Genomic DNA, 41,301 nt, shown 5'->3' on the forward strand with positions numbered 1-41,301 from the left:
TCGACCTGGTCGACGACGGACAATTTAAAGGTCAGCGAGTAATCACGCTGACTGCGCCTTTTTCCTGCATTCATTACGCCCTCCTGAGATTGGGTCAGAAGGTGTAAACCTTATTCAGGACGAGACAGGGAAAACAAAAAAGGCCCACCTTGCGGTGAGCCTTTTTTGATGCTGCGTATGGTGCCGGCACCAGGAGTCGAACCCGGGACCTACTGATTACAAGTCAGTTGCTCTACCAACTGAGCTATACCGGCGTGTTAGGGCGACGATTATAGCGATTGGCGAGGTTCTGTAAACCCCTGAATTCTGACTATTTTTGCGAAATGACAGGTTTTTTCACGGCGCTCGGGTTTTCGCCTGAAATGCGGGCGTTTTCATTAGCTGCCGTCGGCGCAATTGCTGGCGAATTTACTGTAGTCCAGCACCTGCTTTTGCCCGTGGGAATCCAGGTAGGTCATGTGTGCGTTCACCACGCCGCAGGCGGCGCTGCTGTCTTCGACTGTCGACAGTACGCGTTGGATATCCGGCTTCGCGCTGGCTTGGGCGTTGAAGGTGAGGGCCAGAAGGCTGGCGGCGATGAAGATGTTCCAGTTGTTGGGGTTCATGGCGATGTCCTCGCAAGATCAATAGTGGGTGTGGGGCTATTGAGCGCCTGAGAGGTATCTGGCCTGTGTCGTGGGGTGGTGGGTTTTGTTTCGTATTGTTTGTGTCTGCAATGCGGCTACATGCAGATACGAAGTGGGGTGAGTTCGGCGAAAATGGAAGGGATTGGTCGTTAAGTTTAGTTAACTGTTTGATTTGTTAGAATAAAGCAATAAGCCATAAAAATGACTAAATGCCGTTCATCTGAAACTAATTATCGTAAATCATCAAAATACTGACACTGCCAATCTGATATCACACAATGCGCGTCTTATTTTCCCGTCAATTGAAAGGAGGGCAGGCATTGAATCGTGAGCATGACATTTCAAAGTTATACAACGCGCTGGCTGCCAACCCTCCTGTTGATCCATCGGGTTTGGGCGAGCCGACGTCGCCTCCCCTGCAGCGTTTGCTCGACGATTTAAAGCTGGGCGTAACGGGCCTTTTGCACCCTCCTGAATTGGTAGAGGGGCCCTTTGGGCAGGTGTACTCGGATCAATCGGCGCCCAGGATTGTGGTGGTGGTGTCGGCTAAAGGCGGCGTGGGGCGCACCACGCTGACGGCGGCGATTGCCAGTAGTCTGCAGCGCCAGGGGCATCCTGCGCTTGCCCTGGAGCTGGACCCGCAAAATGCGCTGCGCCATCACGCGTGCCAGGCCGCCGACGTTCCCGGAATCGGGGCGACGAGCCTGCTTCATCAAGCGTGGGCGGCGTTACCTGTTCGGGGTTTTGCGGGTTGTCGCTTGGTCGCGTTTGGCAAAACCGACTCCGTGCAACGGCAAAGCCTGAACCGCTGGCTGGGCCAGGATGGCGAGTTTCTGGCCAAGCGTTTGTCGGGGTTCGGGCTTAATGGCCAGGATACGGTGGTCATTGACGTACCAGCGGGTGACAGCGTGTTCCTGAGCCAAGCGATGTCAGTCGCCGATGTTGTGTTGGTGTTGGTGCAGCCCGACGTCGCGTCGTTTCGTAGCTTGGCTCAGGCCGATAGTTTCCTTTCGCCGTACCTGATGCACGCCAAATCGCCCCATCGGTTTTATGTGATCAACCAGCTGGACGAAGCCCATCACTTCAGCCAGGACATGGTTGAGGTGTTCAAGCTGCGCCTGGGCGATGCGTTATTGGGCACGATCCGCCGCGATCCGTCGTTCAATGAAGCCCAAGCCTACGGTCGCGATCCGCTGGACCCTGCCATCAATAGCATCGGTTGCCAGGACATCAATGCGTTGTGCCGCACGCTGCTTCGGCGAATTGATTAAAAATACCTATGGCTGAGGGTTTTTTGGTCATTAAATTGACGACTCGCCGCTTGTCTAAAAAACGTACAGCAATATCATCAAAATAATGACACATTGCCTGCATTGTCACAGAATGCTTCCACAGAGACGCCTACAAAAAGACCTGCGGTAAGCCTTCTCCTTGCCGACCCCTCACGTCTTTAAGCCGCGTCGTGTGGGAGTTTGGGTAATGAGCTTCACTGATGAGCTTTTGGTGCTGTTCGGCAAGAACGTCACTCGAGATGCCCAAGGGCTGAATGCACGGCTGCACTTTTTTGGCAGCATTCCCGTCGATGACGGCACCCCGTTTCCTTCACAAATCCCCAGTGCCAATGAACATACGCTGCCAGTGGATGCCGTAACGTCGCGCCCGAAAGTGGTGGCGCTGGTGTCGGTCAATGGCGGCGTCGGTCGTAGTACGTTGGCCACTGCCTTGAGCAGTGGTTTGCAGCGCCAAGGCGAAACCGTCGTGGCACTGGACCTGGACCCGCAGAACGCCTTGCGCCATCACTTCGGCGTCAGCGCTGGCTTGCCGGGCATTGGTCGCACTAGCTTGCAGAATGCACAGTGGAACCTGATCCAGCAGGCCGGGTTTGCCGGCTGCCAGGTGATCCCCTTTGGCGATACCGATACCCAGCAGCGCGAAAACCTGCAGCGCTGGCTTAAGCGTGATTCGAATTGGCTGGCGCAACGCCTTTCGACCTTGGGCCTGACTGAACGCCACACGCTGATCATCGACACCCCCGCCGGCAATAACGTGTACAGCCAACAAGCGCTGAGCGTGGCCGATGTGGTGGTGGTCGTCGCCCAGGCCGATGCAGCCTCACTGGGTACCCTGGACCAACTGGATGCAATGCTGGCGCCGCACCTTGAGCGTGAGTATCCGCCGCGCGTGCACTTTGTGATCAACCAGTTGGATGACAGCAATGCCTTCAACCTGGACATGGTCGAGGCGTTCACACAGCGATTGGAGCGCGCGCCGCTGGAAGTGCATCGCGATATGGCGATCAGCGAAGCCCTGGCCTTTGGCACTGACCCGTTGGACAGCCGCGTGATGAGTTTGGCCACTGACGATATCAACGACCTTTGCCGGTTGTTGAAGGCGCCGAAAAACCGCGCGTAAGGCGCGTATAGATGCTTAACGCCAGATGCTTATGCACAATCGGTTGGATGCGGCCGTCACGAAACGGCCATTTTGTGGAGCCGTTCTCATCACCTCGCAACTGCCTGTTTTACGGGTGTTTTATGGCGTGAACAAAAAATGACCAGCCTGGCTCTTGTTCGGTAGCGTAGATGATTACAGGCCCCGTCAAGAATTCATCAACAGAGTTATCCACAGGCTGCCCTGCGACAATTTTGCCCCTTAATCGCGCTCGGCAAGCACCATCAGGTTGCGCGGCGTCAATGCCGGTTCGCAGAAGCTGCCTATCTCTACCTTGTAGCCGCTTTCGGTCAGATATAACGCTCGATCCAGGACCAGCCATAGCTCCAGCGGGCGCCGAAACAGACCACGCAGCAATTCCAGGTTCCGGACTTCGGCCAGGCGACGCCAGCCGTACGCCTCCAGCGCCACCCAATCCTGTTCACCTGTGGATAACCCTTTGAGGCTTGCCAGCTCGCGGCAGTAGTCAGAATAGGGTTTGTCCAACCAGCTGGCGGGCAGGGACGGTGTGGGCAGGTACTCATCGCACTGGCGCAGTTGGCGTTGCAGTCGGTCAAAACCCAGGCGTCGTGCCATGGAAGTGTCCCGTTGCAGGCGCACCCGGTTGCCGGCGGTGACGGTTTCACTCAGTGGCAGGCCCAGGTCATCCACCGACAGTTGCAAGGCTGAGGCGCGGCCTGCGCTGGACAGTGCTTGGTAGGCGTCTGCGCTGATGCGGTTGTAGCAGCACGGTGCCAACGCCAGTTGTTTGCAGCCGGCCGCACTGGCCAGTTGCAGCAGGCGCACATGCAGGTCGCCACAGGCGTGCAGGGCAACGGGAGTGTGTTCAGGGCTGATCGCCACATCGTCCATCACGTCTTGCAAGCGGTGGGTTACCGCTAGGCCGTGGTGGTCGCTTAAGGTTTGGCCTGCGGCGATCAGCGCTGGGTCATATTCCAGGCAGGTGAGTTGTTGCCCGGTTTGTAGCAGGCGTCGACCGAGGTGGCCCTTGCCAGCGCACCAATCCAGCCAGTGTGTGGGTGTTTGCGCAAACTGCAGCGCGGCGCCGAAGGCTTCGATCTGCTGCCACTTGCGGCCAGGTACATCGACATTCAGGCGATGGCGGGCGGATGTCAGGGGCTGGGTCGGTAACTTATCCACAGCACTGAGCTGGCGAGCCTGCGCGGCAAGCTGTGGGAAAGGCGCGGGGGCCGGCAGGTCATACGGGGTGTTGTGGCTGGTTTCGGCGTCATCCAACGAGCGTTGGCGCAACCAGTGTGCAAGCTCGGGATGTTGGGATTCCCAGGCGAGTTGAAGATGAGTAAAGGGCCGTGGTTTCCACAGCCCTTGGTGCTCGATCAGAAACTCATCCAGCGCCTCGAAGCGCGCTCTAACGTCCCTGGCATGCATCGACACGCAGCCAGCGTTCCAGCAATTTGAAGCCGCGTACCAGGATGTAAGCCATCAGCAGGTAGAACAGCCCGGCGGCGAAGAAGATCTCCACTGGCAAGTAGGTGCGGGCAATGATCGTGCGCGCCATGCCGGTCAACTCCAGCAGCGTTACGGTACTGGCCAGGGCGCTGGCCTTGAGCATCAGGATCACCTCGTTGCTGTACGCCGGCAGGCCGATGCGCGAGGCGCGGGGCAGGATGATGTAGAACAGCGTCTTGGGTTTGGACATGCCCAGGGCGCGTGCCGCTTCGATCTCGCCCGGCGGGATGGCCTGGATCGCGCCGCGCAGGATTTCGGCGATGTAGGCGGCGGTGTGCAGGGTCATGGTGGCGGTGGCACACCAGAACGGATCGCGCAGATACGGCCACATGAAGCTCTCACGCACGGCGTCGAACTGCGCCAGGCCGTAGTAGACCAGGAACAACTGCACCAGCAGTGGCGTGCCGCGGAAGAAGAAGATGTACGCGTAAGGCAGCGCGCTGACATACCAGCGGCGCGAGGAGCGGGCGATGCCTAGCGGAATCGCCAGCAGCAGGCCCGCGATCACGGCGATGGCTACCAGCTCCAGGGTCAGGGTCGCGCCCTGGGCCAGTTTGGGCAGCCATTTGATGATCACGGCCCAGTTCAGGCCCAGGTCGAAATGCGCCAGCCAGCTGTAGTCGCCGCTCATTGGGTGCTCCTTGCAAAGCCGCGGGCGGCGCGTTTTTCCAGGAAGTGCATACCGGTCATGGCCAACACGGTAAGGCCCAGGTACATAAAGGCCGCGACCATGAAGAAGGTGAACGGTTGCTTGGTGACCGTTACGCCGATCTGCGCGTGGCGCATGATTTCTTCCAGGCCGATCACCGAAACCAGCGCGGTGTCCTTCATCAAGATCATGAACAGGTTGCCCAGGCCTGGCAGGGCGATGCGCCACATTTGCGGCATGATCAAGCGGGTGAAAATCCGGAACTTCGACAGCCCCAACGCCACACCGGCTTCGCGGTGGCCCTTGGGAATGGCGAGGATCGCACCACGGAACACTTCCGTGGCGTAGGCACCAAAGCACAGGCCCAGGGCGATCACCCCGGCGGCAAAGGCGCTTAGAGAAAGGTCGGGGTTGCCGAAGAACTCACCGAGGGCACGCATCAGGTTGACCGTGCCAAAATAAATCAGCAGCACCCACAGCAATTCGGGAATGCCGCGAACGATGGTCGAATAAGCACCGCCAAGCCATTGCAGCGGCTTGTACGGGGATGTCTTGGCCAAGGCGCCGGCAAGGCCGAGCACCAGCCCCAGGCACAGGGCTGTGAGCGCCAGTTTGACGGTCATCAGCGCGCCAGCGGCAAGCGCCGGGCCGAATCCGTAGAGATCGAAATTCATGGTGTTTTCATATCGCGGCAGGCATTGCAAAAAGCCGACGCGCTCAAGTGAGCGCGCCGGGCATACCGTTCAGATCATTCGATGCTGAAAGGGAAGTACTTGTCGTTGATCTTCTTGTAGGTGCCGTCTGCCTTGATCTCTGCCAGGGCTTTGTTCAGGCGCTCGCGCAGTGGGTCGCCCTTGCGTACGGCGATACCGATCTTGTCGCTTTCTACAACCGGGTCGCCTTTGAACTCGTAGGCCGAACCGTCTTTGCTCTTGAGCCATTCGTACTGCACGTACTTGTCGGCCAGCATGCCATCGAGGCGGCCGGAGGTCAGGTCGAGGTAGGCGTTTTCCTGGGTGTCATACAGCTTGGCTTCGGTTTCAGGCAGCTTGTCTTCCAGGTAAGTGCCGGCCAGCGTTGCGCGCTGGGCACCGATAACTTTGCCTTTGAGGTAGGCAGCGTCGGTCTTGAAGTCCTTGGTGGCTTTAGGCGCGATGAACTGCAGCTTGTTGGAGTAGTACGGGTCGGTGAAATCGACAGCCTGCTTGCGCTCATCGGTGATGGAAAGCGAGGACACCAGGAAGTCGAACTTCTTGGCGTTCAGGGCCGGGATGATGCCATCCCAGTCGGACACATACACTTCGCACTTCTCGACTTTCATCTTGGCGCACAGGGCGTCGCCGATGTCTTTGTCGAAGCCGACGACGTTGCCGCTGGCGTCTTTATTGTTGAACGGCGGGTAGGCCGCTTCGATCCCCATTTTCAAGGTTTCTGCCATGGCCGTGGCGCTGAACGCCATCGAGACGGCCGCAGCCAGAAGGAATTTTTTATAGTTCTGCATGCATGTTGCTCCGTTAGCGGTTGCTGGACATGAATTGTTTGCAGCGCGCCGAAAGCGGGTTTTCAAACACCTGCTGTGGCGATCCTTGCTCTTCGACCAGGCCCTGGTGCAGGAACACCACTTCACTGGACACCTGGCGGGCGAAGCCCATTTCATGAGTGACCAGCAGCATGGTGCGGCCTTCTTCGGCCAGCGCGCGGATCACATTAAGTACTTCCTGAACCATTTCCGGGTCAAGGGCCGAAGTGGGCTCATCGAACAGGATGACCTTGGGCTGCATCGCCAGGGTGCGCGCGATGGCAGCACGTTGCTGCTGGCCGCCGGACAATTGCGCGGGGTAGGCGTGGCGCTTGTCACTGATGCCGACCTTGGCCAGCAGGGCTTCGGCCACTTCTATGGCTTCGGCTTTGCTTTGGCCGAGCACACGACGAGGGGCCTCGATGATGTTGTCGAGGATGCTCATGTGCGGCCACAGGTTAAAGTTTTGAAACACAAAACCGATTTCGCTGCGCAGGCGATTGATCTGCTTACCGTCGGCGGCCATCAGCTCGCCGTTCTTGGCGGCCTTGAGCTTGAGTTCTTCGCCGGCCACCAGGATCTGGCCCTGGTGCGGGTTTTCCAGCAGGTTGATGCAGCGCAGGAAGGTGGACTTGCCGGAACCGGAGGAACCCAGGATCGAGATCACATCGCCGTCGCGAGCGGTCAGCGAGATACCTTTGAGTACCTCCAGCTCACCATAGCGTTTATGCAAGTTGCGGATTTCAAGCGCGGGCGTGGCCTCGGCCATGTGGGGTCCTCATTGTGTTCGTTGCGATCCTGCTGTTGGGCCGCCTTCCTGGCGAGGCGCCAAGCTAGCACAGCGTTTATATGACAGCCAACAGCGCGGCGGGCGGTAAACGGGCGGTGTGCGGCAGGGTGTCGCATCGGCACAGCAGCGTGTCGCGCCATCAACAACCGAACAACCGTTTCAACCCGGAAAACCGCAGGTTTCGCGTAAAAAAGGGCGCGATGGTGCCAGCTTTGGCCGGGTGTTGGAAGGGTCAATCGGGCAAACGGTGCATATCAGCCCTTATATGGGGCGTCACGCACTTTTTGTGTGTGTTTTTGGTGCGTTTATTCGTCCTGAAAGTGAGTCGCTCGGTAACGCTATAGCGGAATGCCAGTAATCTCAATGACTTGCATGAACTATTGAATCGCGCTGCAGCCCGCGTCAATCGGGAGTCTGTAACATTTTGGCGCAAATCTTGCGTAAAAAATAAAGAACGCTCTGTTGGTTTCTTTTCACGAGAAAGATCCCGGGCTGGGCCGACCGTTTTCGCAATTCCTCGTAAAGGTGTGTCAATGAGTAGTACGCAAAGCTCCAATGACCTCGAACAGGGGCTCAAACCGCGTCACGTCACCATGCTGTCGATTGCCGGCGTTATTGGTGCCGGTTTGTTTGTTGGTTCCGGCCACGCGATTGCTGCCGCCGGGCCGGCCGTACTGCTGGCGTATGCCGCTGCGGGCACGCTGGTGGTGCTGGTGATGCGCATGCTGGCCGAGATGGCCGTGGCGTCGCCGGACACCGGCTCTTTTTCCACCTACGCCGACCGTGCGATTGGTCACTGGGCAGGTTTCACCATTGGTTGGTTGTACTGGTGGTTCTGGGTGCTGGTGATTCCATTGGAAGCCAACGCAGCCGCAACCATCCTGCATGCCTGGTTCCCTAATGTGGCCATCTGGGCGTTTACGTTGGTCATTACTCTGTTGCTGACGGCAACCAACCTGTTCAGCGTGAAGAACTACGGCGAGTTCGAGTTCTGGTTTGCACTGATCAAGGTAGTGGCGATCGTAGGTTTTGTGATCCTCGGCCTAGCGGCGATTTTCGGCTTCCTGCCAACCAGCCAAGTCAGCGGCGTTTCTCACCTGTTCGACACCCAAGGCTTCATGCCCAACGGCATGGGCGCGGTCTTGGCAGCGATCCTGACCACCATGTTCTCTTTCATGGGTACCGAGATCGTCACCATCGCTGCTGCTGAGTCGAAAAACCCAGGCCAGCAAATCACCAAGGCCACCAACTCGGTGATCTGGCGGATTGGTTTGTTCTACCTGCTGTCGATCTTCATCGTGGTATCCCTGGTGCCGTGGAACGATCCGACCCTGGCGGCCGTAGGTTCCTACCAGACCGTGCTGGAGCGCATGGGCATCCCGAACGCCAAGCTGATCGTCGACCTGGTGGTATTGGTTGCCGTAACCAGCTGCCTGAACTCGGCGCTGTACACCGCGTCGCGCATGTTGTTCTCGCTGGGTCGTCGCGGTGACGCGCCGGCTGTGGCCAAGCGCACCAACAAGAGCGGTACGCCTTACTGGGCAGTGTTGCTGTCGACTGGCGCGGCGTTCCTGGCGGTGTTCGCCAACTACGTGGCACCTGCGGCGGTATTCGAATTCCTGTTGGCCAGCTCCGGCGCTATCGCGCTGCTGGTGTATCTGGTAATCGCGGTGTCGCAACTGCGCATGCGCCAGAAGCGCACGGCGGCGGGCGAGAAGATCGTGTTCAAGATGTGGCTGTTCCCGGGCCTGACGTACGCGGTGATGGTGTTTATCGTCGGTACGCTGACCATCATGCTGTTCCAGGAAGCGCACCGGGTCGAGATTATCGCGACCGGTATCCTGAGCTTGTTGGTGGTGGTGGCGGGCTTGATGGTATCGAGCCGCCGCAAAGCCCAGAAAGTAGGCGCAGCGGTACTTAACTGACGCAGCGCGGTAAAAAATGTGGGAGCGGGCTTGCTCGCGAATACGGAGTGTCAGTCACTGAATCAGTCGGCTGACACACCGCATTCGCGAGCAAGCCCGCTCCCACATTGGGTTCTGGGTCAGTCCTCTGAGCTGGCCAGCGCTTGGGATGCCGCAACGTAATCCGCCTGGAACTGCGGCGACTCGATCCACGCCAGGGCGGCCGCTTCATCATCGCTGTCCGTGGCCCACTGCCGATATTCGATCAGTGCCGCCAGGATAAAGTCGGTGGCTTCTTCTTCGCCTTCCTGCTCCAGCACCAACGCCAGCAACGGGTGCGACAGGAACGCCGCGCACAACGCCTGCTGGCTGGTCTCGCCCGCAGCGCGCATCTCGACGAACAATTCGGTCAAATCCACTGACTCAAGATCAATACGGCTGTCATCGCCTGCAAATGCATCCGGCTTGGTCGCGACGGCGCGTTGGGTGCGGTTCTGCTTGGCCTTGGTCTTTGCGCGCTGGGCGCGTTTTTGCTGCTTGTTCGGCGAGGCCATGGGCTCAACGTCCTTGGGTTGTGGATCTGGGTGGCGTATTGAAGCGCAGGTGGGGGGAAATCCCAAGGGTATCTGTCGCCAATTGGCCGCTTTGCAGCCACGCGAGTGCAATCGGCCACAGCCGGTCCCGATATTCGCTACGGAAAAACGCGAAGTGCCCGATCTGTTTTTCTCCGATATCTTCGGGCGCGATCCTCAGATGGGTGCGTTCGCTACCGTCGAAGTAACTCAGTAATCGCTCGGTGGCTGCCACGGTCCCAAAGGGATCATCGGTAATGCTGATAGCCAGTAACTGTGCCTTCACTCGACTGAAGGGCAGTTCACCCAAGCTCCGCCCGCTGGGCCGGGTTTCATAGCGGGGTGTTGGCGTGCTCCAGTCCCGCACCACGCCTGCTGGCGTGTCTTCCAGCCAGCCCAGGCGCTTGCCGGGAAAGTAGCCGCACAGGGCGGTTACCAGCGGCATTACCACATGCCATTTTGCAAACATGCGCCAGCGGCTCTTCGCCTCGTAGTCTCGCCAGTACGCAAACTGCGCGCCCATCGTCACGATCCGCCGAATCACCGCGCCCGATGCACCCAGCCCGGCCGCGCAGCCACCGAAGCTATGGCCGACCACATCAATGGGTTGCCCTGGAAACTCCCGCTGTGCCCGCTGCACGATCGCCTCGAAATCCAGCACGCCCCAATCCGACCATGAGGCTTTGAAGCCCCGTAGCGAGCCGCGACGGGATTCGCCGATGCCGCGGTAATCGTAGGTGATCACATCAAGGCCGTTGGCGAACAGGTAATCGGCGAAGCGCGAGTAATAGCGGCAGCGTAGGGAGGTAGCGGCGTTGATGATCACCACCGGGCGTTCAACGTCGGTGCGCACGTGGCGCCAGGTGAAGCCGCCGATGGGGTGGCCGTCGCTGGCAGGCTCCTCGAAGGGTTCGCTTTGAATGAGCGTGGGTGTGGAGGCAGGCATTCTGGTGGGCGCGTCGTTCAGGTTCATTGTTTCTCGGCCTGTATTCGTTTTTATTTTTTAGTAACAGTTGCCCAGTTTGCCAGCACTTGTGTGCGCTTCGGTGGGTTCACTACTCTGCGGCGCCCATTACGGAGGTCTCTATGAGTATCCCACTCTCGCCCATCGTTTCAGCGTTTGAAATAGAAGAGCAGGCCGCCAGCTATGATCGCTGGGTTCGTGCCAAGGTGCAGGCGTCTATTGATGATCCGCGTCCGAATATCCCGCATGAGCAGGTTATGGCCGAGATGCGTGCTCTGATTGAGTCAAGGCGAAAAACGACCGATGCGAGTTGAACGAAGCCATCGAGGCTGCGACAACGACTCTTCCTGATCATCCGTATTTGTATCGTATGGGGCGTATTCCGGGTACTCGGGATTGTTGTGCACCCTAACTACCTGGTGGTGTATCGAATAACGGATTGGGTCGAAATACTGACTGTTTTACACGCCCGCCAGGAATACCCCTGACAGGCGATCTACTCCATAATCGTTCGACCTTGACCCTGTAGACGCATAGCCTTGCGCTTTTGCGACCCGTCTGAGCGATCCAATGACTCGCGACACCCTCGAACACAACCAGATCCCCCTCTACTTCGTCGTCGTCCTGCTGGCGATCATCTTCGGCCTGCTCGCACCCTCATTGGCCCACGGCCTCAACGTACTGGTCACCCCCGCCATCGCAGTGCTGATGTACGCGATGTTCCTGCAAATCCCCTTTCTGGAGCTACGCCAAGGCTTGGGCAACAAGCGTTTCCTGTCGGCGTTGCTACTGGCCAACTTCATCCTGGTGCCGTTGCTGGTGTGGGCGTTGACTCGTGGCCTGGTGGAGCGCCCGGCGTTGCTAGTCGGGGCGTTGCTGGTGCTGCTGACGCCGTGTATCGATTACGTGGTGGTGTTTACCCATATCGGAAAGGGCGATTCGCGCTTGATGCTGGCAGCGACGCCGGTGTTGCTGTTGTTGCAGTTGGCGCTTTTGCCGGTGTACCTGGGGTTGATGCTGGGGGCGCAATCGGACGTTGTGGTGGCGGCGGGGCCGTTTGTAGAAGCGTTCCTGTTGTTGATTGTGGTGCCGATGGTTCTGGCGGTGCTGACCACATCGCTGGCGAAAAAATCGGCGATTGTTGGCGCATGGAACAACGCCTGGGCCTGGTTGCCGGTACCGGCCATGGCGCTGGTGCTTCTCGTGGTGATCGGCTCGCAGATCACTTCAGTGGTGCGTGATATCCGCTTGCTGGTGCCGGTGATCCCGGTTTATGTGGGCTTTCTGGTGTTGGCACCGTTGATGGGAATGTTGGCTTCGCGCGTGTTTGCGTTGCCAGCGGCGACCGCGCGGGCAGTGACGTTCAGCGCGTCGACCCGCAACTCGCTGGTGGTGCTGCCCTTGGCGTTGGCGTTGCCGGAAGAGGTGCGCGGCTTGGCTGCCACGGCGGTGATCCTGCAGACCCTTGTAGAGCTGATTGGCGAGCTACTCTACATCCGTCTAATCCCGGCACTGGTGTGGCCCGCAGGTCGGTAAACCCAGGATTGTTCGGGTTTGTTCAGGCGCTATTCAGGGATGCGTTCGGCACCATGAGTCGGCGCCCCTTACCTGACAGGTCTATCGATGGATCACCGCAACCGCTTTCGCCTGGAGTCCCTGGGCATTTTCCTGATTGCTTTGTTGTTGTTCACCTTGGGTATCTGGGATCAGCAGCCCCAGGGGTTTGACGGGCGATGGGCGCTGTTCCTGCAAGAAATGTTTCGCCATGGCGCGAGCTTTTTCCCCACTACCTATGGGCAGCCTTACGCGGACTATCCTGGTACCGCGACCTTCTTCAGTTTTGTCTTTGCCCGATTGTTCGGTGCGCCCAATCATCTGGCTAATGTCCTGCCCACGGCCCTCGCGTCCGCTGGGGTTGTCGCGCTGATCTACCGCTTGCTGGTCCCGTTGAGTCGCCAGTGGGCGCTGCTGACGGTGCTGCTGACGCTGCTCACCGCGCAGTTGCTCGATAAGTCGCGCTCGGTGTGCCTGGATCAGATGGTGTCGCTGCTATGCGTAGGCAGTTTCTACCTGTTGCACACAGGCGAGCGCCTGGGGTCTCGGCTGCGCCAGTTGGCCGTGTTCCCATTGTTCATCCTGGGGTTCGCGATTCGTGGGCCGTTGGGGTTGATCGAGGTGTGTGGCGTTGTGTGCGTGTACTGGGCGCTGAGTCGTCCGGGGCAGCGGGTCAAGCAGGTGCTGATCCATGGCGTGGTCGGCCTGCTGCTGTTGGCGGCGTGCTGGTGGCTGCTGGTGAAGCTGGCGCGAATCAGCGGTGGCGATGCTTTTGCCGACGAGGTGTTCAAGATGCAAGTCGGTGGGCGCCTCGATGAAAGCGGCGAGCCGTTCTATTTCTACTTCCAGCTGAGTGTTTACCGTTACTTCCCGGTGGTGCCTCTGGCGCTGGCCACGTTGATCGCGCTGCGCCATCGCTGGTCGGAGCGGTTCGTGAATGAAGACGTGCAGATGGTGGTGCGGCTCGGCGCCTGTGGCTTGATGATTTTGCTCGGGTTGTCGGTACCGCACTTCAAGCGTGCCTATTACATCCTGCCGATGGTGCCGCTGTTTGCCGCTGTCGCCGCCTATGGGCTGCTCCAGGCGCAAAACTGGCTCGTTGGCGTGCGCAGGTGTTACGAGTGGCTCGTCGCGGCGCTGCCGGCGTTGTGCGTGGTTGTAGTCTTTGTCTGTCGGCATGGGTGGCAAAAGCACGGTTACTGGCCGGACGTTTCGTTGCCGTTGTTGATCGGCGCCCTGTTGATTCTGCAAGTGGCGGCGGTCATCGCCTGGCGTCGTGTAGGTCGACTGGTCTGGCTCAGCGCTGTCGCATTGGTTGCGCAATGGCTGGTGTTGGTGGCGGTGGTCGACCCTGCCAAGGACCTGCAATTCGACACCCGTACCTTCGTCGGCCATGTTGAGGCGCTACGAGTCACGCAGCCGGGGCCGCTGGTGTTTGTCAATCTCGGTCGGGATACCTGGGCGGTGCGTTACATGATGAACCTGGACCACGACGAGCAGCCGCTGTTTGTCGGGGGCAGCGAGGTTGAGCGGTTGGCCACGTTGCCAAGGCCTGCATGGGTGATCGTGGCGCGCAAGGAGACGGCGTTGCTGGTGGGGACGCCGCTGGAGCATCAGGTGCCGGTATTCAGTGGGCGGTTGAATGACAATCCGTTGATGGTGTTTTTGCTGAAGTGACGGGCTAGGGCCACGATGGGGTGATGACAGTCACCCTACGCGGCTCAATAAATCGCAGCCAACAAAAAACCCGCACTAGGCGGGTTTTTTGTGTGTTTCAGATGGCGCTGGCACCACCTAAAACTAATTAGTGGTGCCCAGAGACGGAATCGAACCGCCGACACGGGGATTTTCAATCCCCTGCTCTACCGACTGAGCTATCTGGGCAACGGGGCGCATTAAACGGGTTTTTCAGGGGGTCGTCAAGCAAGTTTTCAAAAAATATTTAATTATTACCGTCGCTTACGTGCCGACCCCGGTTTTTGATCAATTATTGAGCAGGCGGCACGTAACCGTCGGCCTTGGCGTAATCCTCGCCGGAAAAGAACTTGTCCATCTCGCCTGCCAAATATTTGCGGTCTTCGGCGTTCATCATGTTCAGGCGTTTTTCGTTGATCAGCAGGGTCTGGTGTTTCAGCCAGTCGGCCCAGGCTTTGGCAGAGACGTGGTCGTAGATGTCCTGGCCCTTGGCGCCCGGATACGGAGGGCGCTCCAAGGCTGGCAGTTCTTCTTTGTACTTGCGGCACATTACGGTGCGGGTCATGACGACACTCCTGCATTCAATACGTCGGCCGCGCGCTTCAGCAGTTTTTTTACCGGGGCGGCAAGGCCCAGGCGCGGCGGGGTGGCGAGGTTATACCAGAGCCAGTCGGCCTCGGCCACGTGATGGGCCGATTCCTCGACCTGGACCAGCCAGGGTTCGATCGCCAGTTGAAAATGGCTGAAGGTGTGGATCAACCCCGGCAGCTCCTGTTGCTTGCCCAGTTCCAATGCGTGCTGGTGGGCGAGGTGTTCCAGGTCTTGCAGGTCGTCCAATTCCGGCAAGCTCCACAGTCCACCCCATAGCCCTGTCGATGGGCGGCGGTAAAGCAGGATCGCGCCCTCGGCGTTCGCCAGCATGGGCATCAGCGTGCGCTTCTGAGGGATGGTCTTGCGCGGCTTGGGGATGGGGTAGCGTGTCTCCAGGCCGAGCATGTGGGCTTCGCAGCCTTTTTCCAGCGGGCACAGCAGGCAGCTGGGTTTGCTGCGGGTGCAGAGGGTGGCGCCCATGTCCATCATCGCCTGGGTGTAGGCGTTGACGCGGTCGTGTGGCGTGAAGCGCTCTGCGGTCGCCCACAGCTGCTTGGCGACCTTGGGTTCGCCCGGGTAGCCCTCCTGGGCGGTAAAGCGAGCCAGCACGCGCTTGACGTTGCCGTCGAGGATCGGTGCGCGCAGGCCCATGCTCAGGCTGGCGATTGCGCCGGCGGTGGAGAGGCCGATGCCTGGCAATTCGGTGAGCTTTTCCACATCCCTGGGAAATTCGCCGCCGTACTCGGCCACGACAATTTTCGCGGTCTTCTGCAGGTTGCGCGCCCGGGTGTAATAACCCAGGCCCGTCCACAGGTGCAGCACTTCATCTTCGGGCGCGGCGGCCAGGGCTTCGACCGTCGGCAAGGAGGCCATGAACCGGTCGAAGTAATTGAGCACGGTGCTCACCTGGGTCTGTTGCAGCATGATCTCCGAGACCCACACCCGGTAGGGCGTTATGCCCTGTTGCCAGGGCAGGTCATGGCGACCGTGGCGGTCGTACCAGTCCAGCACCGCCGTTGAAAACTGCTCGTTTCTCATCGCTTGAACAGGCCTTTCAAAGCATCTTTGAGTTGTGGATTAACCTTGTCGAGTTTCTCTTCCAGCTTCTCGCTTAGCTTGTTGCCAGCAGCCTTGATCGCCACCTGGCTCAGGCCGTCCTTGTCCAGGCGGCACGCCTTGGCGCCCAGTTCCAGCGGGCCACGGCAGCGCAGCGGGACTTCGATGTTCTGGAAATTGGAACCCACCTGGCAGGCAGGGTCCGGTACGTCGCGCTGGTCGCCTTCGACGATGATGCCGACGCGGTAATCCATGCCCAGCACACGCAGGTCGACGTCACCGTTGCCGTTCACCGTCAGGCCAGGAATGCGCACTTTCAGGTCCGGGTTGCTGGCGACGCCGTTGCGGAACGTCAGGTTGCCCTTCAACTCCTGGAATGGCGTGTCCTTGCCCTGCGGTGTGGTGCTCAAGGTCTTGCGGTTGAGCAGGGCGATACCGGTGCACAGTTGCTGTTCAAGGTTGGCGTTGAGCAGCACGCCGTTGTTGATCACAAAGCTGGCAGTGCCGTTGAGGCTGTCGATCAGGGCTTTTTGGCTGTTGCCACGGCCGCTGAGATTGCTGTCGAGGGTGATCTGGCCCTTCACTGGCGGCGTTTGCCCTTGGGCTTGCAGGATCCGTTCGACCGGCACTTGCTTGATGTGGGTTTGCAGCGCCAGCACGGGAATATCCTGGCGCACGTCGAGGTTGCCGTTAGCCTGGAATGTGCCGTTGTAGAGGCCGCCGCTGAGGGTGTCGAGCTTGAGTTGGCCATCAATGCCGGACGCTTTCAGTGCAGCATTCTGGATCGGCAGCTTGCTCAAGGTCAGTTGGCCGAAGGAGAGGTCGGCGTTCACGTCCAGCGTGCGCAGGCGAGGCAATGGCAACAGTTTGTCGGTGCTCCAGGCGCCTTTGGTCGGGGCATCCGGCAGCGGGGTGGTGCCACCGGCGGCCATGGCGCCAGCCTCGCTGTTCTGGACTTCGGCCTGGCGTGCGGCGGCCGCGCCCTTGGCGGATTCGGACTTGGCCGGCAGGTAGTTGTCAGCGTTGAAGGTGTCGCCCTTGAGCTGGACTCGCAGCGACTGCTTGGCAAAGTCGTCCACGGCGAGGCGACCCGTGAAGGTGCTGCCGTCGAGTTTCAGGTTCAAGTCTTCAAAGGCCGCGCTGGTCGGCGTGCCGGTGAGGCGGCTGACCAGCTCGACCTTGCTCAGGCTGCCTTCGGCCATGGGCGGCAGCGGATGGCCAACGCTGTCGAGGAACTTGGCCAGGTCAAACTGGGCGATGGACAGGGCGCCGCTGAATTGCGGGGTCTTGTCCAGGTTGTTGACCTTCAGTTCGCCCAAGGCACGCAGTTGGTTGGCCGAGAGTTTCAGGTTGGTCCACTCGGCGATATTCGCCGCTTGGTCCACCAGCAACTGGCCTTGGGTGGAGAAGCTCACGGTCTTGCCTTGCAGCGGCTCGCCCGTGGCTTCGCCAGTGATCTTCATGTCTTCGAACTGGTAGCGCTTGAGGGCGCGCTGGATGCGCAGGTTACCGTTGAGCTCGGTCTTGATGCGCATCACCGGCTGGTTGCTGCCGAAGAAGGCGGTGAGTTTTACCGGAATGCTGGCGCCTTCGTGCACGGCGCCGGCGCTCAACTGAATGCTTTCGGCGCTGAACTGCTTGCCGGTCTGCTCGTCATTGTATTCAACGCGGGCGTTGTTGATGGTCAGGCTGTCAATGTCCAGGCGAATCGGCTTGGATGGTTTTTCAGGCTCGTCGGCCGGTTGTTCTACCGTGGCGGGGGCGCCGGTAGTCGTCTGGGTCACGTTCTTGCCGATGTCCTCCCAGTTGCCATGGCCTTGCTTGTCGCGGTTGAGGCGTAGGTTCAGGCCCTCGACGCGCACGTCGCTCATCTGCACTTCACGGCGCAGCAGCGGCAGCACGCGGACCGACAGGCCGAGCATCTGCAGGTCGGCGAACGGTTGGGTTGGATTGGTCAGGGTCGCCACGCTGGCTTCGTGCAGCTCCAGGCCGAGCCAAGGAAACAGGCTCCAGCCGATGTCGCCATTGAGCGTCAGCTCGATGTGGGCCTTGTCGCGGGCAATCTGGCGAATCTCGTCTTTATAGTCGTTGGGATCGAAGAGATGGGTCAGGGCAAAGCCCAGAGCCACAATGATCAGCAACAGCCCGAGAAGTACCAGACCCAGGATTTTGCCGAACGCTTTCATGGGCGAGTCCTTGTATGTCGATTTCAAAATTTAGCCGCAGAGTATAACGCCGCTAACCGTACGTCAGTTCGCAGATCGTTACATTGTATCCAGCCCCAGCAAAACGGGAATTTGGCGTCAAACAAAACAGATATTCCGAAAAAGGTGATATCAGTTTGGTTTTTCTGTCACCCGCAGGTGCTAATCTGCGCCGGTTCGTCTGCCTTCTGCGACATAGCGTCGCGCTCAAATGGAGCTTTACTCAAAACAACGGCCAACACTCTGCGTGCAAGGCCGAGGGAGAGAGCGCCTGACGGACACATACTAACAACTGGGGGAAACACCAATGAGCACTAGCACTGCGGCAGCTTCAACTGCCGCGCAGCCTGCTTTCCTGTCCAAGGAACGCATTATCGCCAAGCCCGGGTTCAACCGCTGGCTGGTTCCACCGGCCGCGCTGGCCATCCACCTGTGCATCGGCATGGCCTACGGTTTCTCGGTGTTCTGGTTGCCGCTGTCCAAGGCACTGGGCGTCACCAAGCCGGTCGCCTGCGCGCCGGACATGAGCTTCATCGCACAAGTCTTCTCGTCCCAATGCGACTGGCCCATCTCCATGCTGGGCTGGATCTACACCCTGTTCTTCATCTTCCTGGGCTGCTCGGCAGCGATCTGGGGCGGCTGGCTGGAGCATGCCGGGCCGCGTAAGGCTGGCGTTGTATCGGCATTGTGCTGGTGTGGCGGTCTGTTGATCTCGGCGTTGGGCATCTATACCCACCAGATCTGGCTGATGTGGATCGGCTCCGGGGTCATTGGCGGTATCGGCCTGGGCCTGGGCTATATCTCGCCCGTGTCGACCCTGATCAAGTGGTTCCCGGACAAGCGCGGCATGGCTACCGGCATGGCGATCATGGGCTTCGGCGGCGGCGCGATGGTAGGCGCCCCGTTGGCAGCGGCATTGATGGGCCACTTCGCTACGCCAACCAGCGTAGGCGTGTGGCAGAGCTTCCTGGTGATGGCCGCGATCTACTTCGTGTTCATGATCGGCGGCGCACTTTCCTATCGTGTTCCGCCAACCGGTTGGAAGCCTGAGGGCTGGACCGCGCCGGCGAAAAAAGCCAGCAACGCGATGATCACCCACCGTCACGTCCACGTGAATGTGGCGTGGAAAACCCCGCAATTCCGCCTGGTCTGGCTGGTGCTGTGCCTGAACGTATCTGCCGGTATCGGCATCCTCGGCATGGCTTCGCCGCTGCTGCAGGAAGTGTTCGGCGGCAAGTTGCTGGGTGTGGATGTGCCGTTCGGTCAACTGGATGCCGGTCAATTGGCCTCCATCGCGGCTATCGCTGCGGGCTTCACCGGGTTGCTGAGCCTGTTCAACATCGGTGGCCGGTTCTTCTGGGCGTCGTTCTCCGACTATCTGGGCCGTAAAAACACTTACTTCGTGTTCTTCGCCCTGGGTTTTGCCCTGTACGCGCTGATCCCGAACCTTGGCCACCTGGGCAACGTTTCGCTGTTCGTGGCGGCGTTCTGCATCATCCTGTCGATGTACGGCGGTGGTTTTGCGACCGTGCCGGCGTACCTGGCCGACCTGTTCGGCACGCAGATGGTGGGCGCGATCCACGGTCGCCTGCTCACCGCTTGGGCGGCTGCGGGTGTATTGGGCCCGGTATTGGTGAACTACCTGCGTGAATATCAACTGAGCATCGGCGTTGAACGCGCTGCCGCTTACGACATCACCTTGTATATCCTCGCCGGCCTGCTGGTGCTGGGTTTCATCTGCAACTTGCTGGTGCGTCCGGTAGCCGACAAGTACTTCATGACCGACGCCGAACTGGCGGCTGAGCAAGCGCTGGGTCATGACAAAGGGGCTGACGCCACCACTTCGCTGGAGTGGAAAGCGGCTTCTGGTAGCGTGCCATTGGCGATTGCTGCCTGGCTGGTGGTCGGTATTCCGTTGGCGTGGGGTGTTTGGGTGACCCTGCAAAAAACCGCGGTACTGTTCCACTGATACGTATAGCCTCTCACGCAAAGTGAGAGGCCCCGGTACTAGTCCTGCTTCTTGTCTGGCAAGGGCTTGCTGGAAGCGCCACGCCATGGGATCCGCTGGAACCATGGCCGTGGCACCGGGTGCACGATCACCCGCAGGGCGCGTGCGTAATCCATCACCAAACCGGGCGTCCAGGCCATCGTCATTGCGCGCTTGCGCACTTGCGCGGCAATCCACAGCTCAGGCATGAGCAGGGTCTGCAGCACCGAACGCCAACGTCGCGACCGTTCCGACAACACACCATCCATCGACGCTTCCAGGGCAAATGCCACGCTGCTTGAGCAGTTGCGGTAGGTCAGGTTGTAGGTGGCTTGCCGACGATAGTTGTTCGAGAACTCGACCAAGGCCTTGCGGCTGTACTGGTGGAACACGATCTTGCGGTCCGAATCGCACCAGTTGGCCACTTCGGTGGCGTAGTCCGGCAGGAAGGTCCCAGGCACGTCGTTGTTGCGGGTCGCCTTGAGGATGCGGAAGAACTCCGACGGTGAACGGTCGATGTCGGCGACCGGGTACAGGCTCAAATACACCGATGGCGACAGCTCAATGGCCGCGTGACCGGTTGAAATCACACCCTGCGCATCCACCGCGGCAATGTAGCGATTGATGATCGGGCGGGGGATTGTGGCCGCGCTGGCCGTGCCTTCTGGTGTCCAGATATGCACCACCAGAGGGTCGTTGCCAGGTGCCTCTGGCTCGGGCTGTTCCGGCTGTGGTTCTTCGGGTGGCAGCTTTTTGAAGTCCGACAACAGGTCTCGGGGCGCCAGCAATTCAAAGGTCGAGGTGCCGTGGCGCAAGCGCTGTACGCGACGAGCGATACGCACGGTATTCAAGCCGCTGACAATCATCAGTGCCCCGAGGAAAAACGACACGGTTGCGCTGTTGCTGATCGGGTAGGGGCTCACCAGCAGCACGGCGAACACCACCTGCACGCCGCCGCTCAGCAGCGCCGAACGCCAGCGTGGAAACCGCACCACCCAGGCCGAAGTGATCGCCAGCAAGCCGATCACAAAGTAGGTAAAGCCAAAGATGATCGCCAGCAGCAGGTTGCTGTAGACCTTGTCGGCCAAGATCAGCACCGCCACGAAAAAGCAGATGCCGCCCTTGAAGAACAGCACCGCGCGTTGCGTGCCGACGCCGCTGGACGCCACGCTCAGGGTCACAATGCTTTCCAGCAGCAACAGCAGCCCGAACGCGCGCAGTGGGAAATACAACTCGCCATCCAGCCCGTCGATCATGACGCCCAGGCCCAGCGCGCCCCAGACGATGCCGACCAGTCCGAGAAACCAGAATTTGGAACGGACGAATTCAACGCCGAACAGCAGTAAAGCAATCTGAATCATGAACACACTCGTACAGGTAAACGCGAATTGCCAACGATAAAAAATCAGGAATAACGGTTGGTTTGCCAGTTGCCGACAATCACTTGTCCCGTCGCATCCCTAAGGGCACCGGGGCTCTGGTCGTAGAGGGTGAGCCAGTCTCCGTTGCCCTTGTCGATGCGAAAGGCCAGCGACGACGCACGCAGGCCGACGTCCGCAGACCAATGGCGTTCGAGCTTGTCGCGATCTTCCGGGTGCACACGGTTCAGCACGTGCCGCACGGTGTTCATCGGCAGCGTGCCAACGTCCAGCAACGTCGCCAGGTTGTCATCCCACACAATCTCGCCCGTGCCGGGGTGCAGTTGGTACATCACGCCTTCACCCGGCAGCCGCCCGGTTTCTGGGTCGTAGGGCTTGTTGGATTGGGTCATCAGGCGCACGGCTACCACCAGCAGCGCGGTGATCGACAGGTAACTTTGCGCCAACAACAAAGGCTCGCCTTCCAGCAGACCGGGCACATAGAACGGGCCGGTCTTCTGGTCGGTGTAATTGACCACGATGCTGCCCAGCACCAGCAGCGCCATGGAGCCGCCGGGACTGCGCCAGGCCACGCAGACCGCGAGCGTCAGCGCGATGGGCAGGCACGCCAGGAGGAAATACACCGCCGCACCGGCGTCGGTGTCCAGGATGCTGGTGAGCCAACCCGGCGGGGCCCCGAAGATGTACCAGGTGTTCAGTGCCAGAAGCAGCAGGCACAGGCCGCCGGCGGCTTTTTCCCGCGTCGAGGTGGGGAAGTCGCGCAGGTTGCTGTTCAGCACGTTCATCACCACCACCGTCGCGAAGAACACGCCGTTGACGCCGGACATCCAGTTGCTCAGGAACGTGTGTTGCGAAGCCTCCCCGGCCAGTAACAACCAGGTTTTCCTGATCAGCGCCTGGGCACCACACACCGCTACCGTTGCCACCAGCCACAAGACGATGGCATGCACGTCATCGCCCCGCCGCGCGAAGTGGCGCACCAGCCAGGCGATGGCCACCGAACCCGCCAGCGCCACCGCTGAAAACGCGAGGGTGGGCAGCAAGGCATGCCACCCGTGTTCGCCCAGCAGCACTCTTGCGGCCAGCAGCGCCACGAACAGCATCGGCCAGTGGTTGCGCTGGGAACTCAGGAACGCCGACACCGAAACGCCTGCCGGGAACCAGATAATCGCCATGTTCGAGACGGGATCTTCAAAGGCCAGCGACGCAACGCCGGACACGTAGTAGACCAGGGCCCACAGGAAAAGCACGCCAGTGCGCCGTAAGGCGTTCGGTATCGTCACGGTTCAGTATTCATCAGGTTTAAACTTAGAGTTTATGGTACAGCGAAGCCGTCATGGGGTTCCGGGTAATTGTTTGGTGCGCACCATCCTGGAGCGTCTGGTTGTACGCACATGTCTAACAACGGCACTCCATCAGTCTTATCCCCTTCGATGTTTCTGTTTGGCGCCCGCGCCCCTATAATGGCTGCCTTTTTCGCCCAATGATTTTGCGGAGCTGGTGATGGCCGAACGTAAGGCGTCCGTCGAGCGCGACACTCTGGAAACCCAGATCAAAGCCTCGATCAACCTGGATGGCACCGGAAAGGCCCGATTTGATATCGGTGTACCTTTTCTTGAGCACATGCTGGACCAGATCGCCCGTCACGGGCTGATCGACCTGGATATCGTCAGCAAGGGCGACCTGCATATCGACGACCACCACACCGTGGAGGATGTCGGTATCACCCTCGGCCAGGCGTTTGCCAAGGCCATCGGCGACAAAAAAGGCATCCGTCGCTACGGCCACGCCTATGTCCCGCTGGACGAAGCGCTGTCGCGTGTGGTCATCGACTTCTCCGGCCGCCCAGGCCTGCAGATGCACGTGCCGTACACCCGCGCCACCGTGGGTGGCTTTGACGTCGACCTGTTCCAGGAATTCTTCCAGGGTTTCGTCAACCACGCGCTTGTCAGCCTGCACATCGACAACCTGCGCGGTACCAACACCCACCACCAGATCGAAACCGTGTTCAAGGCTTTCGGCCGCGCACTGCGCATGGCGGTTGAGCTCGATGACCGCATGGCCGGGCAGATGCCTTCGACCAAGGGCGTCCTGTAATGCAGACGGTCGCGGTTATCGATTACGGCATGGGTAACCTGCACTCGGTGGCCAAGGCCCTCGAACACGTAGGTGCCGGCAAGGTGCTGATCACCAGCGATGCACAGGTGATTCGCGAAGCTGACCGAGTGGTATTCCCCGGCGTCGGCGCGATTCGCGATTGCATGGCCGAGATCCGCCGCCTGGGCTTTGACAGCCTGGTGCGCGAGGTCAGCCAGGATCGTCCGTTTCTCGGCATCTGCGTGGGCATGCAAGCCCTGCTCGACAGCAGTGAAGAGAACGACGGCGTCGACTGCATCGGCCTGTTCCCGGGCCAGGTGAAGTTCTTCGGCAAGGACCTGCACGAGGACGGCGAACACCTGAAAGTCCCGCACATGGGCTGGAACGAAGTGCGCCAGACCGTGGATCACCCGCTGTGGCACGACGTGCCGGACATGGCGCGTTTCTACTTCGTGCACAGCTACTACATCGCCGCCGGTAAGCCGGGCCAGGTGGTGGGTGGTGGGCACTACGGCGTCGACTTCGCCGCTGCGCTGGCCGAAGGTTCGCGCTTTGCCGTGCAGTTCCATCCGGAGAAGAGCCATACCCATGGCCTGCAATTGCTGCAGAACTTCGCCGCCTGGGATGGGCGCTGGTAAATGAGCCGCAAGCCGAAGTTGCCGGTCTTGAACCTCACGCCCGAACAGGAGAGTGAGGCTACCCTCAAGATCAAGCGTTTCATGGAAGATCGCTTCGAGCTGAAGCTGGGTTCGTTCGAGGTCGCCGAGATCCTCGAACTGTTCACCACCGAAGTTGCTCCGCACTATTACAACAAGGCGATTTTCGACACGCAGACGCTCCTTAAAGAAAGGTTCGAAAGCATCGAAAGCGACTTGTGGTCGCTTGAGAAACCCTGATTTCCCAAGCATTGCTGAATATCGAATAAGGTTTGCCAGATGCTGATTATCCCCGCTATCGATCTCAAGGACGGCGCCTGCGTACGTCTGCGCCAAGGCCGCATGGAAGACTCCACCGTGTTCTCCGATGACCCGGTGAGCATGGCTGCCAAATGGGTAGAAGGAGGCTGCCGTCGCCTGCATCTGGTGGACTTGAACGGCGCCTTCGAAGGCCAACCGGTCAACGGCGAGGTGGTTACCGCCATCGCCAAGCGTTACCCGAACCTGCCGATCCAGATCGGCGGCGGTATTCGCTCGCTGGAAACCATCGAGCACTACGTCAAGGCAGGCGTGAGCTACGTGATCATCGGCACCAAGGCGGTGAAAGACCCGGCCTTTGTCGCCGAAGCGTGCCGCGCGTTCCCTGGCAAGGTCATCGTTGGCCTGGACGCCAAGGACGGTTTCGTCGCCACCGACGGCTGGGCCGAAATCAGCACCGTGCAGGTGATTGACCTGGCCAAGCAGTTCGAAGCCGACGGCGTGTCTGCCATCGTTTATACCGACATTGCCAAAGACGGCATGATGCAGGGCTGCAACGTACCGTTCACCGCTGCGTTGGCGGCGGCTACCAAGATCCCGGTGATTGCATCCGGTGGTATCCACAACCTGGGTGACATCAAGTCGCTGCTGGACGCCAAGGCGCCTGGCATCATCGGCGCCATCACCGGTCGTGCGATCTACGAAGGTACCCTGGACGTTGCCGAAGCCCAGGCTTACTGCGACGCCTACAACGGCTGAGGACTGACCATGGCGCTGGCCAAACGCATCATCCCTTGCCTGGACGTCGACAACGGTCGCGTGGTCAAGGGCGTCAAGTTCGAGAACATCCGCGACGCCGGCGACCCGGTGGAAATTGCCCGTCGCTACGATGAGCAGGGTGCCGACGAGATTACCTTCCTCGACATCACCGCCAGCGTCGACGGCCGCGACACCACATTGCATACCGTGGAGCGCATGGCCAGCCAGGTCTTTATCCCGCTGACCGTGGGCGGTGGCGTGCGCACCGTGCAAGACATCCGCAACCTGCTCAATGCCGGCGCGGACAAGGTTTCGATCAACACCGCCGCCGTGTTCAACCCGGAGTTTGTCGGCGAGGCCGCGCAGCACTTTGGCTCGCAATGCATCGTGGTGGCCATCGACGCCAAGAAGGTTTCCGGCCCGGGCGAAACCCCGCGCTGGGAAATCTTCACCCACGGCGGTCGCAAGCCGACCGGCCTCGACGCGGTGGAGTGGGCGATGAAGATGGAAGGCCTGGGCGCCGGTGAAATCCTGCTGACCAGCATGGACCAGGACGGCATGAAAAACGGCTTCGACCTCGGCGTGACCCGCGCCATCAGTGATGCACTGGGCATTCCGGTGATCGCCTCGGGTGGCGTCGGCAACCTGCAACACCTGGCCGACGGCGTGATCGAAGGCCACGCCAGTGCAGTGCTGGCGGCGAGTATTTTCCACTTTGGCGAATACACCGTTCCCGAGGCCAAGGCCTACATGGCTGCGCGCGGTATCGTCGTTCGCTAAACGCTGCTGGACACCATGGCAGGCGCGGGGCACTCTCTGCGCTTGCCATGGATTTCGGTAACCTTCATGTTCAAACACTTGCTGCTTGCCCTCGCCAGTACGTCCATCCTCCTGGTGGGTTCGGCCCACGCTGAGGAACCGTCCGGCACCGCCTTGGTGTTGCTGACGGAAAACTTCCCGCCGTACAACATGGCGAAAAACGGCAAGAACTTCGCCAAAGAAGAGAACATCGAAGGCATCGCCGTGGACATCGTGCGCGAGACCTTCAAGCGCGCCGGCATCTCCTACAACCTAACCCTGCGTTTCCCTTGGGAGCGCATCTACAAGCTCGCCCTGGAAAAACCCGGCTACGGCGTATTCGTGATGGCGCGCCTGCCCGACCGGGAGGCGCTATTCAAATGGGTTGGCCCCATCGGCCCGGACGATTGGGTGATGCTGGCGAAAGCCGACAGCAAGATCGAGTTGGCCGACCTTGAGCAAGCACGGCGCTACAAGATCGGCGCCTATAAGGGCGATGCCATTGCAGAGACCCTGGAGAAGCAGGGGCTCAACCCGATTGTTGCGCTGCGTGACCAGGACAACGCGCAAAAGCTGGTGGATGGCCAAATTGACTTGTGGGCCACCGGTGATCCGGCGGGCCGTTACCTGGCCCGCCAGGTCGGGGTGACCCAACTGAAAACTGTCTTACGTTTCAACAGCGCCCAGCTGTACCTGGCCCTGAACAAAGACGTGCCCGATGAGGTGGTCGCCAAGCTTCAGGCGGCACTTGATCAGTTACGGGGCGAGGGTGTCGTCGATCGGATCATGGCCGGATACCTCTAGCTCAGGTTCTGCTGGAGGCGCTTGCTGGAGGGCGGGCATCTCTTCCGGCAATGGTTTGGCTTCGGGGGATTCGCTCATATACACCTGGTCGCCATTGGTATAGATCACCGTGCCCGACACTTGGCTGTCGTCCTGGCGCAGCAGACGGAACTCACTCTGTATCAAGTACGCCGCCACGGCTTTCTTTGGCGGGACGTAAGTGATGATTTCCAGCGGCGAAGATTGTGTCCAGCCTTTCGCAGTACGTTGGGTGTGGGTGAAGTTCCGATCCAGATGTGCCGAGAAGCTCAACTCGAAGGCATTCGCGCGCGCGGGCCACTCTTTATACAGGTCAATGCTCGTGTTAGCCGTCAGGGCCCAGGCGTTCCATCCCGCTTCGCCTTTGGTGGCTGTCCACATGAAAGGCTGGCTGGTCGCCTCTGTGTTGTGCCCAAAGCCTGCAAAAAGATGACGATCCGTGCGCTCAAGCCTGTAAACCGGCGACGATTGCAGCTGTTCGATCGCCGCCAATTCGGGGTCTTTTACGCAGAACCAGGGCAGCTCGCAGACATGGGACGTGGACGTGGTTTCATCCGGCGCCGGGCTTTCGTGCCCGGTGAGGGCGGGCGGTGGGGGGAGCGGGTTGAATTGCGCGGTCAGTTCCAGGCGCAGCGAATAGGTGACAAGGCCCTTTTTGGAGTAGCTGTCAGTGCCAACGAACGTGCCGGGGGCCAGATAGAGCTCGCCGGCGGATGCATCGGGCGCATTAACAGACCAGATACTCAAATCGTTGTCAGAGCCGCTGCCCTTGTCATCCCATATCAGCTTGCCGACCTGGGAGGCCACCACCAGGTCTTCGCGAACACAGCGCACGGCCTGGGTCGAGGGTTTGTCGTAATCCACGCCGTGCACCAGCCCCATCGCGACATAGCCTTCTGGCGGCACTGGACGCCAAATGGACGCGTCGTTTCGTGCGCCTGATCCTTTATCGTGCCACACCAACTGATAATCGAGCGGTGGGCGCAGGGCGGTGCCATCAATGTTGTTGACGTCGCTGACCACTGCAACGACTTTGCGATTGTTGATATTGCGATAGTGGTCGACCGCAACATCCCCCAGGGGAAAAAACGAAATCAGTTCATTGGATGCTGAGCTGGGGCGCCAGAGACCGACGGCTTTGTGCGCGCCAGATGTCTTGTCGCTCCACACAGGCAGAAACTCGCTGGTAAAGCTGATTAGCAGATCTTTATATTGCAAAGGCTTCATGGAGGGCTCTCCAGTTGATTGGAGCTTCAACTATCGAGCAGTGCGTGCGGGGCCGAGCGGTATCTATCTGTGCGCGGGCACGTAGGTGCCGTTTTTTCCATGTGCAGCCATCGCCTGATTGCTGCGCACGCTGATCATCAACTTGATATCAATCCAGTCGACGCCCTGGGCCTTGAGCTTGGGCAATTCACGTTCGAGCACCGCCAGCGTCTGTGGATAAGGGTGACCGATCATCACCGCCGAACCTTGCTTATGGGCCAACTTGATTGCTGTCTGCAATTGGGTGGTGATGGCGGCTTCGGTGCGTTCGTCATCGAGGAACACATCCCGCGAGACATGGGCCAACCCGATCTTCTGGGCTTCGGCCGCCGCGACGGTCTGCGCGCTGGTGCGGCTGTCGACGAAAAACTTGTTGCGTCGCTGCAGTTCGGCCATCAGCCAGGCCATCGCTTGCGGCTGGGCGGTCATGCGGCTGCCCATATGATTGTTGATGCCGGCGGTGTAGGGCACGGCCTTGAAGGCGGCTTCCAGGCGTTTGCCGAGTTCTTCGATGGGCAGGTCGGGGTGCCAGGCAAACGGGCCGGTGGCCGGGTCCATGGGCATGTGCAGGATCACGATCTTGCCGGCCTTGTGGGCTTCGCGGGCAAACTCGGCGGCGTGGGGGGTGTCGGGCATGATCGCCGTGGTCACAGGACCAGGCAGGGCCAACACGCGACGATCCCGAGGCAGGTTTTGCCCGAGGTCGTCGATGATGAGGGTCAGGTAGGCTTTATGAGGTTCGCCGGCAGGGGCCGCGTGGGCGACCCCTGCCAGGCTGCAAAGCACAGCGATGATCAGGGCAAAACGCATATCAACGGCTGCGAGTAATGCTCAAGCCCTTAAGCAGGCTCAGCGCCTGGGCCAGTTGATAGTCATCGTCCTGCGGCATCGGCTTGGCTTTGGTGCCGCTGCCGGTTGGCTGGTCGGCACCGCCGTTGCCATTGCCCAGGTGACCTTGCAGGTCCGCCTCTTTGTAGTACTCGCCATCGGACTCGCTGGTGATCTTGGCCTTGCGCACTTCGATGTCCGGCACGATGCCCTGGGCCTGGATCGAGCGGCCGTTTGGCGTGTAGTACAGCGCCGTGGTGATTTTCAGCGCGCGATCATTGTTCAGCGGCAACACGGTTTGCACCGAGCCTTTACCGAAGCTGGTGGTGCCCATCAGCACGCCGCGCTTCTGGTCTTGCAGGGCGCCGGCGACGATTTCCGACGCCGAGGCGCTGCCGCCGTTGATCAGCACGGCCAGTGGCACGCCTTCGCTGAGGTCGTTGCCGGTGGCCGAGAACCGCAGCTCGGAGTTGGCGATACGGCCCTTGGTGTACACGATCAGGCCTTTGGTAATGAAGTGATCGACCACTTCCACCGCTGCCTGCAGCACGCCGCCTGGGTTGTTACGCAGGTCCAGCACGATGCCGTTAAGCTTCTTGCCGTTGTCTTTACGCAGCTTGGCCAGGGCCTTGGCCACTTCGTCGCCGGTCTTGACCTGGAATTGGGTAATACGGATGTAGCCGTAGCCGGACTCCAGCAACTGGCTCTTCACGCTCTTGACCGTGATGGTCGCGCGGGTCAGCGTCACGTCGAACGGCGTGCCGCCGTCGCGCACCAGGGTCAGGGTGATTTTTTGGCCGATCTTGCCGCGCATCTTGTCGACGGCTTCGGTCATGGTCTGGCCGCGCGTTGGCTGGCCATTGATCTTGACGATAAAATCGCCGGCCTGGATGCCGGCCTTGGACGCTGGAGTGTCGTCGATGGGCGACACGACCTTGACGTTGCCGTCTTCGGAGCCGACTTCGATGCCCAAGCCGCCGAATTCACCGCTGGTGCTTTCCTGCAGCTCGGCGAAATCTTCCGGGCCCAGGTAGGCGGAGTGCGGATCAAGGTTGCTGAGCATGCCCTTGATGGCATTCTCCAGCAGGGTCTTGTCGTCTACGGGTTCGACATACGCGGCCTTGATGCGGTCCATGACCTCGGCAAAGGTGCGCAGCTCGTCCAGCGGCAGCGGCGCCTTGGTGGTCGCGGCGCTCGCAGCGGGTGCGGCTGGGGCTGCCTGGTCGGCAAACGCCAGCGGCGCACCGATCACCAGGGCGATGGTCAGGGCCAGCGAAGTGAGGCGGGACAAATGCAGCATGTCGAACGAACTCCTAATGTAGATGCGGCCCTATCCTTGGGAACGGCACCATTGTGCAGGATCGCTCGGGCGACCCTGCTGACGAATAGCGAAGTACAGCGCCGGGGTGTCCTGGCCACCACTGTTACCGACAGTGGAGATGGATTCACCGGCTTTTACAACATCACCTGCCGACTTGAGTAAAGTCTGATTGTGGCCGTAAAGGCTCAAATAGCCATTACCGTGGTCAAGAATCACCAACAAACCGGCGCCCCGCAACCAATCGGCAAACACCACGCGCCCACCATGAACGGCATGCACCTGGCTGCCGGCGGAGGCGCTGATCATCACGCCATCCCATTTCGCACGGGTGTCATCGCCACGGGTTTCCCCAAAGCGTGCCAGTAATCGACCATCAACTGGCCATGGAAGTTTGCCGCGTGCTGAAGCAAAAGGGCCGCCGAAGTTCTCGCCGGCACTGGAAACCAGCGGGCCAGGGGCTGCATGCGCCGGTTTACGCGGTGCCGGGGCGTCCGAGGTGGCTGCCAGTTCGGCCTCACGCTGGCGCTTTTTTTCGGCTTCCTGCTGGGCGATCAGCGCTTTTTGCCGCGCGTCTTCGGCCTCACGTGCCTGGCGAGCCAGGGTTTCTTCGATGGTCTTGAGCACTTTGGCCAGGTCGGCCTGGTCTTGCTCGCGGGCCTGCAGCTTGGCGTCACGGGCCTTTACGTCGTCATTGAGCTTGGCCAGGGCCAGTTGGCGTTCCTTGCGCACCTTGTCCAGTTCGTCACGCTGGGCGTTGAGGGCGGTTTTCTGGTCTTCCAGCTGCGATTGCTGGTTGGCGATTTCCTGCTCGACATTGACCAACTGGCGCAGCGTCTCGTTGAAGCTTTTCAATTGCTCCAGGCGAGCCTTGCTCAGGTAGTCGTAGTAAGTGAGGGTGCGGGCGAATTTTTCCGGGTTCTGCTGGTTGAGCAGCAGCTTGAGGTATTCCTGGCGGCCGCTCTGGTAGGCGGCGCGAGCCTGGATAGCGATCAGGCGTTGCTGTTCAACGCGTGCGCTCTGGAGTTTTTTTTTCTCAGCGTCGAGTCGCTCCAGTTCCGACTCGCTCTTCTTTAATTCTTTTTGCAGCTCCTGGACCTGCTTCTCCAGCTTGCCCATCTCGGTTTCCGTGCCGCGCAGGTCTTTCTGCACCCCGGATTTCTCTTCCTGGAGCTTGCCGAGCAGTTTTTTCAGCTCGGTAATGTCCTGACGCGTAGCGTCCAACTGTTGTTGGGTTTGTGCGCGCTCATCGGCAAACGCCGGTTGGAGCAGGCAGACAAGAGCGAGGGTAATCAAGGCGCGAAGCATAGAGGCGGGCGACACCAGGGAAATGGACGGCCTAGTATGCCCGCCAACTGCGGCAAAAAAAACGCCCAATTCGGGCTGGGGGGCAAGATAGCTGCCGAGTGGCGAGGGTATGGCTAAAAGACATCTCTGAAAGCTGTGCAAAACAAATGTGGGAGCGGGCTTGCTCGCGAATGCGGTGTGTCAGTCGCCGAAAATATCGGCTGAACTACCGCATTCGCGAGCAAGCCCGCTCCCACACTGGTTTTGTGGTGCGCTTTGGATCAGACCAGAATCGAAGTGCCGGTCATCTCCACTGGCTTCTCCAGCCCCATCAGCTTCAGCATGGTCGGCGCCACGTCCGCCAGCACGCCGCCTTCGCGCACTTTCAAATCACGCTTGCCGACATAGATGAACGGCACCGGCTCGGTCGTGTGCGCAGTGTGGGCCTGACCGGTGGACTCATCGGACATTTGTTCGCAGTTGCCGTGGTCAGCAGTGATCAGCGCTTCGCCGCCAACTTTTTCCAGCGCCTCTACGATGCGGCCTACGCACGTGTCCAGGCATTCCACGGCCTTGGTCGCGGCTTCCAGGTTGCCGCTGTGGCCGACCATGTCACCGTTGGCGTAGTTGACCACGATCACGTCATAACGCTGGTGCTCAATGGCGTCGACGATCTTGTCGGTGACTTCCGGCGCGCTCATTTCCGGCTGCAGGTCGTAGGTGGCGACTTTTGGCGATGGAATCAGGATGCGCTCTTCGCCCGGGAACGGTTCTTCACGGCCGCCGGAGAAGAAGAAGGTCACGTGCGCGTATTTTTCGGTTTCGGCGATGCGCAGTTGGGTCTTGCCGTTCTTGGCCAGGTAGTCGCCCAGCACGTTTTCCAGGCTGCCCGGTGCGAAGGCGGCAGGCGCTGGAATGCTGGCGGCGTATTGGGTCAGGCCGACGTACTGCACCTTTGGCTGGCGTGCGCGTTCGAACTCTTTGAAGCCGTCTTCGACAAATACGCGGCTGAGCTCGCGGGCGCGGTCGGCGCGGAAGTTCATGAACACCACGGCGTCGCCGTCTTCCACTTTCACCGGCTCGCCGATGGTGGTGGCTTTGACGAACTCGTCGCTCTCGCCACGGGCGTAGGCGGCTTCCAGGCCTTCCTGGGCGGTGGCAGCGTGGAATTCAGCCTGGCCGTCGACAATCAGGTTGTAGGCCTGGGACACGCGGTCCCAGCGGTTGTCGCGGTCCATGGCGAAATAACGGCCGACCAGGCTGGCGATGCGACCTTTGCCCAGGGCAGCGAAGGTGGCGTCCAGCAGTTCGATGGACGACTGCGCGCTTTTCGGCGGAGTGTCACGGCCGTCGAGGAAGGCGTGCAGGTAGATCTTGTCGGCGCCGCGCTTGAACGCCAGTTCGGCCATGGCGACCAAGTGGTCCTGGTGGCTGTGTACGCCACCGTCCGACAGCAGGCCCATGAAGTGCACGGCCTTGCCGGCGGCCACGGCTTTATCGACTGCGGCGCAGATGGTCGGGTTCTCGAAGAACTCACCATCACGGATCGCTTTGGTCACGCGAGTGAAGTCTTGATAGACCACTCGTCCGGCGCCCAGGTTCATGTGGCCGACTTCCGAGTTGCCCATCTGGCCGTCCGGCAGGCCTACATCCATGCCGGAGCCGGAGATCAGGCCGTTGGGGACGGTGGCGGTCAGGCGGTCGAGGACCGGCTTCTTGGCCGCGTACACCGCGTTGTCGTGGTGGCTTTCACTGTGTCCGAAGCCATCGAGAATTATCAGGACCAAAGGTTTAGGCGTAGTAGTCATAGATCCTCTCGCGGCGCTAATAAGGAAGACAATTGAAAAGGGAGTGGCAGTTTAAAGCGAAGTTCCGACCACGTCACCGCTTTACGGGGGTTGGCCCCCCATGGCGGCTGTGTATACTTACCGCCATTTTAACGCCCTGGAACCTCCTTGATGGTTGATCACCTGATTGCATTTGCCACTGCCCACTACCTGCTTGTGGGTGCCTTCGTCATCCTGCTGGCACTGCTGATCGCTCACGAGCTGAGCCGCGGTGGCCGCAGCCTGAGCACGGCGGAGCTGACCGCGCTGGTCAACAAGGACGAAGCCGTGGTTGTCGATATCCGCCCGGCCAAGGAATTCGCCGCCGGCCACATCGTCGGTGCCCTGAACATTCCACAGGACAAGCTGATCGCGCGCCTGGCGGAGCTTGAAAAATACAAAGCCAAGACCATCATCCTGGTCGACGCCCAAGGCCAGCACGCCGGCACCCACGCCCGCGAAATGCTCAAGACCGGTTTCACCGCCGCCAAGCTGTCCGGCGGTATCGGCAGCTGGAAGGCCGATAACCTCCCGCTGGTGAAGTGATATGAGCCAGGTTGTCGTGTACTCCAGCGATTGGTGCCCTTACTGCATGCGGGCCAAGGCCCTGCTTGAGAAAAAGGGCGTTGCCTTCGAAGAGATCAAGGTCGACGGCAAACCCCAGGTGCGCGCCGAAATGGCCCAGAAGGCGGGGCGCACGTCCGTGCCGCAAATCTGGATCGGTGCCAAGCACATCGGTGGTTGCGACGACCTGTTTGCCCTGGAGCGCGCCGGTAAGCTTGATGCGCTGCTCGCCTAACCCCTAAAAGACCCCAAGATCACAAGGATCTGCGATGACTGACCAACAGAACACCGAAGCTGCGCAAGACCAAGGCCCACAGTTTTCGCTGCAGCGCATCTACGTGCGTGACCTGTCGTTTGAAGCGCCGAAAAGCCCGGCCATCTTCCGCCAGGAATGGACCCCAAGCGTTGCGCTGGACCTGAACACTCGTCAAAAGCCGCTGGAAGGTGACTTCCACGAAGTCGTGCTGACCCTGTCGGTCACCGTCAAGAACGGTGAAGAAGTCGCCTTCATTGCTGAAGTGCAACAGGCCGGTATCTTCCTGATCCAGGGCCTGGACGAAGCGTCCATGAGCCACACCCTGGGCGCGTTCTGCCCGAACATCCTGTTCCCGTATGCCCGCGAGACCCTGGACAGCCTGGTCACCCGTGGCTCGTTCCCAGCGCTGATGCTGGCTCCGGTGAACTTCGATGCCCTGTACGCTCAAGAGCTGCAGCGCATGCAACAGGAAGGTTCGTCGACCGTTCAGTAAGTCGACACGGTAAAAAATGTGGGAGCGGGCTTGCTGTGGGAGCTGGCTTGCCTGCGATAGCATCACTGCGGTGTGACAGACACACCGGGGTGCTCGTATCGCAGGCAAGCCAGCTCCCACACAAGCCCGCTCCCACATTTGTTCTGCGGTGTTATTTAAAGCCCAGTTGGCGCCAGCCTTCGTAGACGGCAACCGCCACGGTGTTGGACAGGTTCAAGCTGCGGCACCCTTCGCGCATCGGCAACCGCAGGCGATGGCCATCAGGCAGGGCATCCAGCACCTCCGCCGGCAGGCCGCGACTCTCGGGGCCAAACAGGAAGGCATCGCCCTCTGCGAAGCTGACATCATGAAACGGCTGCGAACCCTTGGTGGTGAACGCAAACAGCCGCGGATGCCCCAGGCTTTCCAGGCAGCTGGCCAGGTCGGGGTGGCGCTTGAGCGTGGCGTACTCGTGGTAGTCCAGCCCGGCGCGACGCAGGCGCTTGTCGTCCATGTCGAAGCCCAGGGGTTCGATCAAATGCAGGTGGCAGCCACTGTTGGCGCACAGCCTGATAACGTTGCCGGTGTTCGGCGGAATTTCTGGTTGAAAAAGGATGACGTGAAACATGCACGGCTCCGAAGGTAAAGATGCGCTGCATTCTACCCCCGAAGAGGACCCAAGACCGAAGCTAATGCCGAAGGTCATGGGCTCTTTGGCGATTGTCGGCGTGATGGTGGGCCTGATGATTGGCCGCCTCACCACCCCGGACCCCATCGAACTGCAGCAGGTGGATACAGCGGCGGACGGTGTGGTGGTGTGGTTCAACAGCGAACCCAAGCTGCACGGCGAGCATATCGACGGCACCGTGGCGCTGCTGTTCGACGCCCAGGGCAAAGCGGCCAGTGGGCAGCTCAAGGTCAATGACAAGGATGTGAATTGGCGCATTCGCAAAACCGATGGCGGCTTGCTGCTGAACCTGGTGGCGGCTCGGCCATTGCGCGGGGAGTGGAGGGGCGAGAAGGCCGAAGGCCGTTGGCGGCTGGAGATCCATCTCCAAGAGCAATAAAAGAGGGAATCCCCGGCCTGCCTGTACCAAGGTCCCCAAAACGGGTTGGAGCTATGGGCGCTGTGCCACATAAGCCCCGGGTGTAAAGAAGGGAGTTCCCGGCCTGCCTGTACCAGGGCTCCCAAAACGGGGTGAAGCCGCAAGGGCTTCGGTGTTAAAGAGGGAATCCCCGGCCTGCCTGTACCAAGGTTCCCCAAAGCGGTATGGAGCGCGACGCGGTTCGCATCAAGCACCCCGGATGTAAAGAGGGGATTCTCGGCCTGCCTGTACCAAGGTCCCCGAAACTGGGTTGTACAGGGGTTATTGCAGGGCGCGTGCCAGAGTTGTCTGGTTACACTAAAAAATATCTTTATAAAGCGCAAAGCCCCGGAATGCGGGGCTTTGGTGGTTTCGGCTTTTAGGTTTCTTTCAAGCGAGCCTGCATTGTGGGCGATGAAACCGTGCCCGATGCCGGTTCATGGTGCATTCAAGCGGTGCACGGCCTGTGGTCTTAAACAAAACAACTGTGGGAGCTGGCTTGCCTGCGATGGTGGAGCATCAGTCGACTTATTCGGCGACTGACACTCCGCCATCGCGGGCAAGCCCGGCTCCCACAGTAGATCTTCAGTGGATCTGGGATTTAGCTTTCATCACCCTCGTCATCATCCCCACCATCCACCTTCATCCCCAGCTCCTTGATCTTGCGCGTCAGGGTATTACGCCCCCAACCCAGCAACACCGCAGCATCGCGACGGCGGCCGGCGGTGTGCTTCAAGGCAGTCTCGATCATGATCCGCTCGAACGCCGGCACGGCGCTATCCAGCAGGTTCGACTGGCCGCGAGCCAGGGCCTGGTCGGCCCATTGGCGCAGCGCCTGCTCCCAGTTGGTCACCGGGGCCGAGTCCTGCGGCAGGCTCAGCAGTTCAGGCGGCAGGTCGCTGATGTGCACTTCGCGACCGGACGCCATGACGGTGATCCAGCGGCAGGTGTTCTCCAGCTGGCGCACGTTGCCGGGCCACGGCAGGTTCTTCAGGTATTCCTCGGTTTCGCTTTTCAGCAGCTTCGGCTCGACGGCCAGCTCCTGGGCGGCGCGGCTGAGGAAGTGGCGGGCCAGGGTCGGGATGTCTTCGCGGCGGTCCGACATGCGCGGGATGTGGATTCGGATCACGTTGAGGCGGTGGAACAAGTCCTCACGGAACTTGCCCGCGTGCACCAGGGTTTCCAGGTTCTGGTGCGTCGCCGCAATGATGCGCACGTCAACCTTGACCGGGGTGTGCCCGCCGACGCGATAGAACTCACCGTCCGCCAGTACCCGCAGCAGGCGGGTCTGGGTGTCGGCCGGCATGTCGCCGATTTCATCAAGGAACAAGGTGCCGCCGTCAGCTTGCTCAAAACGCCCGCGACGCAAGTTGGCCGCACCGGTGAAGGCGCCCTTTTCATGGCCGAACAGCTCGGACTCCATCAAGTCCTTTGGAATCGCCGCCATGTTCAGCGCGATAAATGGCGAGGCCGCCCGTGGGCTGTGACGGTGCAGGGCGTGGGCCACCAACTCTTTACCCGTGCCCGACTCACCGTTGATCAGCACGGTGATGTTGGAGTGGCTCAAGCGCCCGATGGCGCGAAACACTTCCTGCATCGCCGGCGCTTCGCCGATGATTTCCGGGGTGCGGGTCAGGGTCGGTGGCGCTTCCTGGCTCTGCTGTTCCTGGGCGTGCTGGTTGGCGCGCTTGACCAGCGCCACTGCCTCGTCCACGTCGAACGGCTTGGGCAGGTATTCGAACGCACCGCCCTGGTAAGACGCGACAGCGCTGTCCAGGTCCGAGTGCGCGGTCATGATGATCACCGGCAGGCGCGGGTGCTGCTCTCGAATGCGAGCCAACAGGTCCAGGCCACTGGCACCGGGCATGCGGATGTCGGAGATGATCACGTCCGGCTGCTGGCGCGCCAGGCGGCTCATCACGCCGTCGGCGCTGTCGAAGCTCTGGGTGGTCATGCCTTCCTGTTGCAAGGCTTTCTCGAGGACCCAGCGGATAGAACGGTCGTCATCGACGATCCAGACAGTTTCACTACGGCTCATGTCGATGGGGCTCCTTGTTCCAGTGGCAGAAAGATCGAGAAGGTGGTGTGGCCAGGATGGCTCTCACATTCGATCAGGCCCTGATGCTGGCTGATGATGTTCTGGGTAATGGCCAGGCCCAGCCCGGTACCGTCCGGGCGGCCACTGACCATGGGAAAGAAGATGGTTTCCTGGAGTTCCGCAGGAATGCCCGGGCCGTTGTCGATGATCTCGACCTTGGTCACCAGGCGATGGCGCACATGGCCGATGGTGAACTGGCGCAGGGCGCGCGTGCGCAGGCTGATGCGGCCCAGGCGCAGCTCGTTCTGGCTGCTGATGGCCTGCATGGCGTTGCGCACGATGTTGAGCACCGCCTGGATCATCTGTTCACGATCGATCAGTACGTCGGGAATGCTCGGGTCGTAGTCGCGCACCAGGTTGATGCAACCTTGGCTTTCGGCCTCGACCAATTGGCAAACGCGCTCCAGCACTTCGTGCACGTTGGTCATTGCCAGGGACGGCAGCTTGTTGGAGCCGAGCATGCGGTCCACCAGGTTACGCAGGCGGTCGGCTTCTTCGATGATGACGTTGGTGTAGTCCTTGAGGTGCTCTTCCGGCAGTTCACGGGCCAGCAGCTGCGCTGCGCCACGAATGCCGCCCAGCGGGTTCTTGATCTCGTGGGCGAGGCCGCGCACCAGCATCTTGCTGGTCTCCTGCTTGGACAGCTGCGCCTCTTCCTTGGTGATACGCAGCAAGCGATCACGTGGGTGCACTTCGAGCAGTAGCAGGGTGGCGCCGTTGCTCAGGATCGGGGTCACGGCGTAGTCGACGGTCAGCGTCTGGCCGGTGAGGGCGGTGAGCATCGCTTCGCGCTTGGTGAACGGATGTGCCTGCTCCACCGCCTGGCGCAACGAGCTCAACGCTTCGGCCGACTCGGTGAACAATTCGCTGATGAACTGCCCATGGCTGCGCTGGCCGCTGATGGCCAGGAGCATCTCCGCCGCCGGGTTCATGTACTCAAGACGCAGGTCGTCGTTGAGCAGGATGGTCGCGGTGGTCAGGTTGTCGAGTAACAAACGGTGCAGTGCATCGCTGATGGTCATCAGGACCTCTTTTGGAGCAAGGCGCGGGCTTGAGGCACACGCTGATACAAGGAAAATGCAAAAACCAAACCAAGGCTCCGAAAAGAAGCGCGAAACCCCTGAAATGGGGGTTTTAGGCGCGAAACTGTGGCGTTCTGCCAGCTTGCTCGGGAAGTTTCGAACCAAAATGGGCTGGACAGGTGGGTAGGGTGCAGCCTATCGCACCAATATAGTGCGGTTTTGTGAAGGTTGTTCAGGAAGTGCGCGAATCGTTTTCAGGGCGTACTGGGAACGACCCGTGGGGAGGGTCAATGTTGTTCGGACGGCGGCATGCCAGATGTACCTGCGTAAAAGACCAGAAGCTCTACGGCAGAGTTTCCGGTGAAGCCGCGGTGTTCGGTGCCCACCATTTCGGCGAGGGTTTGCCCTTGTTTCAAGGTGCGAGTCACTCCGCTTTTACGGGTTTGAACCGTCAGCTCCCCGGAAACGATGTAGGCGGCGTTCGGCATCGGGTGAGTGTGCCATGGCAATTGCGTGTGAGCAGGGATCTTGAGGCGTATCAGCGTGAGTTGCGGTGGGCCGGAGGGATAGGCTTTGTAAGGCACGCCATCCCACGACTCACTGCGTTCGAGCAATACCTCTTTTTCGATGTGTGCAGCGTCCTTTGGCTGGGTGCCGCAGCCCAGCAACGACAAGCCCATCGTTGTTGCAATCAAGCATTTGTGGGTCTCCATGGTTCCGTCCTGATCGGTAAGTGGCTGGTCAGGCTATCTCTACCGATGGGGGCTGGATGCAGGACGGTGCTTCGAATCAAGTAGGGCGAGTACACAACTCTGCAGTGGCACGAATCATCGCCAGTTGGCGCATGGGGTCATTCAGCGGTTCGTGTACTGCCTGAGCCAACCATTGCGGGCACTGTGGGTCGGCGCGCTGAGGGGAGAAGTCGGCCAGTTGCTGCAGCAGGCGTTTTTGCAGTTGATCCAGTTGCGGGCGAATTTGCTTGACCAGGTCAGGGCGCTTGTCGTCTGGCGCCTTGCCTTGAAGCTGCCAGTCGGACAGGTGGGTGTATTGCACCAATTTGTTCGCCTCGATCTGCGCCGAAAAGAATTGTTCGACGGCGGCAGGCGTCAGCTTGTAGCTCGGTGCCTGGGCGACAACGCTGGCGATGACCTCTTGTTCGCGCTTTTTGTCCTCTACAGGCTTTTTGCTGTCCCATTTGCTCAGGGCGACCTGGTCGGCAATGGCCAGGCGTTCGGCGATGCTGTTGAGCAGAGGCTCGAGGGTGGGGGGCGCAGCGGATGCGCCGGCACTGGCGAATAGCAGAGCGAACAAAAGTCTATATTTCAACGGAGATCTCCTTGTGGGAGCGGGCTTGCTCGCGAATGCGGTGGTTCAGTCAACATTTGCGGTGACTGATACCCCGCTTTCGCGAGCAAGCCCGCTCCCACATTTTTAGTGGGGTTTGCAGGCCTACAGCGGCGTCAGCCGGATACTCGACCACCAAGCAGTCATCTGACAAATCCCAGGCAAAAAAAGACCTCCCGAAGGAGGTCTTTTTCATCACGCCACGTTAAGCAGCGCTACCGGATCAGCAGCTGTAGTACAGCTCGTATTCCAGTGGGTGTACGAAGGTGCGAACCTTGATTTCTTCTTCGCTTTTCAGGCCGATGTAAGCGTCGATGAAGTCGTCGCTGAACACGCCGCCTTTGGTCAGGAACGCACGGCCCTTGTCCAGCTCTTCCAGGGCTTCTTTCAGGCTGCCACACACTTGTGGGATCTCTTTGGCCTCTTCAGGCGGCAGGTCGTACAAGTTTTTGTCGGCGGCATCGCCAGGGTGGATCTTGTTCTGGATACCGTCCAGGCCGGCCATTACCAGGGCAGCGAAGGCCAGGTACGGGTTGGCTGCTGGATCCGGGAAGCGTGCTTCGATACGGCGAGCGCGAGGGCTGGACACGTAAGGAATACGGATCGAGGCGGAACGGTTGCGAGCCGAGTAGGCCAGCATTACTGGTGCTTCGAAACCTGGAACCAGACGCTTGTAGGAGTTGGTCGACGGGTTGGTGAAGCCGTTCAGGGCCTTACCGTGCTTGATGATACCGCCGATGAAGTACAGGGCGGTGTCGGACAGGCCGGCATAACCTTCGCCAGCGAAGGTGTTCTTGCCATCTTTGGCGATGGACAGGTGAACGTGCATACCCGAACCGTTATCGCCGTACAGAGGCTTAGGCATGAAGGTAGCGGTACGGCCGTAGGCAACGGCAGTGTTGTGTACGCAGTACTTCAGGGTTTGAACTTCGTCAGCCTTGGCAACCAGGGTGTTGAACTTCACACCGATTTCGTTCTGACCGGCAGTGGCCACTTCGTGGTGGTGCACTTCGATGACCAGGCCCATGTCTTCCATGGCGTTGCACATGGAGGTACGGATTTCGTGGTCGTGGTCGAACGGCGGAACTGGGAAGTAACCACCTTTGATGCCTGGACGGTGGCCATGGTTGCCGC

The 41,301-nt window shown here is 60.2% G+C and carries 41 protein-coding genes, 2 tRNA genes and 1 pseudogene; 18 read left to right on the forward strand and 26 right to left on the reverse strand.

Going from position 1 to position 41,301, the window contains the following annotated elements:
* Window positions 1-178: 178 nt before the first annotated feature.
* Window positions 179-254 (reverse strand) — tRNA-Thr (locus tag CFE47_RS28690).
* 123 nt (window positions 255-377) lie between these two features.
* A complete protein-coding gene (locus CFE47_RS28695) occupies window positions 378-605 on the reverse strand; it encodes a DUF2790 domain-containing protein (RefSeq protein WP_286842218.1) in 228 nt (75 codons plus the stop codon).
* Window positions 606-946: 341 nt separating this feature from the next.
* Here CFE47_RS28695 and bcsQ (CFE47_RS28700) point away from each other — a divergent pair, with 341 nt between their 5' ends.
* Both bcsQ (CFE47_RS28700) and bcsQ (CFE47_RS28705) read left to right on the forward strand, forming a co-directional pair.
* Complete coding sequence (bcsQ, locus tag CFE47_RS28700; protein ID WP_286842219.1) at window positions 947-1,897, forward strand: cellulose biosynthesis protein BcsQ; 951 nt, start codon at window positions 947-949, stop codon at window positions 1,895-1,897.
* A gap of 208 nt (window positions 1,898-2,105) precedes the next feature.
* Complete coding sequence (gene bcsQ, locus CFE47_RS28705; RefSeq protein ID WP_286842221.1) at window positions 2,106-3,038, forward strand: cellulose biosynthesis protein BcsQ; 933 nt, start codon at window positions 2,106-2,108, stop codon at window positions 3,036-3,038.
* Between the two features lie 240 nt (window positions 3,039-3,278).
* On the opposite strand, the gene CFE47_RS28710 is transcribed toward bcsQ (CFE47_RS28705), so the two are convergent.
* The 5 genes from CFE47_RS28710 to CFE47_RS28730 all read right to left on the reverse strand — a co-directional run bounded on the left by CFE47_RS28710 (window position 3,279) and on the right by CFE47_RS28730 (window position 7,484).
* Complete coding sequence (locus tag CFE47_RS28710; protein ID WP_286842313.1) at window positions 3,279-4,466, reverse strand: methyltransferase; 1,188 nt, start codon at window positions 4,464-4,466, stop codon at window positions 3,279-3,281.
* A complete protein-coding gene (locus tag CFE47_RS28715) occupies window positions 4,447-5,136 on the reverse strand; it encodes an ABC transporter permease (protein WP_026013808.1) in 690 nt (229 codons plus the stop codon). Before CFE47_RS28715 ends, CFE47_RS28710 begins: the two co-directional genes overlap by 20 nt.
* A gap of 38 nt (window positions 5,137-5,174) precedes the next feature.
* On the reverse strand, window positions 5,175-5,870 hold the full coding sequence (locus tag CFE47_RS28720) for an ABC transporter permease (protein WP_053253867.1): 696 nt from the start codon (window positions 5,868-5,870) through the stop codon (window positions 5,175-5,177).
* Window positions 5,871-5,944: 74 nt separating this feature from the next.
* The gene (locus CFE47_RS28725) at window positions 5,945-6,697 is read right to left on the reverse strand and encodes an ABC transporter substrate-binding protein (RefSeq protein WP_185704687.1); all 753 of its coding nucleotides are present in this window, start codon (window positions 6,695-6,697) and stop codon (window positions 5,945-5,947) included.
* 13 nt (window positions 6,698-6,710) lie between these two features.
* The gene (locus CFE47_RS28730) at window positions 6,711-7,484 is read right to left on the reverse strand and encodes an ABC transporter ATP-binding protein (RefSeq protein ID WP_017738342.1); all 774 of its coding nucleotides are present in this window, start codon (window positions 7,482-7,484) and stop codon (window positions 6,711-6,713) included.
* Window positions 7,485-8,038: 554 nt separating this feature from the next.
* Here CFE47_RS28730 and gabP point away from each other — a divergent pair.
* The gene (gabP, locus tag CFE47_RS28735; protein ID WP_286842229.1) at window positions 8,039-9,430 is read left to right on the forward strand and encodes a GABA permease; all 1,392 of its coding nucleotides are present in this window, start codon (window positions 8,039-8,041) and stop codon (window positions 9,428-9,430) included.
* Window positions 9,431-9,549: 119 nt separating this feature from the next.
* On the opposite strand, the gene CFE47_RS28740 is transcribed toward gabP, so the two are convergent.
* Window positions 9,550-9,963 (reverse strand): hypothetical protein, encoded by a 414-nt coding sequence (locus tag CFE47_RS28740; RefSeq protein WP_185704691.1) that lies wholly within the window; start codon window positions 9,961-9,963, stop codon window positions 9,550-9,552.
* A 4-nt stretch (window positions 9,964-9,967) separates the two neighbouring features.
* Complete coding sequence (locus tag CFE47_RS28745; protein WP_286842232.1) at window positions 9,968-10,954, reverse strand: alpha/beta hydrolase family protein; 987 nt, start codon at window positions 10,952-10,954, stop codon at window positions 9,968-9,970.
* Between the two features lie 113 nt (window positions 10,955-11,067).
* Here CFE47_RS28745 and relB point away from each other — a divergent pair, with 113 nt between their 5' ends.
* The 4 genes and pseudogenes from relB (at window position 11,068) to CFE47_RS28765 (ending at window position 14,176) form a co-directional block, all read left to right on the forward strand.
* Window positions 11,068-11,259: a type II toxin-antitoxin system RelB family antitoxin gene (relB, locus tag CFE47_RS28750; protein ID WP_286842235.1), complete on the forward strand. Its 192-nt coding sequence runs from the start codon at window positions 11,068-11,070 to the stop codon at window positions 11,257-11,259.
* A pseudogene (locus tag CFE47_RS28755) lies at window positions 11,253-11,433 on the forward strand (type II toxin-antitoxin system RelE/ParE family toxin); the annotation flags it as partial. The gene relB and the pseudogene CFE47_RS28755, both read left to right, overlap by 7 nt.
* An 82-nt stretch (window positions 11,434-11,515) precedes the next feature.
* Complete coding sequence (locus CFE47_RS28760) at window positions 11,516-12,481, forward strand: arsenic resistance protein (RefSeq protein ID WP_286842237.1); 966 nt, start codon at window positions 11,516-11,518, stop codon at window positions 12,479-12,481.
* Window positions 12,482-12,568: 87 nt separating this feature from the next.
* Window positions 12,569-14,176: an ArnT family glycosyltransferase gene (locus tag CFE47_RS28765; RefSeq protein WP_286842240.1), complete on the forward strand. Its 1,608-nt coding sequence runs from the start codon at window positions 12,569-12,571 to the stop codon at window positions 14,174-14,176.
* A gap of 131 nt (window positions 14,177-14,307) precedes the next feature.
* Here the strand turns inward: CFE47_RS28765 and CFE47_RS28770 are convergent.
* The 4 genes from CFE47_RS28770 to CFE47_RS28785 form a co-directional block, all read right to left on the reverse strand.
* A tRNA-Phe gene (locus CFE47_RS28770) sits at window positions 14,308-14,383 on the reverse strand.
* 103 nt (window positions 14,384-14,486) lie between these two features.
* Window positions 14,487-14,759 carry an oxidative damage protection protein gene (locus tag CFE47_RS28775; RefSeq protein WP_135289115.1) on the reverse strand — a complete coding sequence of 91 codons (273 nt, stop codon included), beginning with the start codon at window positions 14,757-14,759 and terminating at the stop codon, window positions 14,487-14,489.
* Entirely contained in the window at window positions 14,756-15,823 is a 1,068-nt protein-coding gene (gene mutY / locus CFE47_RS28780; protein WP_185704701.1) for an A/G-specific adenine glycosylase, read from the reverse strand. Before mutY ends, CFE47_RS28775 begins: the two co-directional genes overlap by 4 nt.
* Complete coding sequence (locus CFE47_RS28785) at window positions 15,820-18,027, reverse strand: AsmA family protein (protein WP_286842242.1); 2,208 nt, start codon at window positions 18,025-18,027, stop codon at window positions 15,820-15,822. The genes mutY and CFE47_RS28785 overlap by 4 nt, the downstream gene beginning before the upstream one ends.
* Before the next feature lie 325 nt (window positions 18,028-18,352).
* Between CFE47_RS28785 and CFE47_RS28790 the strand changes: the two genes are divergently transcribed.
* The gene (locus CFE47_RS28790) at window positions 18,353-20,014 is read left to right on the forward strand and encodes an OFA family MFS transporter (protein ID WP_185704705.1); all 1,662 of its coding nucleotides are present in this window, start codon (window positions 18,353-18,355) and stop codon (window positions 20,012-20,014) included.
* A 38-nt stretch (window positions 20,015-20,052) separates the two neighbouring features.
* On the opposite strand, the gene CFE47_RS28795 is transcribed toward CFE47_RS28790, so the two are convergent.
* On the reverse strand, window positions 20,053-21,393 hold the full coding sequence (locus tag CFE47_RS28795) for an HdeD family acid-resistance protein (RefSeq protein WP_286842246.1): 1,341 nt from the start codon (window positions 21,391-21,393) through the stop codon (window positions 20,053-20,055).
* Between the two features lie 44 nt (window positions 21,394-21,437).
* Complete coding sequence (locus tag CFE47_RS28800) at window positions 21,438-22,661, reverse strand: MASE1 domain-containing protein (RefSeq protein ID WP_286842249.1); 1,224 nt, start codon at window positions 22,659-22,661, stop codon at window positions 21,438-21,440.
* Between the two features lie 253 nt (window positions 22,662-22,914).
* Between CFE47_RS28800 and hisB the strand changes: the two genes are divergently transcribed.
* The 6 genes from hisB to CFE47_RS28830 all read left to right on the forward strand — a co-directional run bounded on the left by hisB (window position 22,915) and on the right by CFE47_RS28830 (window position 26,783).
* The gene (gene hisB, locus CFE47_RS28805; protein WP_003218037.1) at window positions 22,915-23,508 is read left to right on the forward strand and encodes an imidazoleglycerol-phosphate dehydratase HisB; all 594 of its coding nucleotides are present in this window, start codon (window positions 22,915-22,917) and stop codon (window positions 23,506-23,508) included.
* Complete coding sequence (hisH, locus tag CFE47_RS28810; protein ID WP_286842277.1) at window positions 23,508-24,146, forward strand: imidazole glycerol phosphate synthase subunit HisH; 639 nt, start codon at window positions 23,508-23,510, stop codon at window positions 24,144-24,146. Before hisB ends, hisH begins: the two co-directional genes overlap by 1 nt.
* Window positions 24,147-24,404 (forward strand): DUF2164 domain-containing protein, encoded by a 258-nt coding sequence (locus CFE47_RS28815; protein WP_185704713.1) that lies wholly within the window; start codon window positions 24,147-24,149, stop codon window positions 24,402-24,404.
* A 39-nt stretch (window positions 24,405-24,443) separates the two neighbouring features.
* A complete protein-coding gene (gene hisA, locus CFE47_RS28820; protein ID WP_003187784.1) occupies window positions 24,444-25,181 on the forward strand; it encodes a 1-(5-phosphoribosyl)-5-[(5-phosphoribosylamino)methylideneamino]imidazole-4-carboxamide isomerase in 738 nt (245 codons plus the stop codon).
* A gap of 9 nt (window positions 25,182-25,190) precedes the next feature.
* A complete protein-coding gene (gene hisF, locus CFE47_RS28825; protein ID WP_003171107.1) occupies window positions 25,191-25,961 on the forward strand; it encodes an imidazole glycerol phosphate synthase subunit HisF in 771 nt (256 codons plus the stop codon).
* Window positions 25,962-26,027: 66 nt separating this feature from the next.
* Window positions 26,028-26,783, forward strand: coding sequence for a substrate-binding periplasmic protein (locus CFE47_RS28830; protein ID WP_286842282.1), 756 nt, complete (start codon window positions 26,028-26,030; stop codon window positions 26,781-26,783).
* Here CFE47_RS28830 and CFE47_RS28835 read toward each other — a convergent pair.
* The 5 genes from CFE47_RS28835 to gpmI form a co-directional block, all read right to left on the reverse strand.
* Window positions 26,736-28,028 (reverse strand): Vps62-related protein, encoded by a 1,293-nt coding sequence (locus CFE47_RS28835; RefSeq protein WP_286842285.1) that lies wholly within the window; start codon window positions 28,026-28,028, stop codon window positions 26,736-26,738. The genes CFE47_RS28830 and CFE47_RS28835 overlap by 48 nt on opposite strands.
* A 63-nt stretch (window positions 28,029-28,091) precedes the next feature.
* Entirely contained in the window at window positions 28,092-28,877 is a 786-nt protein-coding gene (locus tag CFE47_RS28840) for a divergent polysaccharide deacetylase family protein (protein ID WP_286842288.1), read from the reverse strand.
* Window position 28,878: 1 nt separating this feature from the next.
* Window positions 28,879-30,195: a S41 family peptidase gene (locus tag CFE47_RS28845; RefSeq protein ID WP_185704721.1), complete on the reverse strand. Its 1,317-nt coding sequence runs from the start codon at window positions 30,193-30,195 to the stop codon at window positions 28,879-28,881.
* A gap of 30 nt (window positions 30,196-30,225) precedes the next feature.
* Window positions 30,226-31,521, reverse strand: coding sequence for a murein hydrolase activator EnvC family protein (locus CFE47_RS28850; RefSeq protein WP_286842291.1), 1,296 nt, complete (start codon window positions 31,519-31,521; stop codon window positions 30,226-30,228).
* A gap of 260 nt (window positions 31,522-31,781) precedes the next feature.
* Window positions 31,782-33,308, reverse strand: coding sequence for a 2,3-bisphosphoglycerate-independent phosphoglycerate mutase (gene gpmI / locus CFE47_RS28855; RefSeq protein WP_286842294.1), 1,527 nt, complete (start codon window positions 33,306-33,308; stop codon window positions 31,782-31,784).
* A gap of 150 nt (window positions 33,309-33,458) precedes the next feature.
* Between gpmI and CFE47_RS28860 the strand changes: the two genes are divergently transcribed.
* The 3 genes from CFE47_RS28860 to secB are packed head-to-tail and all read left to right on the forward strand — an operon-like array spanning window position 33,459 to window position 34,639.
* On the forward strand, window positions 33,459-33,872 hold the full coding sequence (locus CFE47_RS28860; protein WP_185704727.1) for a rhodanese-like domain-containing protein: 414 nt from the start codon (window positions 33,459-33,461) through the stop codon (window positions 33,870-33,872).
* A 1-nt stretch (window position 33,873) separates the two neighbouring features.
* Window positions 33,874-34,125, forward strand: a complete 252-nt coding sequence (grxC, locus tag CFE47_RS28865) for a glutaredoxin 3 (RefSeq protein ID WP_017734847.1) — start codon at window positions 33,874-33,876, stop codon at window positions 34,123-34,125.
* Window positions 34,126-34,159: 34 nt separating this feature from the next.
* A complete protein-coding gene (gene secB / locus CFE47_RS28870; protein ID WP_185704729.1) occupies window positions 34,160-34,639 on the forward strand; it encodes a protein-export chaperone SecB in 480 nt (159 codons plus the stop codon).
* 151 nt (window positions 34,640-34,790) lie between these two features.
* Here secB and CFE47_RS28875 read toward each other — a convergent pair whose 3' ends face one another.
* The gene (locus CFE47_RS28875) at window positions 34,791-35,246 is read right to left on the reverse strand and encodes a tRNA (cytidine(34)-2'-O)-methyltransferase (protein ID WP_286842299.1); all 456 of its coding nucleotides are present in this window, start codon (window positions 35,244-35,246) and stop codon (window positions 34,791-34,793) included.
* Here CFE47_RS28875 and CFE47_RS28880 point away from each other — a divergent pair.
* Window positions 35,245-35,685, forward strand: a complete 441-nt coding sequence (locus CFE47_RS28880; RefSeq protein WP_286842302.1) for a hypothetical protein — start codon at window positions 35,245-35,247, stop codon at window positions 35,683-35,685. The two genes, CFE47_RS28875 and CFE47_RS28880, sit on opposite strands and share 2 nt — an antisense overlap.
* Window positions 35,686-36,304: 619 nt before the next feature.
* Here the strand turns inward: CFE47_RS28880 and ntrC are convergent.
* The 5 genes from ntrC to glnA all read right to left on the reverse strand — a co-directional run.
* Window positions 36,305-37,741 (reverse strand): nitrogen regulation protein NR(I), encoded by a 1,437-nt coding sequence (ntrC, locus tag CFE47_RS28885; protein ID WP_286842303.1) that lies wholly within the window; start codon window positions 37,739-37,741, stop codon window positions 36,305-36,307.
* On the reverse strand, window positions 37,738-38,823 hold the full coding sequence (gene glnL / locus CFE47_RS28890; RefSeq protein ID WP_185704734.1) for a nitrogen regulation protein NR(II): 1,086 nt from the start codon (window positions 38,821-38,823) through the stop codon (window positions 37,738-37,740). Before glnL ends, ntrC begins: the two co-directional genes overlap by 4 nt.
* 287 nt (window positions 38,824-39,110) lie before the next feature.
* Entirely contained in the window at window positions 39,111-39,536 is a 426-nt protein-coding gene (locus CFE47_RS28895) for a cupin domain-containing protein (protein ID WP_286842307.1), read from the reverse strand.
* A 76-nt stretch (window positions 39,537-39,612) separates the two neighbouring features.
* Window positions 39,613-40,149, reverse strand: a complete 537-nt coding sequence (locus CFE47_RS28900; protein ID WP_286842310.1) for a chorismate mutase — start codon at window positions 40,147-40,149, stop codon at window positions 39,613-39,615.
* Between the two features lie 241 nt (window positions 40,150-40,390).
* Window positions 40,391-41,301, reverse strand: a 911-nt coding sequence (gene glnA / locus CFE47_RS28905) for a type I glutamate--ammonia ligase (RefSeq protein ID WP_286819938.1), incomplete at its 5' end; no start/stop codon positions are given.

The sequence above is a fragment of the Pseudomonas sp. PGPPP1 genome (genome assembly GCF_002255865.1).
Lineage (GTDB): Bacteria > Pseudomonadota > Gammaproteobacteria > Pseudomonadales > Pseudomonadaceae > Aquipseudomonas > Aquipseudomonas cremoris.

What these genes read in the sequence shown, in the direction of transcription:
- CFE47_RS28790 (WP_185704705.1), top strand. Translation starts at nt 18,353, where the DNA reads ATGAGCACTAGCACTGCGGCAGCTTCAACTGCCGCGCAGCCTGCTTTC.
- CFE47_RS28710 (WP_286842313.1), bottom strand. Translation starts at nt 4,466, where the DNA reads ATGCATGCCAGGGACGTTAGAGCGCGCTTCGAGGCGCTGGATGAGTTT.
- mutY (WP_185704701.1), bottom strand. Translation starts at nt 15,823, where the DNA reads ATGAGAAACGAGCAGTTTTCAACGGCGGTGCTGGACTGGTACGACCGC.
- gpmI (WP_286842294.1), bottom strand. Translation starts at nt 33,308, where the DNA reads ATGACTACTACGCCTAAACCTTTGGTCCTGATAATTCTCGATGGCTTC.
- CFE47_RS28860 (WP_185704727.1), top strand. Translation starts at nt 33,459, where the DNA reads ATGGTTGATCACCTGATTGCATTTGCCACTGCCCACTACCTGCTTGTG.
- CFE47_RS28815 (WP_185704713.1), top strand. Translation starts at nt 24,147, where the DNA reads ATGAGCCGCAAGCCGAAGTTGCCGGTCTTGAACCTCACGCCCGAACAG.
- CFE47_RS28785 (WP_286842242.1), bottom strand. Translation starts at nt 18,027, where the DNA reads ATGAAAGCGTTCGGCAAAATCCTGGGTCTGGTACTTCTCGGGCTGTTG.
- CFE47_RS28835 (WP_286842285.1), bottom strand. Translation starts at nt 28,028, where the DNA reads ATGAAGCCTTTGCAATATAAAGATCTGCTAATCAGCTTTACCAGCGAG.
- ntrC (WP_286842303.1), bottom strand. Translation starts at nt 37,741, where the DNA reads ATGAGCCGTAGTGAAACTGTCTGGATCGTCGATGACGACCGTTCTATC.
- gabP (WP_286842229.1), top strand. Translation starts at nt 8,039, where the DNA reads ATGAGTAGTACGCAAAGCTCCAATGACCTCGAACAGGGGCTCAAACCG.
- CFE47_RS28895 (WP_286842307.1), bottom strand. Translation starts at nt 39,536, where the DNA reads ATGGAGACCCACAAATGCTTGATTGCAACAACGATGGGCTTGTCGTTG.
- CFE47_RS28765 (WP_286842240.1), top strand. Translation starts at nt 12,569, where the DNA reads ATGGATCACCGCAACCGCTTTCGCCTGGAGTCCCTGGGCATTTTCCTG.
- CFE47_RS28880 (WP_286842302.1), top strand. Translation starts at nt 35,245, where the DNA reads ATGCACGGCTCCGAAGGTAAAGATGCGCTGCATTCTACCCCCGAAGAG.
- CFE47_RS28850 (WP_286842291.1), bottom strand. Translation starts at nt 31,521, where the DNA reads ATGCTTCGCGCCTTGATTACCCTCGCTCTTGTCTGCCTGCTCCAACCG.
- hisH (WP_286842277.1), top strand. Translation starts at nt 23,508, where the DNA reads ATGCAGACGGTCGCGGTTATCGATTACGGCATGGGTAACCTGCACTCG.
- CFE47_RS28720 (WP_053253867.1), bottom strand. Translation starts at nt 5,870, where the DNA reads ATGAATTTCGATCTCTACGGATTCGGCCCGGCGCTTGCCGCTGGCGCG.
- secB (WP_185704729.1), top strand. Translation starts at nt 34,160, where the DNA reads ATGACTGACCAACAGAACACCGAAGCTGCGCAAGACCAAGGCCCACAG.
- CFE47_RS28845 (WP_185704721.1), bottom strand. Translation starts at nt 30,195, where the DNA reads ATGCTGCATTTGTCCCGCCTCACTTCGCTGGCCCTGACCATCGCCCTG.
- CFE47_RS28795 (WP_286842246.1), bottom strand. Translation starts at nt 21,393, where the DNA reads ATGATTCAGATTGCTTTACTGCTGTTCGGCGTTGAATTCGTCCGTTCC.
- hisA (WP_003187784.1), top strand. Translation starts at nt 24,444, where the DNA reads ATGCTGATTATCCCCGCTATCGATCTCAAGGACGGCGCCTGCGTACGT.
- hisB (WP_003218037.1), top strand. Translation starts at nt 22,915, where the DNA reads ATGGCCGAACGTAAGGCGTCCGTCGAGCGCGACACTCTGGAAACCCAG.
- CFE47_RS28875 (WP_286842299.1), bottom strand. Translation starts at nt 35,246, where the DNA reads ATGTTTCACGTCATCCTTTTTCAACCAGAAATTCCGCCGAACACCGGC.
- CFE47_RS28840 (WP_286842288.1), bottom strand. Translation starts at nt 28,877, where the DNA reads ATGCGTTTTGCCCTGATCATCGCTGTGCTTTGCAGCCTGGCAGGGGTC.
- glnL (WP_185704734.1), bottom strand. Translation starts at nt 38,823, where the DNA reads ATGACCATCAGCGATGCACTGCACCGTTTGTTACTCGACAACCTGACC.
- CFE47_RS28830 (WP_286842282.1), top strand. Translation starts at nt 26,028, where the DNA reads ATGTTCAAACACTTGCTGCTTGCCCTCGCCAGTACGTCCATCCTCCTG.
- CFE47_RS28730 (WP_017738342.1), bottom strand. Translation starts at nt 7,484, where the DNA reads ATGGCCGAGGCCACGCCCGCGCTTGAAATCCGCAACTTGCATAAACGC.
- CFE47_RS28775 (WP_135289115.1), bottom strand. Translation starts at nt 14,759, where the DNA reads ATGACCCGCACCGTAATGTGCCGCAAGTACAAAGAAGAACTGCCAGCC.
- grxC (WP_017734847.1), top strand. Translation starts at nt 33,874, where the DNA reads ATGAGCCAGGTTGTCGTGTACTCCAGCGATTGGTGCCCTTACTGCATG.
- relB (WP_286842235.1), top strand. Translation starts at nt 11,068, where the DNA reads ATGAGTATCCCACTCTCGCCCATCGTTTCAGCGTTTGAAATAGAAGAG.
- CFE47_RS28740 (WP_185704691.1), bottom strand. Translation starts at nt 9,963, where the DNA reads ATGGCCTCGCCGAACAAGCAGCAAAAACGCGCCCAGCGCGCAAAGACC.
- bcsQ (WP_286842221.1), top strand. Translation starts at nt 2,106, where the DNA reads ATGAGCTTCACTGATGAGCTTTTGGTGCTGTTCGGCAAGAACGTCACT.
- CFE47_RS28725 (WP_185704687.1), bottom strand. Translation starts at nt 6,697, where the DNA reads ATGCAGAACTATAAAAAATTCCTTCTGGCTGCGGCCGTCTCGATGGCG.
- hisF (WP_003171107.1), top strand. Translation starts at nt 25,191, where the DNA reads ATGGCGCTGGCCAAACGCATCATCCCTTGCCTGGACGTCGACAACGGT.
- CFE47_RS28695 (WP_286842218.1), bottom strand. Translation starts at nt 605, where the DNA reads ATGAACCCCAACAACTGGAACATCTTCATCGCCGCCAGCCTTCTGGCC.
- CFE47_RS28760 (WP_286842237.1), top strand. Translation starts at nt 11,516, where the DNA reads ATGACTCGCGACACCCTCGAACACAACCAGATCCCCCTCTACTTCGTC.
- CFE47_RS28745 (WP_286842232.1), bottom strand. Translation starts at nt 10,954, where the DNA reads ATGAACCTGAACGACGCGCCCACCAGAATGCCTGCCTCCACACCCACG.